Below are 56,327 nucleotides of genomic sequence, written 5' to 3'. Positions count from 1 at the left end.
TTGTTGCGCAAGCGTTCCTGCAGTCGCGCCTGGTGCAGGCGCCGGGCGGGGCATATGGGCGCTTGCCGGCCGGCACCGATTGCGCCGCCATCCTGGCGCGCGCATTGCGGGAGTACTGAGTTTGCCTGGGCTTTGGCCTGCAATTATTTCGAAAATTCCGGCCACAGGCGGGCTGGGGGCTGGGATAATGCGGCAATCCATCATTTTATCGATACACAGTGCGCCTGCGGCCATGCATGCCGCCGCCTGGATAGCAGAGAAAGTAAAACAATATGAAACAAGACCCACGCTTCCCGAATTTGTTCATTACCGATCACCCTTTGATCCAGCACAAACTGAGCCACATGCGCGAGCACGACACGTCGACGCGCACCTTCCGTGAATTGCTCAAGGAAATCACCTTGCTGATGGGCTATGAAATCACGCGCGACCTGCCACTGACCACGCGCGAAATCAAGACCCCGCTGGTGACCATTGATGCGCCCGTCATCGCTGGCAAGAAACTGGCCATCGTGCCCATCCTGCGCGCCGGCATCGGCATGAGCGATGGCTTGCTGAACCTGGTGCCATCGGCGCGTGTCGGCCACATCGGCGTCTACCGGGACCCGGCTACCCACATGCCCGTGGAATACCTGGTGCGCCTGCCGGACCTGAACGAGCGTACCTTCATTCTGTGTGACCCGATGGTGGCGACCGGCAATTCTGCCGTGTACGCCGTCGACGTGCTGAAAAAACGCGGCGTGACGGACGAGCAGATCATCTTCCTGGCGCTGGTGGCCGCACCGGAAGGCGTGACCGTCTTCCAGAACGCGCATCCGAACGTCAAGATGTTCTGCGCCGCCCTTGATTCGCACCTGGATGACCATGCTTACATCGTGCCGGGCCTGGGCGATGCCGGCGACCGTATCTTCGGCACCAAGTAAGCCACTCAGACGAGTATTGCGATGGCAACCTTGATCGACCCGGATTTTCGCGCGCGACTGTCCGCCCTGAACGAAAAATATGCGGCCGGCGTGCCGGCCCTGATGCAAGCGATCTCGCAGGCAAGTGGTCGCTGCGATAAGGAAGGCCCTCGTCTGGAACCCTTGACGGAGCTGCACCGTGCGCTGCACGCGGTGGCCGGCTCGGCAGCGACCTTTGGCTTTGCTGCGCTGGGCCAGGAATGCCGGCGTATCGAACAGCTGGTACGCGCCATGCTCAATGCCCCTGCGCAAGCGGTGGCGGAATGGCCCGCAGTGCGGGTGCAGGTGGAAGCACTGCTGCTCTGGGCGGAGCGCGATGCGGCCGCCACCCACTTCAGTGTGTGAGTTGCAGTACCACAGTATTGTGGTTGCAATGATTCATTTGATACAACGCAAAGCACTCGCGTCGCAGATTAGGATATAGTGTGTCCATGCCGCTGGTACAGGGCGCCGCAAGACGGGGATTTGGCTATTAAAGTAGTGTTCGTAAGTTTATTTTGCGAAAGAATGGTTTTTCTCAGTTTTGTTGGTATAATTGGGCATCGTTGGATTCGAGGTAGTTGTGCAGTTTGTCTGTCATTTCTTTCTTGCTTCAAACGATATAACGGGCGCAAGCCCAACTTAACTGAAATAGGAAATTGTAATGGCAACTGGCATCGTAAAATGGTTCAATGATTCGAAGGGTTTCGGCTTTATTACCCCTGATGAAGGCGGCGAAGATCTGTTCGCTCACTTCTCGGCTATCCAGTCGAACGGCTTCAAGTCCCTGCAAGAGAACCAACGCGTTTCTTTTGAAGTGACCGCTGGCCCTAAAGGCAAGCAAGCTTCGAACATTCAGCCAATCTAATACGCTGGATCAAACGAAATAAAGAAATCCTCGGTCTCCGAGGATTTTTTTTCGTCCAAATTTCCGTGAGGTAGGGGGTTACGGGGTCTGCACGTCTCTTTTCGGCGTGGTTGGCGTAGCCGACCCGCGCCAAGCTGCGTGCCAGCGCCCTGGCTTGCCCTGACTAACTTGCCTGTGCGCGCCAATAGTCGGGTTGCGAATAACTGTGCCTTAAAAAATCCACAAACGCCCGTATACGCAGAGGCAAGTGGCGGCGTTGGGCAAAGACGGCATAAATGTCATTGCCCGGCGCGGCAAACTGGTCCAGTACCGTCACCAGTTGTCCCGAGGCGATCTCGGCACCCACTTCCCACATCGAGCGCCACGCCAGGCCCTTGCCGGCCAGCGCCCAGTCATGCAGTACTTCGCCATCGTTGCAGACCATATTGCCCGCCACCTTTAAAATCACATTCTTGCCGTTTTCGCGGAAGGTCCAGCCCCGCTGACTGCCTTCGCTGCTGATTGCCAGGCAATTATGTTTTGCCAGGTCGGCCGGGATGCGGGGCGTGCCTGCCCGTTTCAGATAGGCGGGTGAGCCGACCAGCACGCGCTGATTGTCTGCCAGTTTGGTGCTCACGAGCGAAGAATCGGACAGGCTGGCGATGCGGATGGCTACGTCGATGCCTTCGCCGATCAGGTCGACGAGGCGGTCGTTCAAGTTCAGCGACACCGTTACGTCGCGGTGTTCGGTGACAAAAGAGGGGATCAATGGCGCCACGTGCTGGCGTCCGAAGCCGGCCGGCGCGGAAATGAGCAAATGGCCGCTGGCCTTCACGCTGCGCTCGGCCACGGCCGCTTCCGCTTCTTCCAGTTCGCCCAGGATGCGCTGGCAATCTTCCAGGAAGGCGGCGCCTTCGTTCGTCAAGGCCAGCTTGCGCGTCGTGCGCTGCAGTAACTTGACGCCCAGGCGCTGCTCCAGCGCGTCGAGGCGGCGCCCTATCATGGCCGGTGCGATCCCTTCCGCGCGTGCGGCGGCCGACAGGCTGCCCTTGGCGACCACTTCCACGAAGGTTGATATTTGTCTGAACTGGCCCATGCCGTGCTCCCCCGATGCCTCACTTGTGATAAAAACGCATAGATGAAGTGATTTTTAATCTCGTTTCCATGCCTTATAGTGCAATACTATAGAGCAAAAGCGGCGCCGACAGCGTGTTTTTGCGCCTCTGTCCGGCTTGCCCATGCAGTCGTTCAGCTTATACTTGGATCACCAGATTACTTTTGCATATATTTATTAAAAACCGGAGAACTTCATGACGCAGAACACGATCGCACTTCCCGAAGGCATGCAAATCACGGGCGAAATCCAGCCCGGCTATGAACAGATTTTGACGCCGGCCGCGCTGGCGCTGGTGGCCAAGCTGACGCGTGAATTCGAGCCGCGCCGCCAGCAATTGTTGGCCGTGCGTGTAGAGCGCGCCAAGCGCCTCGACGCGGGCGAGCGTCCTGATTTCCTGCCGGAAACCGCGCACATCCGTGACGGCGACTGGAAAATCGCGCCGATCCCGAAGGCGCTGGAGTGCCGCCGCGTGGAAATCACCGGCCCCGTCGAGCGCAAGATGGTCATCAACGCCTTCAATTCCGGCGCGGACAGCTACATGACGGACTTCGAAGATTCGAATACGCCGAACTGGGACAACCAGCTGACGGGCCAGATCAATATGTTCGATGCCGTGCGCAAGACGATTTCGCTGGAGCAAAATGGCAAGTCGTACAAGCTGAACGACAAGATCGCGACCCTCGTCGTGCGTCCGCGCGGCTGGCACCTCGATGAAAAGCACGTGCTGGTCGACGGCAAGCGCATTTCCGGCGGCATTTTTGATTTCGCCCTGTTCATGTTCCATAACGCCAAGGAACAGCTGGCACGTGGCGCCGGTCCGTATTTCTACCTGCCGAAGATGGAATCGCACCTGGAAGCACGCCTGTGGAACGATATCTTCGTCATGACGCAAAACGAATTGGGCTTGCCACAGGGTACGATCAAGGCGACTGTCCTGATCGAAACCATCCTGGCAGCGTTTGAAATGGATGAAATCCTGTATGAACTGAAAGAGCACAGCTCGGGCCTGAATGCGGGCCGCTGGGATTACATCTTCTCGTGCATCAAGAAATTCAAGCTCGACAAGGATTTCTGCCTGGCTGACCGCGCCAAGGTCACCATGACGGCGCCGTTCATGCGCGCCTACGCCTTGCTGCTGCTGAAAACCTGCCACAAACGGGGCGCCCCAGCCATCGGCGGCATGGCAGCCTTGATCCCGATCAAGAACGATCCTGAAAAGAACGACATTGCCATGGGCGGCGTGCGCAACGACAAGGCGCGCGATGCCACCGATGGCTACGACGGCGGCTGGGTCGCCCATCCGGGCCTGGTCGAGCTGGCCATGGGCGAGTTCACCAAAGTGCTGGGTGATAAGCCAAACCAGATCGAGAAACAGCGTCCCGACATCGACGTCAAGGCATCGGACTTGCTGAACTTCCAGCCGGAAGCGCCGATCACGGAAGCGGGCTTGCGTTACAACATCAACGTGGGCATCCATTATCTGGGCAGCTGGCTGGCTGGCAATGGTTGCGTGCCTATCCATAACTTGATGGAAGACGCGGCCACGGCTGAGATCAGCCGCTCGCAAGTGTGGCAATGGATTCGTTCGAGCAAGGGCGTGCTGGAAGATGGCCGCAAGGTCACGGCCGAGATGGTGCGCGCCATGATTCCGGAAGAGCTGGCCAAGGTACAGCGCGATGCGCCTGGCGGCAACGGCCCGACCTATGTGCGTGCCGGACAGATTTTCGAGGAAATGTCGACGTCGGAATCGTTCGCCGAATTCCTGACCCTGCCGCTGTACGAGGAAATCTGATCCTGATCAACTGGATCAATAAAAAATCCCGGCGATGCCTGATGGTGTCGTCGGGATTTTTTTTTGAAACAAAAACTTAAAAGCTGTTTTTCCACATCCGCAATGCTGCGAACGCTTCCACTGGCGAGGCATCCGCCGCCAGCTTGCCTTCCACTTTCAGGCTGCTCAGAATCGCCGGTTCGCGGTAGCGCAGGAAGGGATTCGTTGCCTTCTCAAGTGCAATGGTCGACGGCACGGTGGCCAGACCTAGCTGGCGCTTTTCCGTGTCGATGGCGATGCGTTCCTGCAAGGCCAGGTTGCCCGGCTCGACGGCGTTGGCGAAGCGCAGATTGGACAAGGTGTACTCATGCGCGCAAAATACTTGCGTATCGTCGGGCAGGGCGGCCAGCTTGCCCAGCGAGTCGGCCATCTGGCCCGGCGTGCCTTCGAACAGGCGGCCGCAACCGCCGGCAAACAGGGTATCGCCGGAAAACAGCCATGGTGCGCCGCTGCGCTCGTCGCGCTGTCGCACATAGGCGATATGTCCCTTCGTGTGGCCGGGTACGTCGATGACTGTCATTTGCAAGCCCAGTTCGGCCACATAGGCGACATCGCCTTCGGCAAGCGCTTGCGTGACGGCTGTGATAGCCTCATTGCTTGGACCGAAGACGGGCACGGCGAAATGCTGCAACAATTCAGGCACGCCACCCGTGTGGTCGGCATGGTGATGCGTGAGTAAAATGGCGGACAAGGTCAACTGATGGGCTTGCAGCGCATCGAGGATGGCCATCGCGTCGCCGGGGTCGACGACGGCGGCGTGGCGGCCGTCATGTATCAGCCACAGGTAATTGTCGGCAAAGGCGGGCACGGCAAGTACCGATAATGCGTGTTCAGGGGAATGTGTCATGAGCAAGAGAGAAAACTGAATGGACAGTGTGGCATCCGAAAAATCCATTATAGCGCTTGACGGCTGGCTGCAGACGCCGGCCGGTCTGTACGTGCGTGCCTGGGAGCAGCAATGCCTCGACAGCCTGACTGTCGACATCTTCGGTTTTAATGCCGTGCAGATCGGTTTGCCCCAGGTCGACGCGCTGGCGGCCAACCGCATGCCCAACAAATGGCTGCTCGATGCGCGCCTGCCGCCATGCCCACCGCAGTCCAGCCGGCTGACCCTGGTGTCTGCTTTCGACGAATTGCCGTTCGACTCGCAAAGCCTGGATCTGGTGGTCTTGCCGCATGTGCTCGAATTTGCCGCCGAGCCGCACCAGGTCTTGCGCGAAGTCGAGCGCGTGCTGATCCCCGAGGGGCGCGTCATCGTCTGTGGCTTCAATCCGGCCAGCCTGTGGGGCGTGCGTCAGGGCCTGGGGCGGGTCACGGGACGCCATTTCCTGCCGCAGGCGGGCGAGCTGATCTCTATGCCGCGCATGAAAGACTGGTTAAAATTGCTGAACATGGGCGTCAGCCAAAGTCACTTCGGCTGCTACGCACCTGCCTGCAGGACAGAAAAATGGTTGCGCCGCAATGCTTTCATGGACAAGGCCGGTGCGCGCTGGTGGCCATATCTGGGCGCAGTGTATATAGTGCAGGCGATCAAGCGCGTCAAAGGGATGCGTTTGATCGGTCCGGCGTGGACCAAGAAACCGGCGACGGCGCCCGCAGGCGCACCGGTCACGAATAAAAGGCGGGAACAGCAAGATGGATAAGGTTGAGATTTATGCCGATGGCGCATGCAAGGGCAATCCGGGTACAGGTGGCTGGGGCGCGCTGATGGTGGCCGATGGCGCCAAGAAAGAAATTTACGGCGGGGAATTGAATACGACGAATAACCGCATGGAATTGAAGGCCGTGATCGAAGCCTTGACGGCGCTCAAACGTCCTTGCCAGGTGGTGCTGTATACCGATAGCCAGTATGTCCAGAAGGGCATCAGCGAATGGATCCACGGCTGGAAGGCGCGCGGCTGGAAAACGGCGGCCAAGGCACCCGTGAAAAACGTCGACCTGTGGCAGGCCCTCGATACGGCCCAGGCCGTCCATGAAGTGGAATGGCGCTGGGTGCGCGGCCACAATGGCCATCCGGGCAATGAACGGGCCGATCAGCTGGCCAATATGGGCGTGGAAACCGTGCGCGCCTGATGGTTAAAAATTCCTGTCACCAAACAGCGGGCAGGGCGTAAGCGAAGGGCACAGGTTTGCTATACTGTGCCCTTCGCTTTTTGCTTTTACGACTGAATCTGCCATGCGTCAAATTGTTCTCGATACTGAAACCACCGGCCTGAACCCGCGCACGGGCGACCGCATCCTGGAGATCGGCGCGGTCGAACTGAACAACCGTATGTTGACGGGGAATAATTTTCACCATTACATCAATCCCGAGCGCGACTCGGAAGAGGGCGCGCTGGCCGTCCACGGATTGACGACGGAATTCCTTAGCGACAAGCCTAAATTTGCGGAGATCGCGGAAGAATTACGCGCGTTTATTGCCGGCGCCGAATTGATCATCCACAACGCCCCGTTCGATATCGGCTTCCTCAACGCGGAATTCAAGCGCCTGAATCTGCCGCCCGTGCATGAGCAAGTGCATGGCGTCATCGACACCCTGGTGCAAGCGAAGGAAATGCATCCCGGCAAGCGCAATTCGCTTGATGCCCTGTGCGACCGCTACGGCGTCTCGAACGCCCACCGCAAACTGCACGGCGCGCTGCTCGACTCCGAATTGCTGGCCGACGTCTACCTGGCCATGACGCGCGGGCAAAACAGCCTGAGCATGGAAGAAGAAGTGGAAGTGGCCGCCGATGGCGCCGCCCTGGAAATCGTGCCGCTGGCTGAAGTCATCTTCCAGAGCGCCACCGCCGACGAGCTCGCCGCCCACGAGGCCACCATTGCCGGCCTCGACAAGGCCGCCAAAGGCCAGTGCATCTGGAGTGCCGTCCTGACCCCACCGGCGGCCGCCTGAGAAAAAACCAGGGCATGGCAAATTTCCTGTTGCCTGCCCTTGCGGATACCGCAACACCTATGCGATAATTCGCCTCGCTTCGGGAGGTTAGCTCAGGGGTAGAGCACTGCATTCACACTGCAGGGGTCGCAAGTTCGAAACTTGCACTTCCCACCAAATTTATCGTTTTTATTCAATGACTTAAGATTTCATATCTTGTCTGAATAGGAACTTGGGTCAAATATGGGGCAATGGGTTTTCGTCCATTGTCCAGCCCCAAACGATACGGCCGCTTCCTGCGGCCGTTTTCACATCAAAGTGGCTTAGAAGGCCTGACAAATTTCTCACTTTCCCTCAAAGAAACAACTTCCTACACTGAGCCACGCCGACCGTGCTATAGCTGCGGCTAAACCAATCGATGGCCGCAACCCTTTACCCTAAACGCCGAAGTTACAGGAGTGTTGAAGATCACATCCTATCGTTTGCGGATGCGGCCGAATTGCCTGGGATCTCGCCGCCCTTTGCAGATATAACTGGCGGTCCCTTTGCTTTATGGGGCGTGGCGACGCAGTATCGGGACGAGGCCCCGCCGCAGGCGGTGGGTGAATTGCTTCCATATCTTTAAGTCCCCAGCAACTGACGATACTGGCTTGGCGTCATTCCCAGAGCGGCGCGCATAGCGCTGCCCATATGTGACTGATGTGCAAAGCCGCTGGCGTAGGCGATGTCTGCCAGCGGCCTATCCACCTCCAGTAGCATGCTCCGCGCCGCCTGCACGCGCGTTTCCACAATGTATGCATGCGGCGTCATGCCTGTCGCCTGACTAAAGTCGCGCAGGAAGCGCAGGACCGGCAAGCCTTCGTCTGCGGCCAACTGTTCCAGGGTCAGTCCCTGCCCGAACTGGCAAGCGATCCGCTCCAACACTCGCGCCATGTCTACCCGCGCCGTGCGTGTCGGTGCCTCTTGACAACCCTGCCTTAGCGACACCAATGCCAACGCCGAGTGTTCCAGCGCCAGTGGATCGGCCTGTGTATCCAGCATTAGCCGTCGCAGGCGTAGCGCCAGAGCGAGAGCCTGCCGGTGTCCGGCCGTTTCCACGCGCCTCTCAAGAGGATTCGCCTCCGGCGCGTCGGTCAACGCGGCGCCACGCCAGCGCAGGACCAGGTACTCGCCACCTCGCGCAGATTCGGAAAAAACATCAATCCCGGCTGGCGTGCAAGCGAGCACGCCAGGCCATGTATCGAAATCGACGCGCCGGTCGGAACCTATCGCATGCACGCCCCGCTGACGCTGCAGCGACACGCCCATGCTTTGTGATTGCACCGGATCGCGCGCACTGTAAGGTGCGCCCGGCAAAAGCTGCAGGCACAGTCCGCCTGCTGCGTGTGTGACGACAGGCATTGCGCCGCCTGTACTCTCCTTGATAAGTGGCCCTGCCATGTGAAATTTCCTGATAGATAAAAATGTTGGTAATGGAGATACTAGCCGGGCTCACAGCAGTACATCTACCACACACGACAGGAAAGCATATGCGAACAATCGGATTGATCGGCGGCATGAGCTGGGAATCCAGTGCAGAATATTACCGCATCATTAACCAGGGCGTGCGCGCCCGCCTGGGGCCGCTTCGCTCTGCGCCCGTGTTGCTATACAGCGTTGATTTCGGCCCCGTCGCGCAAGCGCAGCATGCAGGCCGCTGGCAAGATGCCGGCACCATCCTGCGCGATGCGACGGTACGTCTGCATGCTGGGGGCGCCGATGGCATCGTGCTATGCACCAACACCATGCATGTGCTCGCAGACGAAATCGCTTCGGCATCGCCATTGCCATTCCTGCACATCGCCGATCCCGTTGGCAGCGCAGCACAGGCGCTAGGATTGTGTACGGTCGGCCTGCTCGGCACCTCGTTCACCATGCAGCAACGCTTTCTGCGCGATCGGTTGGAACGGCACGGCCTGGAAGTCCTCGTACCACCCGAGGCACAGCAAACTGCCTTGCACGACATCATTTATAGCGAACTGTGCGCCGGCATTGTGCGAACTTGCTCACGTACCGTCTTCCTGCGCGCTATCGATGCGCTGGCCGCGCGCGGAGCACAAGCCGTCGTCCTCGGCTGCACGGAAATCAGCTTGCTGCTACAGCAGGAACACAGCGACCTGCCCCTGCTCGACAGCACCCAACTACATGCACTCGCTGCAGTCGATTTCATCCTGGAAGGCGAGGCATGATGCCGCCTCGCCGCGCCGCATGGGCCATGCTCCCAACGTCGCTCGTCGCCCTGTTGTCCGCCTGCGGCGGCAGCGTCGATGCAACCACGCTCCCATCCACCATTCCTTACCTGGTGTACACACATGACGCGTCCAAGCTGCTACCTGGCACGGGCAGTATTGGCATTGCACCAACAGGTACACCAGCAACGATTTCGCCGCGTGGCAGCCTGACGATAGCGGCCGATGGCCGGGCAAGTTGGGGGGCTGGCCTAAACGGGGGAGTTACTGCGTACCACCATCCGCAGGCGAAGCATTTGCCTTATGCAGCCATGTTGTGCATGTCCGGCTTAGGCGGAAAGGATAACCGCAAAGCCACTCATATACTGGTGGCTGCCGTCGCCGAAGTAGTGAGTACAGCAGCCGCTTTGGCGGAGCAACGATTCGACAGCAGTTTCGACGACTGTGCGGTCGACACGGCCAGCGAAAGTCTGCGCTTTGACAGCGCGGGCAACTTGCTGTGGCGCACTACGCATCAGCCTGGCGGCTCGGGCGTGACAACTGCCTACACTGCCACCGAAGTGGACCGCATGCTGGGGCAGGAGGGATTGACGGAAATAGGCATCACTACCCGGCTTCAGGCATTCCGCTTGTCCGTTGACGGCGCGCCACGCTACGTACTCGTTGAACAACGCAGCAGCGCCGCGCAAGCAGCGACAAGCTATCTGATTTTGTGGAAACAATAGCAATATATGGTGTCGCAAACTCTAGGCCAGCCGCAACGAAACGCCAACGTAGAGCGCAATAACGACACTGTGCGCCACGACTGGCTCAGAGCTCTAAAAGTAAGTAATTTCAATGGCATCTTTTTATAAAGGAGCCCTATTATCAAATCTTCAAACTTAGGCAATAATAGAGTCATCTTTGAGCCAATTGGACAAGACTTTGTGGCGAAAGTTCAAGATCCCGTCACTCGGGTGATTATCGTGGGAGCAGGGTTTTCGGGTATTGCTGCCGCGAATTCACTGCAAACTTGCGGTGTGGAAGTGCTGGTGTTGGAAGGGCGCTCGCAGATCGGTGGGCGTACGCGCACGCTGCCCGGCCTGGGTGCCAGTGTAGAGGCGGGGGGCGCCTGGATTCATGCACCGATCGGTAATCCTTTGACCGACCTGGCCAACTTTCTTTCCATCGAACAACGCCGGTTTGCGCTGAGCGACATTTTTTCGGAGATGCGGCTGGCAGGCTTGCACGGGGAAGTGTTAGATACGCTGGAGCGTGATCGTGTTATGCAGCTTGCCGATGAGATTGAGGCGGAACTGACGCAGTTGGCGTTTAAATATGCGCCCACACAGAACGTCGCCGAATTGCTCGAATTGCGACTACGCTCAATCACCGATCCATCTCTACGGGCGTGGGTGCGCTTTGTTGTATACACTGGGTTTCAGGCTGATTTAGCTTGTCATGCAGAAGATATTTCCATTGCCAATTACGCCTTGGATGCAGGGTTCTGCGGGGGAGATCACCGCATCGTGGGCGGTTACAGCAAGATGCTTGCTCGTCTTGCCGATGGTTTGGAAATATACTGCGACGCGCTCGTCAGTGAGGTGCGGCAAACTACTGAAGGCGTTACAGTACGCTGCACCGACGGGCGCGTAGAGCGGGGGTCGCATGCGGTGATCAGCGTGCCGCTGGGCGTCCTGAAGGCTGGTGGCATCCGTTTTTCGCCGGACTTGCCAGCGGCAAAAAAGAGAGCCATCGAGCAGCTGGGTTTCGGGGCATTCGAAAAACTTATTCTCCAATTCGAGCAGGCATTTTGGAAAATTGGGAACGCTAGTCCCAGTGGTGTATTCATTCGGGATCACCCAGTTTTCCCGTACTGGATTGATGTAACCTCAACCGCCGGTCGACCGACCTTGGTCGCGCACATCGCAGGCCCGCCAGCCCTTGCATTAGCTGACTTCAGCCCCGATGCAGCGCTCGCGATGGCTTTAGCGGCACTCGCTACCGCCTTTGCTTGTGAAATACCGAGACCTACGGCCGTCCATCAGAGCAATTGGTCTGGCGATCCCTGTAGTCGCGGCGCGTATACACATTTGTCTCCCGTTTCTACAATTGAGGATTTGCAGTCGCTAGGCGAACCCGTAGGTCGTATTCTCTTCGCCGGCGAGGCGACTTCCATGCAACGTTTCGGCTATGTTGACGGGGCCTACATCTCGGGTCTTCGCGAGGCACAGAGGTTGGTTAGCGCTCCTGGGGTGCAATTATCAGCAATTAACTACGATCCCCCGGGATAGTGAAATGCAAAAAACGGACTATCGGTGACAAGCGTCGGGAATCCGGTGCCGACTACCACCTTGTTCTCGGTGATCAGTACCTTTGCTAGACGTCGTCACGCACCAATTGACAGCGCCTGTTTTCGTAGACTTTTCTCAGACTAAAAACACCCTATGAATCAACGTGTACCCGCCGCATTTTCGTGTATTCAGGACGGCTTTGATAAAAGTCAGTTGCAAGCCAGCGGCGCCTTTGTGGAAGAATTTGAACTTAAGCCCTATGCGCCTGGCACTTTGGATGGCTTGCGATTCGCTGTCAAAGATAACATCGACATCTGTGACCGCCTGACCTCGTATGGCAGTAAACCCTGGCGTGATGTGCATCCGCCTTCAGCATTTCACGCGGTTTGTGTTGAACAGTTGTTGGCGGTCGGCGCTCACTGCGTCGGAAAAACCGTGGCCGATGAATTTACCTACAGCCTGGATGGGGAGAGCCACTTCTTTGGCACCCCATTGAATCCGCGTGCACCTGATCGAATTCCTGGGGGCTCATCTAGTGGTTCGGCATCAGCGGTCGCCTGCGAACTGGTGGATTTTGCACTTGGTACTGACTGCGGTGGATCTATTCGAGTTCCAGCCAGCCTTTGCGGAGTATTTGGGATGCGTCCAAGTTTACACCGCATTTCCGAAGCCGGCGTGCTTCCTTTTGCACCGAGTGTAAGTACCGTCGGTGTATTGGCTCGAAGTCTACCCATTCTGCGCAAAGCAATGCGCGTGCTTCTTCGCAGCCAAAATGTAACATCCCCAACGGTTAAAAATGTGTATCTATTGGAAGATGCCTTTAAGCTGGCCGATCCTGCTATCCAAGCTGCGCTATCTGAACATCTTGCTTACCTACGCAACCGCACTGACATCACCGTTTCTTCGATTACGTTGCGCGACATAACAGGGCTGGACCTGGACTTGATGTCATGCAACAAGAAAGCGCTACGCGTTCTGCAGACGGTAGAGGTGGGCAATGCGATAGGTGGCTGGATTCGTGCAAATCAACCCGAGCTAGGACCAAATTTCCAGGCTGGATATCGGAATGTCGAAGACTATGATCGCAGTACCCTGAGTGACGGCTTGAACCTGTGCGAGAACCTCTTTACCCGAATCGCTGCTTTCACTAAGCCGGGCGATGTTTTCTGTTACCCCACTGCACCAGTATTGGCACCGAAGAAGGGCACATTAACTGGCGAAAACCTTCCCGCCGTTCTCGACTATTACGACCGGACCATGGCTGTTACGTCCTTCGCGGGTGTTGCCAGATTGCCAGAAATAACCCTCCCGCTGGCCCAGGTCGATGGAGTTCCAATCGGTCTGTCTTTAACTGCAGGCCGCTATCAAGATGAATTTCTTCTTGATGCTAGTCAGCACTTATGGGGGGCGCGCTTGGCGTCCTAATGGTTAGGCGTCAGTCGCGTATTAATTTTTAGAAAAGAGAATATGAAATCAATTTTCCTCAACGGTACCGTTGGTGTCGGGAAATCAACCACCGCCGAACACTTGGGGGCATGCCTTGCCGCGCGCAGTACGCCCCATGCAGTCATTGATCTGGACAGTATTCGGCAGTATTGGCCCGCGTCGGCACGCGATCCGTTCAACCTGGAAATTGAGCTATTGAACCTGGCAGCACTTGCCGCCAACTTTGAACGTGCTGGGGCGCAATACTTGGTGATAGCCGGGGTCATTGAGAACGTAAATAGCGCGGCGCGTTACCGTGCAGCCCTGCGAGGCCAGCCGCTCTTCATCTTTCGGCTCATGGCCCCATCCGAAGTGATAGGGCAGCGCTTGCAGGCACGGCATCAGAACGACTCGAAAGCGCTTCATTGGCATCTGCAACGAAGCCTTGAGCTCGATTTAATTCTTCGCTATGCAAATGTGGATGACACGGTGATTGAATGCGCCGGGAGCTCGCCACATGAAATAGCAGAGAAGGTTCTTTCCGTTGTTGGCTGTGCAACAGGCACAGCCCTACCAGCCGACAATCAGATACGCTTCAGTTAGAAGAAATACCTTATGAAATCCCATACCACCGATCGGCTCATACTACGTCCATGGACGCTGGATGATGTAGAGTTCGTTTTCGACATGTATTCTCGATGGAAGGTCCAACGCTTCATCGGATTCTCCCCCCGCGTACTGGCATGCCGAGCAGAGGCGGAGGAAAAAATCCTTCAGTGGCAAAGTCTGCGGCATGAGATCAACGGTATTTGGGCCATTACAGCCAAAGATTCAGGAGCCTTGCTTGGTACCGCATTTTTAAAGCCGATTCCATTTTCATTCGAAAACAATGCATCATGCTCACCCGACGACACAGAAATTGGATGGCATCTTCACCCAAAGGCATGGGGCAGGGGCTTTGCATCCGAAAGTGCAGCAGCACTACTACAGCATGCATACAGCGAAGGCCTTGAACGAGTGGTTGCGGTCACCTATCCTGAGAATATTGCGTCTGTCAGGGTTTGTGAACGAATCGGCATGCGCTACGAGGGATTGAGTTCAGCGTATTACAACACGACGGTCAAGCTGTTTACGGCAATGAAGTCAGCGCTGTGATTTGCCTGGAAGTGTTTCAGAACAACTGAAGAGGCATACGCATTGCTTTGTAACGCAATCATCGCGCAGATCGAATGGGACGCAGGCGCACCCCTTATCTTGGCGGGGTATTATTTGTATTTGAGAAACGAAAGCCGAACACTTTGCTGCCCCAGCGCATGGACCAGTCCCGCAGGATCGGCCACGCGGCCGATGTGCGAATAGGAGTAGGGCGACGTGAATGCCTTGTAGAAAACAACCACGGTCTTTGAACCGTACAGCATGAGGTCCCCATTGTGGATCATGCCTGGCTGAGTCGCGTCGGCAGGCAGCGCGGTCGGCAGATCTGCATGCTTTTCGTTACCGTTGAGTTCGGCCATATCCAGCGTCAGCGGCAGCAGCTCGGCAAAGGCTTGCCCGGTCGCGTTGCCTGACAAGGTGACGACGAAGCGACGTTCTCCAACGATCATCCAGATGCGTGACGCTTCGGGCTGCAGGGATGCTGCAACCGCAACTGCGGCAATATCGCATGGAACGTAGGTGGATTGCTGCCGGGCTTCGCAAGCGCCGAAAACGAGCAAGTCTTGCAAGAGGACCAGTCCATGCGGGCGGCCAGACGGGCGGCGCTCGCTTTTGCTGGCCACCGGATGCTGAGCGCCTTGACGAACCGCTGGCTTGCGCGTGATCATTGCTTGCTCCTTCATAGACAAATGGCTCAGCTTGCCCGCAGCGCCAGTGCGCGCGAGGTCAGGAAGGCAGCCAGCAGCAGTACGGCCGCGCTGGCGATAAACGTGCTCTGGTATCCACTCCTGTCGAACAGCACACCGCCGATCGTGGAACCGAAGGCGATGGCGAGTTGCACGACGGCCACCATCAGCCCGCCACCCGCCTCTGCATCCCGCGGTAGCGTGCTTGCCAGCCAGGACCACCAACCCACCGGTGCAGCGGTGGCCACAACGCCCCAGATTGCCAGCAGGACAGTCACGGCAGCGACCTTGCTGCCAAAGAGGGGCAGCGCCACGGCGATCAGTGCCATTAGGATGGGAATGGCCACCAGCGTGCGGGAAAAATTCCATTTCAGGAACTTGCTGATCACGGTGGTGCCAATAAAGCCGCCAATGCCAATTGCCAGCAGTATCAGCGACAAGGTGGAGATGTCAACGCGTGTCACGTTTTCAAGGAAGGGGCGCAAATAGGTAAATAAGGCGAATTGACCCATGAAAAACGTGCCGACAGCCAGCATGCCCAGGGCAACCTTCGGATCCCGAAGCAGTCTGAAGGCGTTGCGGCCGCCTGCCTGGCCAGCCTGGGGCCGCATGGAAGGCAGGCTGAGCCACTGCCATACAAAGGCGATCAAGGCTACCGGCACCAAGCAAAAGAAAGCGCCACGCCATCCGATGATGGCCCCGAGGTAACTGCCCAGGGGCGCGGCGACGACGGTGGCCAGCGCATTGCCCCCATTGAAAATGGCCAGGGCACGCGGCACCTGATGGGAAGGCACCAGGCGTATCGCGGTAGCCGCCGACAAGGACCAGAATCCACCGACCACCACGCCGATCAGCGCACGTCCCAGCATATACAGAAAGTAGTTCGGCGCCATCGCGACGACGGCGCCGGAGGCGGCCATCAGTGCGGTCAGCCCCAGCAACAGCGTCTTGCGGTCCATGCTGCCAGCAATGGTCGAAATCGACAGGCTGGTGAGCACGGCGCATGCCCCGGAGATCGCAATTCCCCGTCCTGTCAGGCCTTCGCTGACCAGCAGGTCCCTGGCCATGGGCGTCAGCAGGCTGACGGGCATGAACTCCGAGGCGATCAGCGCGAAAACGCACAGCGTCATTGCGAAGACACCGCCCCACATGGCTGCCTGGTGCCCCTGCACGCCAACTGGGCCGGTGCTGCTAATTGGTGCTGTCATGGGACGCGCCTATGCCAGACTCTTGTGGAAGAATGCTTGCAGCTTCTCCCAGGGGATGAGTTTCACTCTGTCATACAGATCGACGTGCCCGGCGCCTGGAATCATGAGCAGTTCCTTGGGCTGGGCCGCAAGCCGATAGGCCTCTTCGCTGAATTCCCGGGAGTGTGCCTGATCGCCCGTGATGAACAGCATGGGACGTGGGGAAATTGACTCGATGTCATTGAACGGATAAAAGTTCATGAATTTGACGTTGCTGGTCAGCGTCGGTTGCGTCGTCAGTTCGCGCGACGAGCCTGCCGGGGTGAACTCGCCGCGCTCGGTGCGATAAAAGTCGTAGAACTCGCGCTGGATCCGATGCGTATTGGCGTCCAGCTGGTGCACGGTTCCGCCGGTGTACTTGATGGCGCCACCGGTAAATTCCACATAGCGCTGTTGCGCCGCTGCGGCAATGATCTGCTGGCGTTGCTCAAGCGTCTGCGAGTGGTTCAGGGCATCGCGGTTGGCGGCGCCCATGTCATACATGCTGACGGTGGCAATCGCTTTCATGCGCGGATCGATCTTGGCGGCACTGATGACGAAACTGCCACTGCCGCAAATGCCGAGAACACCGATCCGTTCCCTGTCGACGAATAGCTGGCTACCCAGATAATCCAGCGCCGCGCTGAAGGCTTCTGCGTAGATGTCCGGCGCCACGGCGTTGCGCGGCTGGCCTGCGCTTTCGCCCCAGTACGACTGATCGATGGCCAGGGTGACGAAACCCTGTTCGGCCAGTTTCTGCGCGTACAGATTCGAGCTTTGCTCCTTTACCGCGCCCATCGGGTGGCCGATGATGATCGCGGGATGCCTGGCATTGCCGTTGAGATCCTCGGGCATGAACAAATCGCCGACGACCTGCATCTGGTACTGGTTGCTGAAACTGACCTTGCGCGTAATGACTGTGGCGCTCCTGTAGAAGTTGTCGGCGTTGTTGGACATATCCGGCACGGGCTTGTTTTCGGCAGCGAACGTGGCGCTAGCGGCAATGGAAAGGCTGCCCAGCACGGCCATGCCGCTGCCAGCAGTCTTCAGGAAATCGCGGCGTGCTATATCTTTAATGGTCATATCTGTTTCTCCAGTTCGTCAAGTGTGGTGCAAACGTCCTACATTGAGCGACATCGTACGTGTCGATTGACGCATCCACGCATCGAAAACTGGAACAGGTATATGGGTGATAGCCATGAATGTTGTGTATATTCATGCCGATAATCGTCTATTCCCTGGATATCATGGGGCGCTATTTAGGAGTCACACACATGGCCAGAGACAATATTATTGACATTCTTATCTTTTTTGAGGTGGCTCGCCAGCGCAGCTTCACGCGTGCCGCCATCAAGCTGGGCATGTCCCAATCCACGCTCAGTCACATCATTCGTGACCTGGAAGCGCGGCTGGGTGTGCGGCTGCTCAATCGCACGACGCGCAGTGTTTCGCCGACAGAGGCAGGTGAGCGCCTGCTGAATAATGTCGCGCCACGGCTTGAAGAGGTCCATGCCGAAATCGCCGCTGTCAGCGATTTGAATGGCAAGCCGGCGGGCACTGTGCGCCTCACTGCCATCGACCATGTTATTGATACCCTGCTATGGCCAAGACTGGCGCCCGTGCTGCCTCACTATCCCGACCTGCAGGTCGAGATCCAATCGGATTACAAGTTGATCGATATTGCGGCGGACCGTTATGACATCGGCGTGCGCTATGGAGATCAGGTGGAGGAGGACATGATAGCCGTCCGGCTCACGCCCGACATTCCTACCATGATCGTTGGCTCGCCTGCCTATTTTTCCTGGCATGCGCAACCCGCCAATGTGCAAGACCTGATGAAGCACAATTGCATCACACTGCGGCTCGCAGGCAGTGGCGGCATCTACGCGTGGGAACTGCAGCACGATGGGCGCGACGTGGCAGCCCGGGTGAGCGGCCAGGCCGTGTTTACCAGCGCCGTGCCCATGGTGCAAGCGGCTTTGAGCGGCAATGGCCTGGCATTCGTCACGGAAGATCTGGTTTCGGAACACGTGCGGGAAGGCCGATTAATCAGCGTCATGAAAGACTGGTGCGTGACCTTTCCTGGCCTCCATGCCTACTATCCGAGCCGCCGCCACGAATCGCGGGCGCTGCGCATTGTTATCGAAGCTATTCGTCACAAGGATGAACCAAGATCCGGAATATGCGCTCCAACGTCATTTGCTTGATCCAGGAGCCGCTGGCAAAGCATGCGGCGGTCAGGGAACTGATGGATGTGGAGGTCGACACGCTGGGCAGCTTCCAGGGGCAGCGAGCCAGATATCGTCTTGTCCTCCACTGTGCGTACTCAGGGTAACATCAGTTTGCTGCCTGACCGCCAGCGGCTCAAGGTGGCTTAATGCGACAAAACCGAATCGCGCGACCTTTGCCCGAGGTAAGGCAGCAAGCTGATGAGACCAAGCACGGCCAGCGCGACACCGACCCACAGCGGGGAGCGCAAGCCGTAGCCGGCGGCGATGCCAAGGCCGCCGAGCCAGGAACCGGCGCCCAGGGGTGCTGCGTGTTACCGCACTTGGCGAGCGTTATCGGCTAGGCGATGAGGGGCCTGGCGAGAACTGGCGTTGTTGCTGGAATGGTCGATTTTTTGGCAGCTGGGCTTTTGTTTCAAATCAAAGATGGCACAGACAGTAGCCCAGGCATTGAGTAGTCAATTTGATAAATATCAATGTAGTTGTCGTTTGGGAATGCGCTGCTGTTGACGCAACGATGCCTGCGGGCTGGGTTGCTGGCCCGTCCTGTGAGCGTGGCGTAGCGCAGGCTGTGCACGGAGCGATGGGCGCCAGGCGCCAAGTGTTTGGTAATCAGGATGAAGAGGCGGGCGTCAGGGCGGTTCGGATGCCGCTTTCGTTTGGATATTGCTTTTATTGCAGTTATTTCCAATGTCTACTACATGCCTGACTATCTCGGCGGGGGCATTTCAAGGCGGAAAATGGTCATCCTGGCCTGTCGCCATCAGATATTTGCTGTCTTATATAAGATTCCTCGGCATCTGATGCACAAACAGCGGCAGGACAGTCTAAAATACGTGGTGGGCAAGCACGGCGTCACCGCCGGCACACTAGCCGTCCAAAGCAAGGCTAACCGTCCTGTGTTTGGAATGAAGAAAGTTAACCACCAGGCATCACCGCATACAAGGGAATGAACATGGCATCACAAAAATCCAAAATCATCTACACGCTGACTGACGAGGCGCCGCTGCTGGCGACGTATTCCCTGTTGCCGATTATTAAAAAATTCACCGCGCCGGCTGGCGTGGACGTGGTTTCCAGCGATATTTCGGTGGCGTCGCGTGTACTGGCTGAATTCCCCGAATTCCTGACGGACGAGCAAAAAGTCCCGAATACCCTGGCTGAACTGGGCAAGCTGACCCAGAATCCGGACACCAACATCATCAAATTGCCGAACATCAGCGCCTCCCAGGGCCAGCTGATCACCTGCGTGCGTGAACTGCAAGCGCGTGGCTACAAGCTGCCGGACTACCCCGAAGAGGCGAAGACGGACGAAGAAAAAGCCTTGAAGGCCCGCTACGGCAAGTGCATCGGCAGCTCGGTCAATCCGGTCCTGCGCGAAGGCAATTCCGACCGCCGCGCGCCGAAGGCCGTCAAAGAGTATGCACGCAAGCACCCGCACTCGATGGGCGAGTGGAGCCAGTCGTCGCAAACGCACGTGTCGCACATGCACCACGGTGACTTCTACCATGGCGAAAAATCGCTGACCCTGGAAAAGGCGCGCGACGTCAAGATGGAACTGGTCACGGCCTCGGGCAAGACCATCGTGCTGAAGCCGAAGGTTGCCCTGCAAGCTGGCGAAATCATCGACAGCATGTTCATGAGCAAGAAAGCGCTGCTGGAATTCTACGAGAAGGAAATCGACGACGCCTTCAAGACGGGCGTGATGTTCTCGCTGCACGTCAAGGCGACCATGATGAAAGTGTCGCACCCGATCGTCTTCGGTCACTGCGTGCGTATTTTCTACAAGGACGCGTTCGCCAAGCACGCTGAACTGTTCGACAAGCTGGGCGTGAATGTCAACAATGGCATGAGCAACCTGTACGACAAGATCGAAACCCTGCCAGCGTCGCAAAAAGATGAAGTGCTGAAAGACCTGCACGCCTGCCACGCCAACCGTCCGGAACTGGCCATGGTCGATTCGGCCAAGGGCATCACCAACTTCCATTCGCCGAACGACATCATCGTCGACGCGTCGATGCCAGCGATGATTCGTATCGGCGGCAAGATGTGGGGCGCCGATGGCCGTCCGAAAGACGTCAAGGCAGTCATGCCGGAATCGACTTTCGCACGCATCTACCAGGAAATGATCGGCTTTTGCAAATGGCATGGCAACTTCGATCCGAAGACCATGGGCACCGTGCCGAACGTGGGCCTGATGGCGCAGCAGGCGGAAGAATACGGTTCGCACGACAAGACGTTTGAAGTGCCTGAAGGCGGCATCGCCAACATCACCGACCTGGAAACGGGCGAAGTGCTGCTGACGCAAACGGTTGAAGCGGGCGACATCTGGCGCATGTGCCAGGTCAAGGATGCACCGATCCGCGACTGGGTCAAACTGGCCGTCACGCGCGCGCGCAACTCCGGCATGCCTGCCGTGTTCTGGCTCGATTCCTACCGTCCGCACGAGAATGAAGTCATCAAGAAGGTACAGGTGTACCTGAAGGAGCACGACACCAAGGGCCTGGACATCCAGATCATGTCGCAGACGCGCGCCATGCGCTACACGCTGGAGCGCGCCTTCCGCGGCCTGGACACCATCTCGGTGACCGGCAACATCCTGCGCGACTACCTGACCGACCTGTTCCCGATCCTGGAACTGGGCACCAGCGCCAAGATGCTGTCCATCGTGCCTTTGATGGCCGGTGGCGGCATGTACGAGACGGGCGCCGGCGGTTCGGCACCGAAACACGTCAAGCAACTGGTGGAAGAAAACCACTTGCGCTGGGATTCGCTGGGCGAGTTCCTGGCCTTGGCCGTGTCGCTGGAAGACATGGGCATCAAGACGGGCAATGCGAAGGCCAAAATCCTCGCGAAAACCCTGGATGAAGCCACCGGCAAGCTGCTGGACAACAACAAGTCGCCATCGCCACGCACCGGTGAACTCGACAACCGCGGCAGCCATTTCTACCTGGCCATGTTCTGGGCGCAAGCCTTGGCCGCGCAGAAGGACGACGCTGAACTGGCAGCGCACTTCGCGCCGCTGGCGCAAACGCTGGCCGCCAATGAAGAGAAGATCGTCGCCGAGCTGAAGGAAGTGCAAGGCAAGGAAATGGATATCGGCGGCTACTACCTGCCAGATCCGGTGAAAACGGATGCCGTCATGCGTCCAAGCGCCACCTTGAATGCGGCCCTGGCCAGCATTTGATGCAGTCTTGACAGGCAGTAAGTTGCTTGCTGCCTGATAGAGAAACAACGCCGCCGGGATCGCTCCCGGCGGCGTTTTCCATTTCCCCGCGTTTTTATTTGTCGTGCCTGTAGAACCGGCTGCTGCCATTGTTGTTGACCAACAAAGCGTCATACGGGGCCGTGCGGGGTCCTTCCACGCTTGGCGACCCCTGGCCGGGACAGCCATGTTTTGAAGCGTCCTGGCATCGCCGGAAAGTGGAGCATAGGAGCACTGCCGCCAGCAGTGCAGGCGCGCGCTAGCGCGCGGCGGCGGCAAGCGCCTTCGCAGCGTACATGGCCCGGTCCGCATGGCGCAGCAGGAGCTGCGTGGTATCGCCGTCGTCCGGATAGTGGGCCACGCCTATGCTGACGGCGATCTGTAATTGTTGGCCGTTGGCCAGGTGCAGCGGTACTGCCAGGGCCGCGTGGATCTTTTGCTCGATCAGGCTGACGTCCGCCGGCGTGGCATTGTTTTCCAGCAGCACAACGAATTCATCGCCGCCCATCCTTGCCAGGGTATCTGTTTCGCGCATGCAGTCGCGCAAGCGGCTCGCCACCGTCTGCAGCAGCAGGTCGCCACAGGCATGGCCGTGGTCGTCGTTGACCCGCTTGAAGTTGTCAAGATCCAGGAATAGCAACGACAGCCGGCCTTCCTGGCGGTGCGCGCGCGCGAACGCCGTGTGCAGGCGGTCGTGGAACAGGCGCCGGTTCGGCAGGCGGGTCAGCTCATCGTGCATGGCCATGAACTGCATTTGCGTCTGCAACTGCCGCCGCTCAATGGCGGTGGCCAGTTGCTTGGCGACAAATTGCAGCAAATCCTGGTCTTGCTCCGTGCCGATGACGGCGTCCTGGGCACCTTGCAAAGCCAGCACGCCGACGCTGCCCATGGAAGAGTACAGGGGCACGGCAAGCCAGCACGAGGACAGCCCGCCGGCTGCCGTTTGCAGCGCCACCGGCAGGCCGGCCAGTTGTCCCGGCTGCAGCAGCAGGGGGCGGCCGCTGCGCAGGACTTCGTCGCACAGCAGGCTGGCCATGGACGATGTTGACTGGAGCGCGCTGTCGTCGGCATGGCAGGTGATGGGAGCTTGCGCGCCGTCTTCGTCATGCAGCAGCAAGGTCAGGCTGCGCGATGGCAGGTGTTCGCCGATGATGTACTGAATACGGTGCAGCAAGGCGGGCAAGTCTTGCGTCGCCTGCATGGCTTCCGAGATGGCGTACAGCGCGGCTTGCTTTGCCTGCGCCTGTTTCAGCAGGGTGATGTCGCGTGCCACCGCCACGCGCAGCTGGTCGGCGGCGGACCAGCGGGCGGACCACATGATGTGCGCCAGGCTGCCATCCTTGCGCAGATAGCGGTTTTCAAAGTGCGTCTGGGCATGGCCGTCCATGATGGCACGCGCGGCGGCCTGGGTGCGGGCGCGGTCCGCGGGGGCGACCAGGTCGAGCATGAGTTTGCCGATCATTTCCTGCTGCGTGTAGCCGAAGATGCGTTCGCAGGCGGCGCTGACGAAGACAAAGCGACCCTCCGCATCGACCATGCACACGGCGTCGAGTAGCAAATCGGTGAAACTGGCGACCGGCGCGCTAAGCATATGTTTCATATGTTCACTATTCTAGTGGACATTGCCGATTGATATTGAAATTGTTGTTTTTAGGGATAAGTGACTATGCAGCACGGCGTGCCCGGCCGGCAACGGCGGCGGCATGCTTAAGCTTGTTACTTAGGAAGAGGTATCGGGCAAGCAGCTGTTTTCCAGGCGCAGGAGGGCCGCCTGGAACTGGTGATGACCAGGCTTTAATCACTGACGACAAACGCGCCCGGGTCGAGTTGGTCCAGCGTAACGATGCCGCCGCTGCCCGGCGCGCCGCTGCTCTGGCCGAGCCGTGCATGCAGCTGGGCCAGATAGTCGGCGCGGCAGCGGCGCAGCACGTAATCGCGGAAGTTATCCTGTTCCAGGGCGTGCCAGGCGCGTTCGCGTCCTTGCGCCGAGCGCATGCCGGCCAGCTCGATCAGCGCGGGCGTGATGGTGGCGTCGCCGCGGCTCAGGCGCGCGTAGCCGTAGCGGTCCATATACGGTCCGGTGAGCGTTTCGATGATATTGATGTCTTCGTCCGACAGTTGCTGCCTGAATTTATCGATGTTGGCCGCGATGGGCGCGTAGCAGTTGGCCGACCAGAGCGACGACAACTGCGCGATTTGCCGCGCTTCCGCCGACGCGGCCACGTCCAGCATGTGCGGCAGGAAGGCGATGCCGAGAAAGTCACATACCGTTTGCAGCGTCTCCTCTTGCCGCGACAGGAAATCTTCATAGCGTATCGTCAGCACGCGCGGCCCATAGCGTTGCACGACCTGGTCGGCTGCCACATGGGCGGCCAGCCAGGTCCTGGCATTGAGCAGCGTGTCGAAATCGTGGATGATGGCGCGGTTCATCGATGCCACTTGCGCGCGCGGATCGCGCACCACGTTCAGGAACAGCATGTCCGGATACAGCCGCACGATGTCGTCGGCGTAGTGCACGCTGTCGAGCGACTTGTCCATCACCACCTGCGCCTGGCGGTGTTCGCCCGCGCGCAGCAGCAGCTCCCAAGCCACGCGGTGGATGCTGCGCGGCTGGCCGCGCAGCGTCTCGAATACTTCCACAGGATCGAAGACGACCCCCGGCCATTTGACCATGCTGACCGCCGCCAGGCCCACCACATCGACCACCAGGCGAAAGTAGGCGCGGTCGTCGCGCAAGTCGCCGTACAGGGGCAGCAACGGCATCATATCGATCAGGTGCAGCGGATACGGTGAATAAAACTGGGGCGACAGGTTCAGGCGCAGGCGCAGGGCATGGCTGCCGCAGCGGCGCAGGGGGATCATCATGACAGGGCGCGGGCGCGTACCGTGGCCGGAATGGTGGCTGTTGCTCATCTCATCATTCCTTTAAAAAGTGGGCGCGACATCAGATGAAGCACGGGCACAGTTGCTGGAACAGCCGTTCGCAAGCCTGTTCCAGCGACAGCGTACTGGTATCGAGCGTCAGCGCCGGCGCCAGCGGTGCTTCATAGGGCGCCGAGACGCCCGTAAATGCGGGGATCAGTCCGGCGCGTGCTTTACGGTACAGTCCTTTGGGATCGCGTTCCTCGCACAGCGCGCATGGCGTGCTGATGTAGGCTTCGATAAAATTATCGCTGCCGATGATCTGGCGCGCCATGTCGCGGTCGCTGCGTAGCGGCGAGATGAAGGCACAGATAACCATCATGCCCGCATCGTTCATCAGCCTGGCCACGACGGCGCTGCGGCGGATGTTTTCCTGGCGGTCGCGGGGAGAGAAACCCAGGTCGCCATTCAGGTGATGCCGCATATTGTCGCCGTCGAGCACGCAACTCAGGTGGCCCTCCGCCAGCAGCCGCCTTTCCAGCGCGTAGGCCAGCGTCGATTTGCCTGCGCCGCTCAGGCCGGTCAGCCACAAGGTCGCGCCTTGCTGGCCGGCCAGCACGCTGCGTTGCTCCTTGCCGATATGGCCCGCATGCGGGAAGATATGTTGCGCGACGCCGCCCGCAGCCCCGATCTGTTCCAGTTTACCCACGTGCGCCACTCCCCCGTTGCCGGCTCAAAACTGCTCCCATTCGATTTCGCTAGGCTTGGCGGCGGCCGGACGGACCGGCTTTGCCTTGGCGGGCGGGCGCTGCACTGCCAGCGGCGATGGCGGTGGCGGTGGCGGACGGCTGACCACGCGCAGCCCCGCATCGCGGCGGCCGTCCCTATTTTCCACACGGAAGACGCTGACCACCTCGTTCAGGCTGTTGACCTGTTCCTGCATCGCTTGCGCGGCGGCGGCCGCTTCCTCGACCAAGGCGGCGTTTTGCTGCGTGACATTGTCCATTTGCGTCACGGCCATATTGATTTGCTCGATGCCGGCCGATTGTTCCTGGCTGGCGGACATCATTTCAGACATGATGCCGGTGACGCGCCGCACGCTGGCGACCACCTCATGCATGGTCGATCCTGCCTGTTCCACCAGCCGGTTGCCGGCCTGGACCTTGTCGACGGAGTCGCCGATCAAGTCCTTGATTTCCTTCGCTGCGGCGGCTGAGCGCTGCGCCAGATTGCGCACTTCAGTGGCCACCACGGCAAAGCCGCGCCCCTGTTCCCCCGCACGGGCTGCCTCGACCGCCGCGTTCAGCGCCAGGATATTGGTCTGGAAGGCGATGCCGTCGATGACGGCGATGATGTCGACGATCTTGCGCGCCGAGACATCGATGGCCGCCATGGTGTCGACCACCTGCGCCACGACGGCGCCACCCTTGGTGGCGACATCGGAAGCCGTTTCGGCCAGCCCGTTGGCCTGGCGCGCATGGTCGGTGTTGATACGCACGGTGCTGGTCAGCTCTTCCATGGACGAAGCGGTTTGCTCCAGTGTGCTGGCCTGCTGCTCCGTGCGCGAAGACAAGTCCAGATTGCCCATGGCGATTTGTCCCGCCGCCGTGGCAATGGTCTCGGTGCTGGCGTGAACTTGCTGGACGATTTGCGCCAGGCTGTCGCGCATCGATTGCATGGCGTACAGCAGGCTGTGCGTGTCGCCGGCGCGGGTACGAATGGGGACGGCCAGGTTGCCGCCGGCGATCTGTCCGGCGATCGCCGCCGCTTCGTCGGGTTCGCAGCCGAGTTGGCGCGTCACGCTGCGCGTGATCAGCACGGCGGCCAGCAGGCTGGTGACCAGCGCCAGCGAGCCGATGCTCAGCATCACCAGGCGCGCCTGGCTGTAGGCGGCCTCGGCGACGATGGAGGCTTCACTATTCTGCTTTTCCTCGACGGCGATCAAGGTGCGCAGCAATTCCCACCAGCGCTTTTGCACGGGGCGGAATTCATAACGCAGCAGCTTGTAGGCATCGTCTTGCTTCTGGTTCAGCGCCAGCGCGGCGGCCCGCTGAATAAAGGGGGCCGCCAGTTCGCTTTGTCTGCGGATTTGTTCAAGCAGGTTTTTTTCTTCGTTAGAAGTGCCTTCCCGATTAGCGAACATTTTTCCCAGCTTTTGTTGGGCGGCATCGTATTTTTTTTCCTGCGCCGCGATACGCGTGACTTCGATCTGGATTTCCTTGTCCTCTTTCAGCAAAATCAGATTGCGCAGCGCCAGCGCCCGTTCGGTGACCGTTAAATCCATGGTCTGGGCCAGACTGGTTTCGACGTTGTTGACCTTGGTGGTTTCATCCATGCGGTCCTGGATTTGCCGCATGCTGGTCAACCCCAGCGCGATGACCAGCAACAGGAACAGGGCGACCAGGCCAAAGCCCATGCCGAGCCGCTTGGCGATGGTTAAGTGCATAAATTTCATATTGCCTCCTTAGGGCCGTGCCTGCGGTTCCGAATAAGCATATGCGGATTTATCACGAAGCACTCAGCGATCATAGTGATTGCGGGCGGGCGAAATATCACACATAGTCACTTTCAGCATTTGAGCAACAGTAGAAATTTACTTGTAGAAACAGTTCAAATTGAGTTAGATGGCGAACACCTGCGAACGCTGGCGCGTGATTTGTATCAGGAATGAAAAATTTTCATCCTCCTTCGCGCTCATGATTTCACATTTCACGTCGTTATAGCAGTGTCTGCTTAGCGCTTGAGATGCGATCCATCCCTTTCCCTGTGAAAAGCCGGGAGTGCTCGACGGCTACTAGTTATCAAAAAATGAAAGTTATGCATACTTTACCTAACCACCCATCTTCGTTTAGCAAGGCATAAGACCCATGACCTCCGTCTCCTCGATCCCGAGCTGGAATCCAAGTCCGTCCCGCGCGCTCAGTGCCGCGCCCACCAAGGCGGATGCCGCGCCTTCTCCGGCGCCGAGCCCGTCTTCCATTGTTGACATCGGGGCGACGCAAGTCGTCGCCCATCTGATGCCTTCGCCGAAGATATGGGAAAGCCCGGCGCGCGATGGCGTCAGCGAGCAAATGACGAAAAACTTCTCTGCGCGCGCGTTTGGCGGCCGTTTCGGCGGCTTGGGCGCGAGCTTGCTTGAGCAAATCAAGGGGGGCGTGCGCAATATGTCGCAGGCGGTGCAGCAAGCGCCGCCGCGCATGGAAGCCAATACCTATAGCGAAATCGGGGGCTTGCCGCCGGCCAGCCTGCACGGCAATGGCGAAGACAGGGTCACTCTCAGCATCACCACCAAGAGCGGCGTGGAAGTCAAGTTATCGCTCGACAGCCAGGGCGATGGCCTGGCCGTGAGCATGACGACGAACGGCGAGCTCAGCGACGCTGAAGCCAGCGCACTCGGCGAGCTGGCGAAAGGTTTCCAGGAGGCCATCGATGGCATGGGGCAGAGCACGCCGAAAATCAAGCTGCAAGGCTTGATGCAGTTCGACCAGCAAGTGCTGGAGTCCGTGAAACTGCGCGCGGAAGTCAAGGTGCGCGGTGAGCCGGAAAGCGTGCAAACCCTGGATTTCCAGGCCGATGGCGCGCAGCGCCAGGTCAGCTTCAGCGGCGTGGCAGGCAGTCTGGACCTGAAGGTCGATGCCAGCGCGCTCAATACCTTGGGCAGCCCCGCGCGGCAAGCCAAGGCCTTGAGCAGTTACATGAAGCAATTCGACCAGGCGGCATCGCGCGGCCATGGCGACGCGGGCCTGGTGGCCATGCTCAAGGATAGCTTTACCGCCTTGCACAGCAATGCCGTCGCGCCGCAAGCGGCCACGGACACTCCCGCGACGGGCAAGTGGCGCCTGGCGGCCGAAGACAAGTCGATCCTGACGGGGCTGGCCGATTTCAGCGCCTCCGTGTCGCAGACCGTGGAATTCAGCAATCCCATGCGCAGCGCGGAAAAAGATGGCTTCAATTATGCAGTGTCGCAGAAGACGACGCAGGCCGGTGCCAGCCAGGACGCACGTTCGGTGCGCCAGCAGCAGCAATCGAAGCTGAGCGCCAGCTTCCATCAGTCGCTGGTCCCCGGCGTGCCGCTGCGCCTGACGGACAGCACGGAATCGCAGAACTATACCTATCACCAGATCGAGGATACGGCCAGCAGCGATGCGCAGGTGGCTTACAAGGATGGCAAGATGGTGAAAGCGAGCTTGCGGCAGGAGGGCAGCCAGTCCGAGCATGTCATGAAGTATTTCCTGGGCAAGCTGGAATCGGACCAGACTACGCCGGGCAACTATTCCGTGCTGCGCGACTTGCTGCCCCTGCTGGGACCATACCAGACGGGCGAGCTGGGCATGACGCCCGAGAAAAAAGCGGAGCAGCGCCAGCAGGCGATGCTGACCTTGAGCGACGACGTGCTGCTGCAATCGTATGCGGGCCTGAGCATCAGCCTGTGGCAAGCCAATGTGCCTGCGGAGCAGGGCGAGGCCGCCGCCGTTTAGACTCGAACGCGCACAATGCAAAAAGCCCGTCTGAGAAGACGGGCTTTTTGCATTGCTTATTTCCTGATACGGCGCAGGCTGCCTAGGCCTTGGCCTTGCTTTGCCTGATCCAGTAACCGACGCCCAGTGCAGCGAGCCAGACGGGTATCAGGTAGACGGAGATGCGCAGGCCCGGCGTGAGATACATGATCACCAGGACGCCGGCCAGGAAGACCAGGCACAGGTAGTTGGTGAACGGGTAGCCCAGGCTCTGGAACAGCGTCGTCTTGCCCTCGGCCTTCTTTTGCGCGCGGAAGCGCAGGTGAATCCAGCTGATCATGGCCCAGTTGATGATCAGCGCCGAGACGACCAGGCCCATCAGCACTTCGAACGCTTCGCCCGGCATAAAGTAATTGACCACCACGCAGGCGCCCGTCGCCAGGGCCGAGACGCCCAGCGCCACCAGCGGCACGCCCCGGCGGTTCAGGTGCAGCAGCGCGCGCGGCGCATTGCCCTGCTTGGCCAGGCCGAACAGCATGCGCGTGTTGCAGTACACGCCGCTGTTGTAGACGGACAGGGCGGCAGTCAGCACCACGACGTTCAGGGCCGTGGCCACCAGGTTGCTGTCGAGGGCGTGGAAGATCAGCACGAACGGGCTGCCGCCGGTGACGACGTTTTGCCAAGGGTATAGCGACAGCAAAATGCCGAGTGCGCCGATATAGAAAATCAGGATGCGGTAGATGGCCTGGTTGGTGGCGCGCGGAATCGTCGTGCCCGGATCGTCCGCCTCGGCCGCCGTGATGCCCACCAGCTCCAGGCCACCGAACGAGAACATGATGACGGCCATGGCCATCACCAGTCCCTGCCAGCCATTCGGGAAGAAGCCGCCGTGCTGCCACAGGTTGGCTACCGAGGCCTGCGGGCCCGCGTCGCCGGAAGCGAGTAGCCAGGCGCCGAAGACGATCATGCCGATGATGGCGACCACCTTGATGATGGCGAACCAGAATTCCATCTCGCCAAAGGCCTTCACATTGAGCAGGCTGATGGCGTTGATGACGCAAAAGAAGATGAGCGCCGACACCCAGGTCGGTACGCCCGGCCACCAGTACTGCACGTAGATGCCGACGGCCGTCAGTTCGGCCATGCTGACAAGCACATACAGCACCCAGTAGTTCCAGCCCGACAGAAAGCCGGGCAGGTGGCCGCAGTATTTGTCGGCAAAATAGCTGAAGGAGCCAGCGACGGGTTCGTCGACCACCATCTCGCCCAGTTGGCGCATGATCAGGAAGGCGATGACGCCGGCGATGCCATAGCCGAGCAGCACGGAAGGGCCGGCCATCTTGATGGTTTGCGCAATGCCCAGAAACAGGCCGGTGCCGATGGCGCCGCCCAGGGCGATGAGCTGGATGTGGCGGCTTTTCAGGCCACGCTTGAGCTCTTGTGGTTCGGTATTCCCGACTGCCGTCATATGTTTTATCCTGTTTTTACGGGGCTGAGGTCGCTGATTCTAAAGCATGAACGGGCAAATCAGCAGTGAAATGCATGTTGCACTGCGGAGGCGCAGGAAAAGCCCCGCATCTTCGCTGATCGGCGTGCAAAACGGCTGCCTAGGCGTCTGCGTCCTGCGCGCCGGCCGCGACGATGGCCGGTTCGTACGCCGCCAGAAATTCAGGCGGCAAACGGCGCGCCCGCCCGCTGCTCAGTTCGATGCAAATCAAGTCCCATCGTCCGCGCACGACGGTGGCGCCATCGCTATTGCGGATCAGCTGGAAGCGCCGTTCCATGCTGGAGCGGCCATCGCTGGCGCACAGCCAGGTGGCCAGGGTCAGCGCTTCGCCGGCCCGCGTTGGCAGCAGGTAGTCGTATTCGCCGCGGCGTATCGCCATGGCCCGGTCCAGGCGCCGGTAATCGTCCAGCACCAGTCCCAGGCTGGCAGAGTGGTGCCAGGCGATATGCTCGCACCAGCGCACGTAGACGGCGTTGTTGGTGTGCTGCAAGCCGTCGATGTCGGCCGCTTCGGGCGTGACGGGCAGGGTGTGGGCGTGCGGATAATCCCAGTTCAAGAGCGCTCCTTTCGATGCGGTGGCAGCTGATTGTACGGTCTTGCAATGTTTCCTGTCTCCGGTACACGGATGGAAAACCGCGTTTTCTACAATGATGTATGATGCATCATCAATTTCCAACGAGCAAAGACACGCATGAAGCATCAATTCGACAGCCTGCTGCACGTCAACCTGGGCAAGTCCGTGTACGCCATGCTGCGCGAAGCGCTGGCGGCCGGGCGCTTCCAGCCGAATGACCGGCTGCGCATCCGCGAGCTGGCGCTGCAGCTGGGCACCAGCGTCACGCCCGTGCGCGACGCCATGCTGCAGCTGGTGCAGGAAGAGGCGCTGGTGCTGCGCTCGCCGCGCGACTTCCGCGTGCCCGTGCTCAGTGTGGCGCGCTACCTGGAAATCCGCGCGCTGCGCCTGGAACTGGAAGGCCTGGGCGCGGCTGAGGCAGCGCAGCGCATCGACGACGCCACCCTGGCCGACCTGGAACGCCTGCTGCAGGCGAATGAAGAGGCCATCGCGCGGCACGACCTGGCGGCGGCCCTGCAATGCAACCAGGCGTTTCACCTGGGCCTGGCGCAGGCGGCCGGCATGCCGACCTTAAAACGCTTCGTCGACCATCTGTGGATGCAGACGGCGCCCCTGATCGCCGCCGGCTACGCCAGCTTTTCGCCCGACATGCGCGTCGGCCACCATCACGCGATCATCAGCGCGCTGCGCCAGCGCGACAGCGCGGCCGCGCGGCGCGCCATCGAACAGGACATCCTCGATGGCGGGACGCAGATGCTGGCCTATGTGATGCGCCAGGAACGCATCCACGCCGCTGGCATTGCAGAACAAAACTCAGAACAGGACAAGGAAGAACATGACTGAACAAAAAACCGCCATCGTCACGGGCGCCAGCCGCGGCATCGGCCACGCCGTCGCGGAACGCTTCCGCAGCCTGGGCTGGAGGGTCATCACCGTTTCGCGCAGCCCGATTCCCGGCGGCTGCCCGCGCAGCCAGGAGCACAACACACATGTGTGCATGGATCTGTCGGACCTGAGCCAGATCGGGCAGATGGTCGAGACGCTGCGCCCGATGCTGGGCGACGCGAAACTGCATGCGCTGGTGAACAATGCGGGCGTGTCGCCGAAAGGGCCGGGCGGCACGCGCGTCAATTCGCTGACCACCGACATGCAGACCTGGCAGGAAATGTACAACACGAATTTCTTTGCACCGCTGGCGCTCACGCGCGGCTTCGCGCAGGAACTGTCTAAGGCGCGCGGCGCCGTCGTGAACCTGTGCTCGATCGCCGGCTACCGCGTGCACCCGTTTGCCGGCTCGGCCTATGCCAGCTCGAAGGCGGCGCTGGCATCGCTGACACGTGAAATGGCCAACGACATGGCGCCGCTGAACGTGCGCGTCAACGCCATCGCACCGGGCGAGATCGACACGGCCATCCTGTCGCCCGGCACTTCGCACATCGTCGATACGCAAATCCCCTTGCGCCGCCTGGGCACGACGGCCGAAGTGGCGGATTTGGTGGAGTTCTTGTGCAGCGAGCGCGCCTCGTACATCACGGGTGCGGAAATTCCCATCGACGGCGGCCAGCGCATTTAATCGAAAGGGACGCTCACATGACACAACATATCGGCATCGTCGGCTGTTCGGCCGAAGGGGCGGCCCTGTGCTATCGCACGATTTGCGAAGAGGGCGCGCATGCGCTGGGAGCGTATGAGCACCCGGAAATATCCCTGCACACGCCGTCGCTGGCGCGCTATGTAGATTGCCTGAAGACGGGCGACCTGGCCGGCGTGGCCGAACTGATGCTGGCGTCGGCGCGCAAGCTGGCCGCCGCCGGCGCCGAGTTCCTGATTTGCCCCGACAACACCATCCACCAGGCATTCGAGTTGATGGCGCCCCGTTCGCCGCTGCCCTGGCTGCATATTGCGGACGTAGTGGCCGCCGAAGCGGCGGCGCGTGCTTGCCAACGAGTCGGTTTGATGGGCACGCGCTGGCTGGTCGACAGCGCCGTGTATCCCGACCGGCTGGCCGCGCGCGGCATCGCTTGCGTGCGGCCCGCCGAAGACGCGCGCAGTGAGATCAACCGCATCATCATGGAAGAACTGGTGCCGGGCGTGATCCAGCCGCACAGCGTGGCGCGCTTCCAGGCCATCATCGCCGGCTTGCGCGAGCAGGGCTGCGACGCCGTCATCCTCGGCTGCACGGAAATCCCGCTGTTCATCAGCGACGCCAATTCGCCGCTGCCGACGCTCGATTCCACGCGCTTGCTGGCGCGCGCCGCCTTGCAGCGGGCGCTGGCCGCCTGACTATTTATCCAGCTGCGCCTGCAGCGCGGCCACCACCAGCGCGTGGTCGTCTGCCTGCGCCAGGCCAGACACGGTCACCGTGCCGACCAGCCCCACGCCGCGTATCAGCAGGGGGAAAGCGCCGCCATGGCCCGCGTACTCGATGTCGTCGAGATATTTCACGTCTTCGAAGGTGTTGCCCCGGCTTTTATGGGAAATGCCCATATAGTAGGAGCTGCGGCAAAAGCGCTGCACCGTGTTGTTCTTGCGGCGTATCCAGTCCGCCTGGTCCGCCGTGGCGCCTGTCATGGCGTGGTGGAACAGGATTTGACCGTTGCGCGTGATGTTGACGGTGACGGCCTTGCCGCGCTTGCGCACTTCTTCGACGATCCACAGGCCCACGGCCAGCGCGGCGTCGTTGTCGAAGCGTTCGAATTGCAGGATTTCTTCCTGCTGCGCCAGGGTTTGCAGCAAATCGGCGTAATGATCCATCGTGGAGGCGGGTGGTAGTGGCTGGAAACGCTACTGTAGCGCAGCATGGACCAGTCGCGCGCGCTTTTTCCACGCCGGGCCTACAATACACGGCATGAACCTGTCCCTGTTTGCCGATGAAGACTATGCTGCGGCCGGCCCGGCGCCGCTGGTGCCCGGCGCGTCCGCGTCGGTCCTGTTGCGCGGTTTTGCCCTGCCCTATCTGGACGAGGTGCTGCCGGCGCTCGATGCCATCGTGCTGGCAGCGCCCCTGCGCCACATGGCCACGCCGGGCGGCTTGCGCATGTCCGTCGCCATGAGTAATTGCGGCCCCCTGGGCTGGATCACGGATGGACGCGGCTACCGCTATGCGCGGCGCGATCCGGCCAGCGGCCTTGCGTGGCCGCCCATGCCGCCCGTGTTCCTGCGCCTGGCGCAACAGGCGGCACAGGCGGCCGGCTATCCGGGCTTTGCTCCCGACGCCTGCCTGGTCAACCGTTATGCGCCCGGCGCGCGCATGGCTCTGCACCAGGACCGCGATGAATGCGATTTCACGGCGCCCATCGTCTCTGTCTCGCTGGGGCTGCCCGCCACCTTCCTGTTCGGCGGCGCCGAGCGGGCCGACAAGCCGGCGCGCATCTCCCTGCTGCATGGCGACGTGGTGGTGTGGGGTGGCGCCGACCGCCTGCGCTTCCACGGCGTGGCGCCATTGAAGGAGGGCCAACACACGCTGCTGGGTGCGCAGCGCATCAATTTGACGTTTCGCAGGGCCAGTTGAGCTGTCAATGCGTCCATTAATGCAATGTACTTGCAAATAAGCCCGTTTTTCTCCATGATATGCAACTTGTTTGCATATGGAGCCATGCCATGAAGCGCGATTCTCTTTCCTCACCCCTGCCCGACGTGGCGGCCGGCCCTCACCTGGGTAGCCCCTTGCCGCTCGAGTGGGTGGGCATGCAGGGCATCGCCTTGCCGCTGTGGCTGGAGGAGGGCGGGCAGGCGCAGCAAGTACATGCCTGGGCCGACGTGCAAGTCGATCTGCCCGATCCACGCGTCAAGGGCATTCACATGTCGCGCCTGTATCTGCTGCTCGATGCCTTTGCCGCTGCGCAGCCGCTCGATGCGCCGGCGCTGGCCGCCGTGCTGCGGCGCATGATCGACAGCCACGCCGATTGCGGCAGCACGCAGGCGCGTCTGGCGCTGGCTTTTCCCCTGCTGCGGCGCCAGCCTGCGCTGCTGACGGCGGGGCTGTCGGGCTGGAAATCGTATCCGGTGCGCTTGCAGGCCAGCGACTCGCCACACGGTTTTACGCTATCCCTGACGCTGGAGGTCGGCTATTCGTCGACTTGTCCGTGCTCGGCGGCGCTGGCGCGGCAACTGCTTGCCGACGCCTTCGCGGCGCAATTCGGCGAGGGTGGCATCGACGCCGTGGCGGCGCGCGACTGGCTGCATGAACACGCGAGCCTGGCCACGCCGCACAGCCAGCGCAGCACGGCGACGGTGACCGTGCCCTTGACGGAACAGGCGGAGCTGGACTTGTTTCCCTTGATCGAGCTGGTGGAAGCGGCGCTGGCGACGCCCTTGCAGACGGCCGTGAAACGGGCCGACGAGCAGGCGTTCGCGCGCTTGAATGGTGCTAACCTGATGTATGTGGAAGACGCGGCCCGCCGCGTGCAGGCGGCGCTGGCACCACATTATGCGCAGGCGCATGTTACCGTACAACATATGGAAAGCCTGCATCCGCACGATGCCGTGGCGCAGGCGGGCAAGCTTGCTGGAAATTGTTAGTCAACCACCGTGGAGGAGGGCAGCATGCCGGAGAAAATCGCGCAGGAGCCAGGCGAAGGCGCACTGGAAGAGGAGTTGGAACGCGAACGGCGCGAACATGCGCTGATCGACGAGGAAAAGCTGGGCATGGACGAGATGGAAGAGGAGCGGCTGAAGCGGGAGCGCCAGCCGGCTGCGCCGGTGGGGCGCTAGCGTGCAAGCCTGGCTTCAAGCCGATGCATCAGCGCTGGCATCGCGCCGCGCTGCCCGGTACAATTTCGCTTTGTCCTTCTCCCCCAACCCCGGAGGCCCATGAAATATCGCGCAATCTTCCAGTGCATTCTCGGCTTGACAGGCGCCACGCTGGCCGCCTCGCAAGCCCATTCCGCCACCATCTGCACCGCCATGGCCGACGCCAGGACGGGTGCCGTCTTGCTGCAAGAGGGTAATTGCCTCGACCGCGTCACCCCCGCATCCACGTTCAAGATCGCGCTCAGCCTGATGGGCTACGATGCCGGCTTCCTCAAGGATGAGCACACACCTAGCCTGCCGTACCGCCAGGGCTATGTGGACTGGGGCGGCGATGCCTGGCGCCAGGAGACGGATCCGTCGCGCTGGATGCAGTATTCCGTCGTCTGGTATTCGCAGCAGATTACGCAGGCGCTGGGCGCCGAGCGCTTCCAGAAATACGCGAAGGCCTTGCGCTATGGCAATGCGGACGTCTCGGGTGACCCGGGCAAGGAGAATAGCCTGGAGCGCTCGTGGATCAGTTCTTCGCTGAAAATTTCCCCTCTGGAACAGCTAGGCTTCTTGCGCAAGCTGGTCAACGATCAATTGCCCGTCACTAAACAGGCGATGCAAGCAACGCGTCGCCTGACGCGCCTGGCCGATGTGGACGGCTGGCAAGTGCATGGCAAGACGGGCGCCGCCTTCCCGCGCAAGGCCGACGGCAGCTTAGACGAAGCGCGTGGCTACGGCTGGTTCGTGGGCTGGGCCAGCAAGGGCGAGCGCAGCATCGTCTTTGCGCGCCTGGTGCAGGATGAGCAAAAGGGCTTGCCATCGGCGGGCTTGCGCACGCGCGCAGCCATGCTGAAAGAATTGCCGGCCCTGCTGGAGCAGGCGCAGAAGTGACAGCCAGCATCGTTGCCGCCACCTTCATCGTGACCGAGGGCGACTATCTGGAAGCCGTCATCGAGGTGGGCGGCCAGCGTCTGCACGTGATGGATGAGTTTGGCGGCGGGCAGATGGCCACCGGTGCGCCGTTGCAGGCGGAACTGTGGCCTGTGCTCGGCGAGATGGACGACTGGGATGCCATCTTTCGCGCCAATCCGGGCCGGGAAAAACGCCTGCTGCGCCTCGATGGCTGGCGCTACCTGGCGCTGGGCGTCGTGACCCAGGTCGATCCCGTCATCTGCGATTGCGCCTTGCTGCCTGTGGTAGACGCTTTTTATACGCGCGACGCACGCTGCGTGGGCGCGTATGTCGGTGTCACCCTGGCGCGCCTCGATGCCTGCCTGGCGTAAAATCCGGCCCGCTTTGTTGCCCGCCCTATATACTTGCTGAAACGGAAAATCCGGCATCAGACAAGGTTACAAGCATGGCATCAGGCATGGAGCAATTTCAGGAAAAAGCACGGCAGGCATGGACATGGGCGCGCGCGCAGGCCTGGCGACTGGCGGGGCTGGTGTGGGTCAAGGCCGTGGCGCTGGTCCGGCGTGGCCACGCGCACTTGATGAGCCTGCCGCCGGTGCGCCGCGCGCTGGTGCTGGGCCTATGGTCGTTCCTGGCCGTGCTGGCGCTAACGATATCCTACATGTTGCTGCTGATCCCGCTGACGCCCAGCATCCACGACTTGCGTCAGGCGCGCGCGGCCGCGCCGAGCACCATGGTCAGCGCCGACGGCAAGGAACTGGTGCGCTTCGACCAGGGGCTGCAGGAGCGCGTCACCTTGAAGCAGATTTCGCCGAACGTGGTCAGCGCCTTGATCTCGACGGAAGACCACCGCTTCTACGAACACCACGGCATCGACTTCACGCGCACGGCCGGCGCCATCTTGCACACGGCCGGGGGCAACCCCCAGGGTGGTTCCACCATTACGCAGCAGCTGGCGCGCAATATGTTCCCCGAGGAGATAGGTCGCTCGCGCAACCTGAACCGCAAGTTGAAGGAGCTGATCACGGCCCTGAAGATCGAGGCTACCTACAGCAAGACGGAAATTCTGGAAGCATATTTGAATACCGTCCCTTTCCTGTACAACACTTACGGCATCGAAATGGCGGCCCGCACCTACTTCGACAAGCCCGCGTCGCGCCTCGACATCCTGGAAAGCGCCACCCTGGTCGGCATGCTCAAGGGCACGAATTACTACAACCCCGTCGGCAATCCCGAACGATCCTTGCAACGGCGCAATGTGGTGCTGGGCCAGATGCGCAAGCACGACGTCATCGACGAGCTGCGCTACAAGCAATTGATCAAGCGTCCGCTGCGCCTGCATTTCGAGCGCCAGAGTGAACGGGCGCAGTCGGACAGCCATTTCACTGCCTATGTGCGCAAATGGCTGATCGACTGGGCCGACGAAAACGACTACAACCTGGAGCGCGATGGCCTGGTGGTGCACACCACGCTCGACCACGATCTGCAGCAGGCGGCCGAGCGCGCCGTCGAACGGCAGGCGAATGCCCTGCAAGTGATCGCCGACGTGGAATGGAGCCGCGCCGGCATGCCATCGTCCACCTCGACGGGCATGTATGCAGGCATGCAGGCTGGCAGCGTGGCATTCGATTACTTCTGGAAATCGCATCCGGGCTTGCTCGATGCTTTCGTGCGCGAGTCGGGCGATTACCGCAAGCTGACGGCCGCCGGCGGCACGCCCGATGAGGCACTGGAAAAATTGAAGGGTGACCGTGCCTTCATGGCCGCCCTGCGCAAGTCGAAGACGCGCCTGGAAGCGGGCTTTGCCGCCATGGACCCGGCCTCGGGGGCCGTGCGCGCCTGGGTGGGCAGCCGCGACTTTGCGCGCGAACAATTCGACCACGTGTCGCAGGCGGCGCGTCAGCCCGGCTCCACCTTCAAGCCCATCGTGTATGGCGCGGCGCTGGAAAAGGGACTCAGTCCCGAGCATGTGTATCGCGATGCCGTGATGGATATCAAGGCAGCCGATGGCACCATATGGCGCCCGACGGACATGAGCGGCACCACGGGGCGCGACATGAGCATGCGCGACGGCCTCGTTTACTCGAAAAATACCATCACGGCGCAAGTGATGCAGGATGTCGGACTGCCGCCTATCATCAAGCTGGCGCGCGCGCTGGGCATCCGCGACAGCAAGCTGGAAAAAGTGCCGTCGCTGGCGCTGGGCACCAGTCCCGTCACCCTGCTGGAAATGGTCAACGCCTACGCCAGCATCGCGGCCCAGGGCGAAGCGCGCATGCCCTTCGTCGTCACGCACATCACCGACCGTGAAGGCAAGGTCATCGCCCGTTTCGGCGAAGACAAGCCCAAGCGCGCCATGCAGGCGGCATCGGCTGCCACCCTGACGGACATGATGCGCGGCGTGATCGACCGCGGCACGGGCACGGCCATCCGCAGCCGCTTTGGCATCCGCTCCGACGTGGCCGGCAAGAGCGGCACCACGCAAAACAATGCGGACGGCTGGTTTATTTTGATGCATCCGGAACTGGTGGGCGGCGCCTGGGTCGGTTTTAATGACGCAAGGGTCACCATGCGCAGCAATTACTGGGGCCAGGGCGGCCACAACGCCGTGCTGCTGGTGGGCGATTTCTTCAAGACGGCGCTCGATACGGGCAAACTGTCGCGCGATGCCATCTTCCCCGGCGGCAAGCCGCCACCGCCGCTGCGCCACGTGGAGCCGGTCGAGGCGCCGCAGGATGAGCCGGTGGAGGAGCCGGGTAACTTGCTGCAGGAAGGCGTGCCGCCGGCGCCGCTGGCCATGCCGGCCGAAGGCGAGGGCGGGCAGGAATCGCATGGCAAGGCGGTGCCGGAGGCGGCGCCGATTCCAGCCCCGGCACCGCAGTCGGCACCGGCACCTGTGCCTGCGCCGCAGGGATAAGCGCCGCCGCCATGGCGCATTCAACCATCGCACAGAATAATCATGAACTCACACAAGCCCACGCTGCGCCTGATACTCGGCGACCAGCTCAATGCGCAGCATCGCTGGTTCACCGAAGTCGATGACGCCACCATCTATGTCTTGATGGAGGTGCGGCAAGAAACCGATTATGTGCTGCATCATGCGCAGAAGATCCTGGCTATTTTCGCTGCCATGCGTGAACTGGCGCGCCAGTTGCGCCAGCTCGGCCACATAGTGCATTACATCGCCATCGATGACGTGGAAAGCACGCGCTCGATACCGGACAATATCGAAGCGTTGCTTGACCACTATGACGCTTGCGCCTTCGAGTACCAGGCGCCCGACGAGTGGCGCCTTGACCAGCAGCTCTACGACGCCGGGCGCCGCTCGCGTCTTCCATGGCGGATGGTCGACAGCGACCATTTCTATACGGCCCGCCATGAAGTGGCCGATATTTTCGCCGGACGCAAGCAATGGCTGATGGAGTTTTTCTACCGCCAGATGCGCAGCACGCACCAGGTGCTGATGGAAGACGCGAAAAAACCTATCGGCGGCCAATGGAACTTCGATCACGATAACCGCAAGCCCTGGCGCGGTACGCCCGCCGAGCCGCAAGACCCGCGCACCCTGCATGACCACTCTCGATTATGGCAAAGCATCGTCGCCGCAGGCGTGAAAAGCTTCGGCGCGCCGCATGCCGACCGGCTGCCATGGGCGCTGAACCGGGACGAAGCGCTGCAGCAGCTCGATGCCTTCATCGCGCGGGCCTTGCCGCATTTTGGCGATTTCCAGGATGCCATGAGCGTCAAGGCCTGGCGCTTGTTTCATTCACTGCTGTCGTTCGCGCTGAACGTGAAAATGCTCAATCCGCGCGAAGTCGTCGCCAGGGCGCAAGCGGCTTATCAGGCGGGCCATGCGCCGCTGGCTGCGGTCGAGGGTTTTATACGCCAGATACTGGGATGGCGCGAATATGTGCGCGGCGTCTATTGGACCCATATGCCCGGTTATGCGGAGAAGAATTTTTTTGGCCACACGCGCCCGCTGCCTTCATGGTTCTGGGATGGCAAGACGAAGATGCATTGCCTGTCGCAGGCGATCACCCAGTCGCTGGAACAGGCCCATGCGCATCACATCCAGCGCCTGATGGTGATCGGCAATTTCGCGCTGCTGGCCGGCCTCGATCCGGCCAAGGTGCATGGCTGGTATCTGGGCATTTATATCGATGCCTTCGAGTGGGTGGAGCTGCCCAATACTGTCGGCATGAGCCAGTTCGCCGATGGCGGGCTGCTGGCCACCAAGCCGTATGTTTCCAGCGCCGCGTATATCGACCGCATGGGCGATTATTGCAAAGGCTGCCATTACGATAAAAAGTCGCGCATCGGCGAGCGCGCCTGTCCCTTCAATGCCCTGTACTGGGATTTTTTCCATCGCAATGCGGATACATTGGAACGCAATCCCCGCATAGGCATGGCGTATCGCCAGCTGGAGAAGATGGATGCGGCGACGATCGCGGCTTTCCGCGAGCAGGCGGCCACGATGTTGGCCAGGCTCGATTCCCTGTAAAACAGGGCAATCTGGCCCGGCCCCCTTAGAGGGTATTGCGCTTCAAGCCCGCTTCCCGCACGAACACTTGCAGCGCCGGCATGGTCTGCTGGTGCAGTGCTTCCAGTTCCGCCTGCAGCGCGGGCGTGATGGCCAGGCTGCCGTTCGCTTGCTTGCGCACCGGCAGGCCCAGCGCTTGCGCCATCTCGACCGGGTAATTCGTGAAGTCGCCATACGGGCGCTTGCCATCGACGGACGGGGTGGGCCAATAGCCTTCGGCCAGATAGTCTTCCGCGCCCATGCCCAGCATTTCCAGCGTCATCCATGACTGTTGCCGCAGCAGTGACAGGTGCCGGGCAGTCAAGGTGAAGGTCGCCTTGGCGTAGGCATAGCTGCCCGGTTTCAGGTCGGCCATCTGCACAAAGTGGGGCAGCAGCAGCGACGCCTCCATCAGGCGCTGGGCGGCCAGCGCCGCATCCTTGCTGCCAATCGCCTGCATGGCCAGCGCCAGGGTGTCGCCTTTGCCCAGCGGGTAGGCCGGATTGAGCATGGGTGCGCCGCTTTCCACGGGCGACCAGCCGATGTTGAAACGCCGTATCAGTGCCAGATGGTGCACATTGAGCACCTTGGGCAGCGGAGCGTCGAGGGTCGCCAGGATGCGCTGGCGCACGGCGCGGGGCAGGCCGCCATCGGCAGCACGCGCGAGCACGGGCGCGCACAGCAAGGCGCCTGCAAGGCGCAGCAGCTGGCGACGAAGGGGCTGGATCAGGCGCGCCATCACGGTGCCGTCCAGTCTTGACGTTGGAATTCGATGCGGTTTTCCTGGTAGTCCCACTGGGTGTAGGGACCGAACACGCGCCGGTTTTCCTTGCTGTCGGCATGTGACTGCTCGCGCTTCATGCGCCGCAGCAGCGCCGGGTCGACGAGTGGCGCCGTCGTCGTGCCGAACACTTCGTGGCGTACGCTCTGCTTTGCGTCGGCGCCGCGCGAAATGATGGTGAGCTTGCGCGAGGCGGGATCGAAATACAGGCGCATGGCGAAGGTGTTCATATCCTGCAGATACAGGCCGTCGTCGCGCCACTGGGCGTAGAAGTAGTCGCCGCAGACGGCCTTCGGTTCGCGTTTCCACTCGCAAGCGAGCAAAATCAGCAGGTGATGGTCATCGAGCTGTCTGATTGAAACACGGGCCTTGGAATAGCCCCAGGTGCTGGGCGGCACGGTCGTCGAGGATAGCAAGTCGTACTCGCCCACGAGCCTGGGCATGGGAGCTTGCGCGGCGGCGCCGGCGCAGAGTGTCAGGGCGGCTACCGCTACGGCACCGCGTATCTTGGAAAATGCTGTCATGATGGTGCCATAAAAAAAGTTGCCATATTATAGATGGCAACTTTCAAAGATGGCCACGCGTTTCCCTTACATCAGCTTGCTCAGTTCCGCCACGTCGATATTGACGACTTTATCGCCCACGGCGGCCACCAGCGCCTTGAAATGGGGCGTCGCATAGTGCGCCGTCAGCGCGGCCTGGTCGGTCCATTCTTCCAGCATGATGAAGCGCGTGGGGATCTTGTTGTCGAGGTGCAGCGCGTAGCGCAGGCAGGCGCTTTCGGCGCGGCTGGGCGGCACGACGGCTTCCAGGGCGGCGCGCACGGCGGCGATATGGTCAGCTTGGGCATCGATGGTGGCGACGACGATCAGGGTCATGGTGGTCCTTGTTTGAAATAAGTGAGCGGCGTTAGCCGTGTAAGCGGCATCAGCTTATCGTATCTTGCGCGTCTTTGCCGAACCGGCATCACAGTGCATTGCTGGTCTGCGCTACGAGCTTGATCACGGCCAGCATGTCATGGCCATCGGCATCCATGCCTTTTTCCTCGAATCCCATGCTGGCATAGAATTTTTTCGCATTGGCATTCCCAGGCTTGTAGCAAATTTCGATGCTGCGCGCGTCCGGGCGGGCGCGGATCTCCGCCAGCGCCAGGGCGAGGGCGGCCCGGCCATGCCCTTGCCCCTGGCGCCGGTGATCGATCATGAAACGCCAGATCTGGTAGTGGCCGGGCGGGTCTTCGGCATCGGGCGAGACGAACATCAGGAAACCAATGACTTCCTCAGCGCAATACACGGCGCGCGTATGCATGGTGGCGGGGTAAAAGCTGGCCTGCGCGATGGAATAGTCGTTGCTGGCCAGATAGTCGCGTTGCTGGGGCAGCAAGGGCAAGTCGCTGATGATGTCAAAATTGTCGACGGTGACGGGGCGCAGGCTGATAGACATAGTGGAAGGCAATGAAAAGGTCGGGCCTGGCAGTATGCAGAAAAATTATTCAATAGGCAAGGTTGTGGCATCGCCAGCTCCAAACAGCTGCGCCATCGTCTGGCGCAGCCAGCGGTTTGACGCATCTTCATGGTAGCGCTCGTGCCAGTGCTGCTTGACTGAAAAGCTGGGCAGCGCCACGGGCAGGGGCAGGATGCGGAACGCTTCGTGGTCGTGCATTTGCAGCGCGTAGCGATACGGTACCGTGACGATGTACTCGGTTTCGGCGACGATGCGCGACACGCCGAGGAAGCTGGGCAGTTTTAGCACGATGCGCCGCTGCACGCCGGCCGCAGCCAGCACCTTTTCTACGATGGAGTGTCCCGTGCCCGAGCTTTTCACTTCGATATGCCCTTCCTGCAGGAACTCTTCCACAGTAATCGTGTCGCGGATGCGCGGGTGGCTGCTGGCCACCAGGCAGACAAAGTGCTGGTCGAACAGTTTCTGCTGATAAAACCCCGATTCCAGATGCGGCATGAAGCCCACGGCCAGGTCCACTTCGCCCCCTTCCAGGCGCTCGGGCGTGTCGGTAGCGATCTTCGACACGTCCAGGGTGATGCCGGGCCCGATCTGCTGCAGATGGTTGAGCAGGGTAGGCAGCAGCACGATTTCGCTGATGTCCGTCATGCAGATGGCAAATTCGCGCGTGCTGGCGGCCGGGTCGAACACGGGCTGGTTGGCCAGCGCGTGCTGCCATGCGGCAATTGCGGCGCGCACGTCTTGCACGGCGTTTTGCGCGCGCGGCGTCGGCTCCATGCCTTTCGAGGTGCGCGCGAACAGCCTGTCGCCGAAATGCGTGCGCAGCTTGCCCAGGCCAATGCTGACCGTAGACTGGGGCAAGCCCAGGTTTTCAGCCGCGCGCGTCACATTGCGGCTTTTATAGATCTCGTCAAAGATGAACAGTAGTTCGATATCGAAACGGGACATAAGAGGATTCCACCATTATTTAAAAATGCGATTGTGGTTATTGTATTCCATCGCTTTACCGAATATTGACCTGTCGGCACACTGCTTGTCATACCAAGAGCACGGCAAACGTGCATCGCGCAAGCACACAGATCAATTGGAGGAAAGAAATGGAAGCTACCCATAAACCGTCGGTGCTGATCGTCGGCGGCGGCATCGGCGGCATGGCCGCCGCCTTGTCCCTGTCGCGCCTAGGGCTGGCCGTCACCGTGCTGGAACAGGCTTCGACCCTGGGCGAGATCGGCGCCGGCATTCAGCTGGCGCCCAACGCCTTCGCCGCGCTGAACGCGCTGGGCGTGGGCGAGCGCACGCGCGCCAAGGCCGTCTTCACGGAACGGCTGGTGATGATGGATGCCGTCGACGCGAGCGAGGTGGGCACCTTTGTCGTCGATGCGGCCTTCCGCCAGCGCTTCAGCAATCCCTACGCCGTCATCCACCGCGCCGACATCCACGGTGCCATCCTCGACGCGGTGCGCACCTCGCCATTGATTTCTTTTGTAACGTCGTCGCAGGTGACGGACGTCGTGGAAGATGTGGACGGTGTCACCGTGCTCGATGCGGCAGGGCGCAGCTTTCGCGCCGATGTGCTGATCGGCTGCGACGGCGTCAAATCCGTGATCCGCGAGCGCATCGTGGGCGACGCCGTGCGCGTCTCCGGTCACGTGGTCTACCGCGCCGTGGTGCCGGCCGCCGACATGCCGGCCGACCTGCGCTGGAACGCGCCCGTCGTCTGGGCCGGGCCGAACTGCCACCTCGTGCACTACCCGCTGCGCAATGGCGAGCAATACAACCTGGTAGTGACTTTTCATAGCCGCGACCAGGAAGAATGGAATGTCACGGACGGCAGCAAGGAAGAAGTGCTGTCGTACTTCGACGGCATCCACGCGCAGCCGCGCCAGCTGCTGCACAAGCCCACGTCGTGGAAACGCTGGAGCACGGCCGACCGCGACCCCGTCGCCAACTGGAGCACGAAGCGCATGACTTTGCTGGGTGACGCTGCCCACCCGATGCTGCAATACCTGGCGCAGGGTGCCTGCATGGCGCTGGAAGACGCCGTGACTCTGGGAGAGGCCGTGCGCGCCTGCGACTTCGACATGGCCGCCGCCTTCCGGCTGTATCAGACCTCGCGTATCGCCCGCACGGCCCGTGTCGTGCTGTCGGCGCGCGAAATGGGCCGTTTGTACCACGCCAAAGGCGTCGAACGCCTGGTGCGCAACGACTTGTGGCGCGGGCGCACGCACGCGCAATTCTACGAAGCGCTGGCCTGGCTGTATGGCTGGACGGCGCAAACCTGCCTGGCCACTACCGAGAAGGACGCAGCATGATTTCCCCTCAAACGCCCGAACGCGAGGCCTTGTATGACGCCCTGAGCGGCATGCATCTGTCGCCGCTGTGGCAATCCTTGCATACCTTGGTGCCACCCCATCCGACGGCGCCGTATGCCCCCGCCCTGTGGCGCTATGCCGACATCGCGCCGCAGTTGGCGCGTGCCGGCGAAGTGATCACGGCCCACGAAGCCGTGCGCCGCGTCCTCGTGCTGGAAAACCCAGCCTTGCCCGGCCGCTCGTCGATTACGCAATCGCTGTACGCGGGTTTGCAGCTGATCTTGCCCGGCGAAGTGGCGCCGTCGCACCGTCACAGCCAGTCCGCGCTGCGCTTTGTCTTGAGCGGTCAGGGCGCCTATACGACGGTGGCGGGTGAGCGCACCACCATGCACCCGGGGGATTTCATCATCACGCCTTCGTGGACCTGGCATGACCATGGCAACCTGGGTGTCGATGGCGTCTGCGAGCCCGTCGTGTGGCTCGATGGCCTGGACATTCCCATGCTCCGTTACTTCGACTCCGGCTTCGCGGAAAACGATACGGAAGACAGCCAGATCGTCACCCGTCCGGAATGCCAGAGCTTCGCCCGCTATGGCTACAACATGGCGCCCGTGAAGCAGCTGCACGGGGCGGCCACCTCGCCCATCTTCAACTACCCGTATGCGCGGTCGCGCGAGGCGCTGGACCTGCTGTCGCGCACGGACGTCATCGACGACTGGCACGGCTACAAGCTGCGTTATACGAACCCGCTGACGGGCGGCTCGCCCATGCCCACCATGGCCACCTTCATGCAACTGCTGCCCAAAGGGTTTGCGGGCAAGCGCGCGCGCAGCACCGACGGCACCGTCTACAGCGTCGTCGAGGGGCATGGCAGCGTGGATATCGGTGGACAGCGCTTCGATTTCGCCCCGCGCGACACCTTCGTCGTGCCGTCGTGGACCACCGTGTGCTTCGACTGCCAGCAAGACGATGTCGTGCTGTTCAGTTTTTCCGACCGCCCCGTGCAGCTTGCAATGGGCGTGCTGCGCGAGCAGTTCTTGACCGATTGATTTTTCAGACAGGATTTCACCATGACCAACTTCATCTTCGCCCCCCAAGCCATCGCCGGCCTGCCCATCGTCGGCACCGACAGCCAGTTTCCCGTTCGCCGCATCTACTGCGTGGGCCGCAATTACGCCGCCCATGCGCGCGAAATGGGTTTCGACCCTGAGCGCGAACCGCCATTCTTTTTTTGCAAGCCGAACGACGACAAGTCCGTCGTGCCCGTGCTGCCCGGCGTGACGGTCACGTTGCCGTATCCGGCGCAGACGGCGAACTTCCACCACGAGATCGAACTGGTGGTCGCCATTGGCAAAGGCGGCAGCAATATCGCCCTGGAGGATGGGGCGTCGCACATCTTCGGCTATGGCGTCGGCCTGGACATGACGCGGCGCGACCTGCAGATGCGCATGCGCGAGCAAGGCCGCCCGTGGGAGATCGGCAAGGCCTTCGACTACTCGGCCCCCATCGGCGCGCTCACGCCGATTGCCGCCAGCGGTGAAATCACCACGGGCGCCATCGTGCTGGAAGTCGACGGCAAGGTCGTGCAGACGAGCGATTTGACACATTTGATCTGGTCCGTCAATGAAGTCATCGCCAATCTGTCGACCCTGTTCGAGCTGCAGCCGGGCGACATCATCATGACGGGCACGCCCGAAGGCGTGGGCGCCGTCACCGCCGGCCAGACCATGGACGCGCGCATCGCCGGGTTGACGCCGATTACCGTCGCCGTGCAATAACTACCCCGGGCCAGCACGGCACAGATCGCGCAGCCCGACAGCACCATCACACATAAGAATGGAGACCAGATAATGACTACCCACGCCGGCACCGACGTCCAGCACTTCCTCGACGCTCATCCGTTTTCCCGCTACCAGAAGCTGATCCTCTGGCTATGTTTTCTGATCGTCGCCATCGATGGCTTCGACACGGCCTCGATCGGCTTCATCGCGCCGGCCATCCGCGCCGAATGGGGCTTGACCCCCGCCGCGCTGGCACCCCTGTTCGGCGCCGGACTGTTTGGCCTGATGGCCGGCTCTTTCCTGTTTGGCCCCCTGGCGGACCGCTACGGCCGCCGTCCCGTGCTGATCGTGTCCGTCGCCTTCTTCGGCGCGGCCAGCCTGCTGTCGGCCTGGTCGACGGATTTGACGATGCTGCTGGCGCTGCGCTTCCTCACTGGCCTGGGCCTGGGCGGCGCCATGCCGACGTCCGTCACCATGACGTCCGAATACTGCCCGCAACAGCGCCGTTCCGGCCTCGTGACCATGATGTTTTGTGGCTTTACCATCGGTTCCGCGCTAGGCGGACTGGCCTCGGCGCAGCTGCAGCACCTGATAGGCTGGCGCGGCGTGTTGATGCTGGGCGGCGCCTTGCCATTGCTGCTGGTGCCCGTGTTGCTGCTGGCGCTGCCCGAATCCTTGCGCTGGCTGGTACTGAAAGGCCGCGATGGCAGCCAGGTGCTGAAAATCGCACGCCGCATCACGCCCGCCCTGGCCGACTTGCCGCACCTGGTGGTCAGCGATAGAAAACCCGCCGGTTCGCCCATGGCCGAATTGTTCCGTCCCGGCGTGATTGGCGGCACCTTGCTGCTTTGGTCCACGTTTTTCATGAGTTTATTGATCATTTACCTGCTGTCGAGCTGGATGCCGACCCTGTTGAATGGCAATGGCCTGTCCCTGTCGAACGCCTCGCTGGTGACGATGATGTTCCAGGTAGGCGGCACGGTCGGCGCGATTCTGCTGGGCCGCTGGATGGACCGCTACAGCCCGCATAAGGTGCTGAGCATTGCCTACCTGGCCGCTGCCGGCTGCATCGTCGTCGTGGCCCTGTCGGGCAGCAGCGTGGCCTTGCTGGTGCTGGCCGTGTTTGGCGTGGGTTTCGGCGTGAGCGGCTCGCAAGTGGGGGCCAATGCGCTGGCCGCTGCCTTCTACCCCACGTCGAGCCGCGCCACCGGCGTCAGCTGGGCCGCCGCCGTGGGCCGCAGCGGTTCCGTGCTCGGTTCCATGGCCGGCGGCCTGATGCTGACCTTGAAGCTTGATAACGAAACCATCTTCTTTTTACTGGCCATCCCCGCCGTTCTGGCTTCCCTGGCGCTGCTGACCATGGGACGTTTGATGCGCGCCAGGACTGCTGCCAGTGCCGTTCCCGCTACCCTGAAAGAGAGCACCGTATGAAACTGCATGGCTATTACCGCAGCTCCGCATCCTACCGCGTGCGCATCGCGCTGAACCTTAAAAACCTCCACGTCGACACGGTGTATGTGCATTTGAGCCGCCGCGGCGGCGAGCAGTTCACGCCGGCATTTTCCGGCCTGAACCCGCAGCAGCTGCTGCCCGTGCTGGAGGACGGTGGCGCCGTGCTGACGCAATCGCTGGCCATTATCGAATACCTGGACGAGACGCAGACAGGCCAAAAACTGCTGCCGGCCGATGCGCTCGGTCGCGCTCGCGTGCGCCAGCTGGCCATGGTGTGCGCCTGCGACATCCATCCGCTGAACAACCTGCGCGTCCTCAATTACCTGACGGGGCCATTGGTCCTGTCGCAGGAGCAGAAGAATGCGTGGTACCAGCACTGGACCCATCTGGGCCTAGCCGCGCTGGAAGCGGAGCTGGCAAAGAGTCCCCTTACGGGCCAGTTCTGCCATGGCGACACGCCGACCCTGGCCGATTGCTGCCTGGTGCCGCAGATTTATAACGCGCGGCGCTTCCATTGCGACCTGGCGCCGTACCCCACGATCCTGCGCGTCATCGCGCACTGCGAGGCGCTGCCGGCGTTCCAGCAGGCGCACCCGGATACGCAGCCAGACGCAGAATAAATACCCAAAAAACGGAGACAAGCATGAAAAAAATCAAGGCCATCACCGTGGCGCTGCTGGGCGCGTGCGCCTGCAGCGCTGCCCACGCACAAAGCAATGTGACCCTGTACGGGGTGCTTGACAGTTCGCTGGCCTACACGACGCATGCCAACGCGGCCGGCGACAGCGTTACCAAGATGCCCACCTTGACGGGCTCATTGCCGTCGCGCTTCGGCTTGAAGGGCGTGGAAGACCTGGGCGGCGGCCTGCAAGCCATCTTTGCTCTGGAATCGGGCTTCGGCGTCGATACGGGCATGGCGGGGCAGGGTGGGAGACTGTTCGGCCGCCAGTCGTACGTGGGCTTGAAGGGCCGTTATGGCAGCGTGATGCTGGGGCGGCAAATGAATATGTCGTTCTGGGCCACGCAAAAGTCCGACATCATGGGGCCGGCCCTGTTTTCCATCAGCAGCCTCGATCTGTACCTGCCGAATGCGCGCAGCGACAACGCCATCGGCTACCTGGGCACGTTTTCCGATGTGACGGTGGGCGCCACCTACAGCCTGGGGCGCGATGCCTCGGCGGCGGGCGGGCCGGCGGCAACGGGCTGCGCAGGCGAAGTGGCGGGCAATGCGAAGGCTTGCCGTCAAATCACCTCTTTGCTGGGCTACGACACGGGCCGCTACGGCGCAACGGCCTCATACGACATCATGTACGGCAACGCGGGCGCGGCCAACGGCCTCACATTGCGCCGCAACTTCGACCGCCGCGTGATCGCCAGCGCCTATGCCATGCTCGATCGGCTGAAAGTCGGCGGCGGCATCATCGACCGCACGACCCGCGCCGCCACGGGGCCAGTCGATTCGCAGCTGCTGTATCTGGGTGCCGCCTGGCCGGTCTCGCCCGCGCTGGTGCTCGACGGCCAGGTGGCAAGGCTGTCAGTCAAGGATAGCCCCAACGATGCCACCCTGGCCACCGTGCGCCTGAGCTACCACCTGTCCAAACGCACAGCCATCTACAGCGCCATCGGCCGCATGGATAACAGCGGCACAGCCGCCGTGGCGCTGGATGCAGGCGGCACGGTGGGGGCGGGGCGCACGCAGAATGGCGTGATGGCGGGCATGCGCCACTTCTTTTGACATCGTCTTAGGCGCTGCCTTGCATATCGTGGCGGTAGCGCGCGGGCGGCAGCTCGAACTGAGTCTTGAAGAAGCGGGTGAATGCGCTTTGCGAGGAAAAACCCAGGCGCTCGCTGATTTCCATCACGCTCAGGCTCGTTTCGCGCAGCAAACGGCGCGATTCGCTGCTTTTGGCGCGCAGTTCCAGCGCGCGGAACGAGGTCTGCTCCTGTTGCAGCTGGCGCTGCAAGGTCCAGCGGTTCATCGCCAGGCCGTCGCACAGGGCCGGCAGCAGCGAGGAGCCGTCCGCGTCGGCCTGCCGGCCCAGCAAATCGATGATGGCTTGCTCCACGCGTGCGGAAAACAGCTGCGCGCCCTGCAGTTTCTGCAATTGCCCCTGCGCGTGCCGCAGCGCGTGCGGTGCCAGCATGGCGTTGAACTGGCCAAAGGGCCGGTCCAGCGCCGGCGCGTCAAATGTCAGTGTATTGCGCGCCTGGCCAAAGGTGGCGGCGGCGCCGAAGCACTCGGCGATGGCGGGTGCGAACCACGGCGCCTTGCCCTGGAAGCTGACATGAAAGGCGGTGGCCGCGCCATCGTCGTAGGCGCGCGCCACCAGCGACAGCATGCGGAAATTTGCCAGTGCCTGCATGGCCCCCCCCAGGGGGCAGAACTCGGACAGGTATTCGATCTCGATGCGCGTGCCACTCTCGCTCATCAGCATGAAATCGAATTCGCCGATCAAGCCGCGCAAGTGCAGCAGCTCGTGCAGCGCGCTGCGCAGGGTGGGGCGGTTGAAGCAGACGTGGGCGATACCCGAGTAATGCGCGAACCAGTGCGTCACGTCGAGATCGAGTATGGCCCGGTGCTGTGGCAGTTGCTGGGCGTAGACCGTCATGCGGCGGTGCCGCTCGGCGTTGATGCGCCCGCCAGGTGCCGTGAGCTGCGCCGGCGTGATGCCCGTGTGGCGGAAAAAGTCGGCGGGGTCGTGGCCATCGGCCTGCATGGCGCGCGCGCATTGTTGCGCGATGCGGTTTGAAACCGTGCGCGTGTCGGGTTTGTGCAAGGGTGTCTCCTGCTTGTTGTAGTAATTTTTCACAAATATTAGCACTTTGTAAGAGATTGTTGCTTGTTGTGCCATTGAAGCGAAAATTGTTCTCGCGGGTATAAAACGCGTGCTGCGCGGTCAAGAAACTCACGCATTCTCACGCTATATTGTTTTCGGCCGGCCTTGCTGCCGCGCCTTGATACCTACAAAAACAGTCTTGGAGATAATGATGAATTGCACTTTGAAACCGATGGCCCGCGTGGTCGCCGGCTGCGTTGCCACGCTTGCCCTGGCCGCCTGCGGCAACGATACCGTCAGCGAGCAATACACGCAGCCCGCGTTTGGCAGCACGACCTACACCCAGCTCAAGGTTGACGGTTATACCTTCAAGGACATGAACCGCAACGGCAAGATCGACCCGTACGAAGACTGGCGTTTGTCGGCCGAGGCGCGCGCCGACGACCTACTGTCGCGCATGAGCCTCGATGAAAAAGCCGGCCTGATGATGCATGGCACGGCGCCCACCGTGGCCGACCCCACCGGCATCGGCCAGGGCGGCGCCTACGACTTGACGGCGCTGCAAGACCTGATCGTCAAGCAGTACGTCAACACCTTCATCACCCGCATGGCGGGCGACACGGCCAACATGGCGGCGCAGTACAACAAGGTGCAGGCCCTGAGCGAAACCGCGCGCCACGGCATTCCCGTCTCCATCAGCACGGACCCGCGCCACCATTTCCAGTACACGGTAGGCGCCAGCGCCGGCACCAAGGGTTTCTCGCAGTGGCCGGAAACTCTGGGCCTGGCCGCCATCGGCGACGATGCGCTGGTGCGCCGCTTCGGCGATATCGCGCGCCAGGAATACCTGGCCGTCGGCATCACGCAAGCCTTGTCGCCGCAAGCCGACCTGGCCACCGAACCGCGCTGGTCGCGCATCAACGGCACCTTTGGCGAAGACGCGGACCTGGCCAAGCGCATGGTGCAGCACTATATCGAGGGCTTCCAGGATGGCAACACGGGCTTGCATGATGGCAGCGTGGTGGCCGTCGTCAAGCACTGGGTCGGCTACGGCGCCACGAAAGAGGGCTTCGACGGCCACAATTACTATGGCCGCTACATGACCTACCCTGGCAACAATTTTGCTTACCACGTGAAACCGTTCGAAGGCGCCTTCACGGCCAAGGCGGCTTCCGTCATGCCGACATACGCTCTGCCGGACGGCAATATCACGATAGATGGCATCACCCTGGAACAGGTGGCGGCCGGCTTCAGCAAGACCATGCTGACGGATCTGCTGCGCGGCAAATACGGTTTTGAAGGCGTGATCCTGTCCGACTGGGGCATCACCTCCGACTGCGACGCCAATTGCCGCAATGGCACGCCGCCTGGCGTGGCGCCTTCCTTCATCGGCTTCGGCACGCCCTGGGGCATGGAAGACGCCACCAAGGCCGAGCGTTACGTGAAGGCCGTGACGGCGGGAATGGACCAGTTTGGCGGCGTGACGGAAGCGCCCTACCTGACGCAAGCCGTGCAGCGGGGCCAGCTGACGGAGGCGCGCATCAACGCCTCGGCGCGGCGCATCCTGATCCAGAAATTCAAGCAGGGCCTGTTCGAGCATCCGTTTGTCGATGCGGCGAAGGCGGCGGCCACGGTGGGCAAGGCGGACTTCATCGAGGCGGGCCTGGAGGCGCAGCGCCGCTCGCTGGTCTTGCTGGAAAACAAGGACAAGGTCTTGCCGCTGGCGACCAGCGTCAAAAAGGTCTATTTGTACGGCATCGATGCAGCCGTGGCGAAACAGTATGGCTACACGGTGGTGGCCACGCCGCAGGAAGCGGACGTGGCCCTGCTGCGCGTAGCCGCGCCGTATGAAACGCTGCACCCGAACTACATCTTCGGCAGCATGCAGCACGAGGGTCGCCTCGATTACGTCGATGGCGACGCCGACTACGAAGCGATCAAGAACGCGGCGAAATTCGCGCCGAAGACGGTGGTGACGGTGTACCTGGACCGCCCGGCCATCCTCGGCAATGTGCAGGACAAGGCCAGCGCCATCCTCGCCAACTTTGGCGTCAGCGATGGCGCGCTGTTCGATGTCTTGACGGGCAAGGCCAAGCCGCAAGGCAAGCTGCCGTTCGAGCTGCCCTCGTCGATGGCCGAAGTGCAGGTGCAGAAATCGGACGTGCCGTATGACACGGCCCACCCACTGTACAAGTTCGGTTACGGACTGGCCTACTGACAGGAGCGGGGACGGGCCGCCCGGCGCGGTCTGTCCCCGCCCGATTGACAGTCACCTGGCACTCGCCGATACTGGCCGTTTCGTTCGCCGATTCTGCCAGGAAGGAAGCCCCCATGTCCGTATCCCCGAAATTGCGCCAGACCGTCTTTGTAGCGCTGCTTGCCGCCGCCTTTTCCCCACCCGTTTCCATGGCCGCCATGGCCGCTACCGTCGCGCCGTCAGCTTCCGCCGCCTGGGTCGAGGCCAGCAACGGCTATGCGGCCATCGTGTTGGCGGCGCAGGCGCAGTTTTCTCCCGAAAACGCGTCCGACACGGGCCTGGCCCAGTACGATGGTCTGGCCGCCGACCTGGGACCGAAGATCACGGAACGTTATGTGGCGGCCATGCAGCAGGCGCGCGCGCAATTGCAGCACAAGCTGGCGGCGGAAAAAGATGAGCGCATCCGCCAGGATCTGCAGATATTGACGAATGCCGTCGACCAGGAAATTGCCGGCGCCCGGCTCGATGCCAAGTACACCTTGCCCTGGGTCGATGTGCCGCAGATGGTGTTCGGTTCGATGCAAAGCCTGCTGCAGGAACAGCGCCCGGCGGCGCGTCGCGCCAAGGCGTTGGAACGCCTGCAGCGCTACGTGGGCCAGTTCCCGGGTAGCACGCCGATCACGCAGCAGGCCAAGGCGCGCTTCACGGAAAAAATCGGCAAGCCTGGCCTGGCCGGCCCGGTGCGCCTGCAGGTGGAGCAGTCGCTGGAAAACGTGCCGACGTATATCGCCGGCATCCGCAAGCTGTTTGCCGACATGCAGATCGCGGATGCCGAACCGGCGCTGGCAGCCATGGAGCAACAGTTGAAAGAGTATGCGGCGTGGGAGCGCCAGACCGTGCTGCCCCTGTCGCGCACGGATTTCCGCATGGCGCCCGAGCTGTATGCGTTTCGCCTGAAGCAGGTGGGCATCGACATCGAGCCGCGCGTCCTGGTCGAACGGGCCGAAGTGGCTTACCTGGAAACGCGCGCCGCCATGCAGGCGCTGGCGCCCGTGGTGGCGGCCAAGCTGGCCTTGAAGGGCGTCGACGGCAGTGATTATCGCCAGGTGCTGCGCGTGCTGAAGAGCGATTCTATTCCGAATGAAAAGCTCGAAGCGCACTACAAGGGCGTCAATACAGAACTGGAAAAACGCATCGACCAGCATCGCGTGGTCGATATCCCTGCGCGCGCCATGACCATGCGCCTGGCGTCCGCCGCCGAGTCCGCGGCCCAGCCGGCGCCGCACATGCGCCCGCCGCCGCTGATCGGCAATACGGGAGAGCACGGCCAGTTCGTCCTCCCCGTCAGCAATCCGGCCGCCAGCGGCAAGGGCGAAGCGTATGACGATTTCAATTTCGCGGGCGCCGCCTGGACCCTGAGCGCGCACGAAGGCCGTCCCGGCCACGAACTGCAATTTAGCGCGATGGTGGAGCGCGGCGTGTCGCAGGCGCGCAGCCTGTACGCGTTCAACAGCGTCAACGTGGAAGGCTGGGCGCTGTACGCGGAAGCGGAGATGATTCCCTATGAGCCAGTCGAAGGCCAGTTCATCGCGCTGCAATTTCGCATGCTGCGTGCGGCGCGCGCCATGCTCGACCCGATGCTGAACCTGGGCCAGGTCACGCGCGAAGAAGCGGGACGCGTCCTGACGGACGAAGTGATGCTGTCGAAAGCGATGGCGCGCCAGGAGCTGGACCGCTATACCTTCAACATGCCGGGCCAGGCGGGCAGCTATTTCTATGGCTATACGCGCATCCTGCAGCTGCGCGCGGAAACGGAGCTGGCGCTGGGCGCGAAATTTGACCGCCTGGCCTTCAACAACTTCCTGCTGGGACAGGGCTTGCTGCCGCCTGGCTTGCTGGCCAAGGCCGTGCGCGAACACTTCATCCCCGAGCAGAGAAAAGCGAAGGGCTGACGCCATGGC

At 61.3% G+C, this 56,327-nt stretch carries 55 protein-coding genes and 1 tRNA gene (1 of these 56 only partly in view); 37 read left to right on the top strand and 19 right to left on the bottom strand.

The genetic code is table 11. The annotated features are described in order from the left end of the window. From K0F85_RS10095 to K0F85_RS10080, 4 genes are all read left to right on the top strand, one after another. Positions 1-119, top strand: partial view of an isovaleryl-CoA dehydrogenase gene (locus tag K0F85_RS10095; protein WP_219115903.1) — the final stretch only. 1,564 nt of this gene lie to the left of the window's left edge; the window shows 119 of its 1,683 coding nt (coding positions 1,565-1,683); its start codon lies off the left edge, out of view; its stop codon occupies positions 117-119. A 153-nt stretch (positions 120-272) separates the two neighbouring features. Then, entirely contained in the window at positions 273-923 is a 651-nt protein-coding gene (upp, locus tag K0F85_RS10090) for a uracil phosphoribosyltransferase (RefSeq protein ID WP_046682928.1), read from the top strand. Between the two features lie 21 nt (positions 924-944). After that, complete coding sequence (locus tag K0F85_RS10085; RefSeq protein ID WP_219115902.1) at positions 945-1,307, top strand: Hpt domain-containing protein; 363 nt, start codon at positions 945-947, stop codon at positions 1,305-1,307. Positions 1,308-1,605: 298 nt separating this feature from the next. Beyond that, the gene (locus K0F85_RS10080; RefSeq protein WP_010398811.1) at positions 1,606-1,809 is read left to right on the top strand and encodes a cold-shock protein; all 204 of its coding nucleotides are present in this window, start codon (positions 1,606-1,608) and stop codon (positions 1,807-1,809) included. A gap of 163 nt (positions 1,810-1,972) precedes the next feature. Here the strand turns inward: K0F85_RS10080 and K0F85_RS10075 are convergent, their stop codons facing one another. Then, on the bottom strand, positions 1,973-2,884 hold the full coding sequence (locus K0F85_RS10075) for a LysR family transcriptional regulator (RefSeq protein ID WP_219115901.1): 912 nt from the start codon (positions 2,882-2,884) through the stop codon (positions 1,973-1,975). Between the two features lie 214 nt (positions 2,885-3,098). Here K0F85_RS10075 and aceB point away from each other — a divergent pair, with 214 nt between their 5' ends. Beyond that, complete coding sequence (gene aceB / locus K0F85_RS10070; protein WP_219115900.1) at positions 3,099-4,697, top strand: malate synthase A; 1,599 nt, start codon at positions 3,099-3,101, stop codon at positions 4,695-4,697. 76 nt (positions 4,698-4,773) lie between these two features. Here aceB and gloB read toward each other — a convergent pair whose 3' ends face one another. Further along, positions 4,774-5,583 carry a hydroxyacylglutathione hydrolase gene (gloB, locus tag K0F85_RS10065; RefSeq protein ID WP_219115899.1) on the bottom strand — a complete coding sequence of 270 codons (810 nt, stop codon included), beginning with the start codon at positions 5,581-5,583 and terminating at the stop codon, positions 4,774-4,776. 19 nt (positions 5,584-5,602) lie between these two features. Between gloB and K0F85_RS10060 the strand changes: the two genes are divergently transcribed. From K0F85_RS10060 to K0F85_RS10045, 4 genes are all read left to right on the top strand, one after another. Then, positions 5,603-6,379 carry a class I SAM-dependent methyltransferase gene (locus tag K0F85_RS10060; RefSeq protein ID WP_219115898.1) on the top strand — a complete coding sequence of 259 codons (777 nt, stop codon included), beginning with the start codon at positions 5,603-5,605 and terminating at the stop codon, positions 6,377-6,379. Continuing rightward, on the top strand, positions 6,372-6,809 hold the full coding sequence (rnhA, locus tag K0F85_RS10055) for a ribonuclease HI (protein WP_219115897.1): 438 nt from the start codon (positions 6,372-6,374) through the stop codon (positions 6,807-6,809). Before K0F85_RS10060 ends, rnhA begins: the two co-directional genes overlap by 8 nt. 103 nt (positions 6,810-6,912) lie before the next feature. Continuing rightward, positions 6,913-7,629, top strand: coding sequence for a DNA polymerase III subunit epsilon (dnaQ, locus tag K0F85_RS10050; RefSeq protein WP_219115896.1), 717 nt, complete (start codon positions 6,913-6,915; stop codon positions 7,627-7,629). Between the two features lie 81 nt (positions 7,630-7,710). Then, positions 7,711-7,785, top strand: a tRNA-Val gene (locus K0F85_RS10045). Positions 7,786-8,229: 444 nt separating this feature from the next. On the opposite strand, the gene K0F85_RS10040 is transcribed toward K0F85_RS10045, so the two are convergent. Beyond that, the gene (locus tag K0F85_RS10040; RefSeq protein WP_219115895.1) at positions 8,230-9,048 is read right to left on the bottom strand and encodes an AraC family transcriptional regulator; all 819 of its coding nucleotides are present in this window, start codon (positions 9,046-9,048) and stop codon (positions 8,230-8,232) included. Between the two features lie 89 nt (positions 9,049-9,137). Here K0F85_RS10040 and K0F85_RS10035 point away from each other — a divergent pair, with 89 nt between their 5' ends. The 6 genes from K0F85_RS10035 to K0F85_RS10010 all read left to right on the top strand — a co-directional run bounded on the left by K0F85_RS10035 (position 9,138) and on the right by K0F85_RS10010 (position 14,689). Beyond that, entirely contained in the window at positions 9,138-9,836 is a 699-nt protein-coding gene (locus K0F85_RS10035; RefSeq protein ID WP_219115894.1) for an aspartate/glutamate racemase family protein, read from the top strand. Continuing rightward, entirely contained in the window at positions 9,833-10,561 is a 729-nt protein-coding gene (locus K0F85_RS10030; RefSeq protein ID WP_219115893.1) for a hypothetical protein, read from the top strand. Before K0F85_RS10035 ends, K0F85_RS10030 begins: the two co-directional genes overlap by 4 nt. A gap of 201 nt (positions 10,562-10,762) precedes the next feature. Beyond that, positions 10,763-12,109 (top strand): NAD(P)/FAD-dependent oxidoreductase, encoded by a 1,347-nt coding sequence (locus K0F85_RS10025; RefSeq protein WP_219115892.1) that lies wholly within the window; start codon positions 10,763-10,765, stop codon positions 12,107-12,109. 153 nt (positions 12,110-12,262) lie between these two features. Then, complete coding sequence (locus K0F85_RS10020; protein WP_219115891.1) at positions 12,263-13,534, top strand: amidase family protein; 1,272 nt, start codon at positions 12,263-12,265, stop codon at positions 13,532-13,534. Between the two features lie 42 nt (positions 13,535-13,576). After that, complete coding sequence (locus K0F85_RS10015; protein ID WP_219115890.1) at positions 13,577-14,137, top strand: AAA family ATPase; 561 nt, start codon at positions 13,577-13,579, stop codon at positions 14,135-14,137. A gap of 12 nt (positions 14,138-14,149) precedes the next feature. Next, on the top strand, positions 14,150-14,689 hold the full coding sequence (locus tag K0F85_RS10010) for a GNAT family N-acetyltransferase (RefSeq protein WP_219115889.1): 540 nt from the start codon (positions 14,150-14,152) through the stop codon (positions 14,687-14,689). Positions 14,690-14,799: 110 nt separating this feature from the next. On the opposite strand, the gene K0F85_RS28685 is transcribed toward K0F85_RS10010, so the two are convergent. The 3 genes from K0F85_RS28685 to K0F85_RS09995 form a co-directional block, all read right to left on the bottom strand. After that, a complete protein-coding gene (locus K0F85_RS28685; RefSeq protein WP_257572662.1) occupies positions 14,800-15,357 on the bottom strand; it encodes a cyclophilin-like fold protein in 558 nt (185 codons plus the stop codon). Between the two features lie 26 nt (positions 15,358-15,383). Further along, positions 15,384-16,526: an MFS transporter gene (locus tag K0F85_RS10000; RefSeq protein WP_257572661.1), complete on the bottom strand. Its 1,143-nt coding sequence runs from the start codon at positions 16,524-16,526 to the stop codon at positions 15,384-15,386. Between the two features lie 66 nt (positions 16,527-16,592). Then, on the bottom strand, positions 16,593-17,630 hold the full coding sequence (locus K0F85_RS09995; RefSeq protein WP_219115888.1) for an alpha/beta hydrolase: 1,038 nt from the start codon (positions 17,628-17,630) through the stop codon (positions 16,593-16,595). Between the two features lie 245 nt (positions 17,631-17,875). On the opposite strand from K0F85_RS09995, the gene K0F85_RS09990 reads away from it, so the two are divergent. The 3 genes from K0F85_RS09990 to K0F85_RS09980 all read left to right on the top strand — a co-directional run bounded on the left by K0F85_RS09990 (position 17,876) and on the right by K0F85_RS09980 (position 22,016). Next, positions 17,876-18,808 (top strand): LysR family transcriptional regulator, encoded by a 933-nt coding sequence (locus K0F85_RS09990; protein ID WP_219115887.1) that lies wholly within the window; start codon positions 17,876-17,878, stop codon positions 18,806-18,808. 680 nt (positions 18,809-19,488) lie between these two features. Continuing rightward, positions 19,489-19,782: a hypothetical protein gene (locus tag K0F85_RS09985; RefSeq protein WP_219115886.1), complete on the top strand. Its 294-nt coding sequence runs from the start codon at positions 19,489-19,491 to the stop codon at positions 19,780-19,782. Positions 19,783-19,784: 2 nt separating this feature from the next. Next, positions 19,785-22,016: an NADP-dependent isocitrate dehydrogenase gene (locus K0F85_RS09980; RefSeq protein ID WP_219115885.1), complete on the top strand. Its 2,232-nt coding sequence runs from the start codon at positions 19,785-19,787 to the stop codon at positions 22,014-22,016. A gap of 277 nt (positions 22,017-22,293) precedes the next feature. Here K0F85_RS09980 and K0F85_RS09975 read toward each other — a convergent pair whose 3' ends face one another. The 4 genes from K0F85_RS09975 to K0F85_RS09960 all read right to left on the bottom strand — a co-directional run bounded on the left by K0F85_RS09975 (position 22,294) and on the right by K0F85_RS09960 (position 27,351). Beyond that, positions 22,294-23,634 (bottom strand): diguanylate cyclase domain-containing protein, encoded by a 1,341-nt coding sequence (locus K0F85_RS09975; protein WP_306984015.1) that lies wholly within the window; start codon positions 23,632-23,634, stop codon positions 22,294-22,296. A 194-nt stretch (positions 23,635-23,828) separates the two neighbouring features. Beyond that, complete coding sequence (locus tag K0F85_RS09970; protein ID WP_219115884.1) at positions 23,829-24,947, bottom strand: sulfotransferase; 1,119 nt, start codon at positions 24,945-24,947, stop codon at positions 23,829-23,831. A gap of 31 nt (positions 24,948-24,978) precedes the next feature. Continuing rightward, entirely contained in the window at positions 24,979-25,605 is a 627-nt protein-coding gene (gene cysC / locus K0F85_RS09965) for an adenylyl-sulfate kinase (RefSeq protein ID WP_219115883.1), read from the bottom strand. A gap of 24 nt (positions 25,606-25,629) precedes the next feature. Continuing rightward, the gene (locus K0F85_RS09960; RefSeq protein WP_219115882.1) at positions 25,630-27,351 is read right to left on the bottom strand and encodes a methyl-accepting chemotaxis protein; all 1,722 of its coding nucleotides are present in this window, start codon (positions 27,349-27,351) and stop codon (positions 25,630-25,632) included. A 412-nt stretch (positions 27,352-27,763) separates the two neighbouring features. Between K0F85_RS09960 and K0F85_RS09955 the strand changes: the two genes are divergently transcribed. Next, entirely contained in the window at positions 27,764-29,374 is a 1,611-nt protein-coding gene (locus tag K0F85_RS09955; protein ID WP_219115881.1) for a hypothetical protein, read from the top strand. A gap of 82 nt (positions 29,375-29,456) precedes the next feature. Here the strand turns inward: K0F85_RS09955 and K0F85_RS09950 are convergent, their stop codons facing one another. After that, the gene (locus K0F85_RS09950; protein WP_219115880.1) at positions 29,457-30,821 is read right to left on the bottom strand and encodes an amino acid permease; all 1,365 of its coding nucleotides are present in this window, start codon (positions 30,819-30,821) and stop codon (positions 29,457-29,459) included. A 139-nt stretch (positions 30,822-30,960) separates the two neighbouring features. Continuing rightward, a complete protein-coding gene (locus K0F85_RS09945) occupies positions 30,961-31,416 on the bottom strand; it encodes a thioesterase family protein (RefSeq protein WP_219115879.1) in 456 nt (151 codons plus the stop codon). Positions 31,417-31,551: 135 nt separating this feature from the next. Between K0F85_RS09945 and K0F85_RS09940 the strand changes: the two genes are divergently transcribed. Genes K0F85_RS09940 through K0F85_RS09930 form a run of 3 tightly spaced genes read left to right on the top strand, consistent with a single transcriptional unit; the run spans position 31,552 to position 33,717 of the window. Further along, on the top strand, positions 31,552-32,277 hold the full coding sequence (locus tag K0F85_RS09940) for a GntR family transcriptional regulator (protein ID WP_219115878.1): 726 nt from the start codon (positions 31,552-31,554) through the stop codon (positions 32,275-32,277). Further along, positions 32,270-33,007 (top strand): SDR family NAD(P)-dependent oxidoreductase, encoded by a 738-nt coding sequence (locus K0F85_RS09935; protein ID WP_219115877.1) that lies wholly within the window; start codon positions 32,270-32,272, stop codon positions 33,005-33,007. Before K0F85_RS09940 ends, K0F85_RS09935 begins: the two co-directional genes overlap by 8 nt. A gap of 17 nt (positions 33,008-33,024) precedes the next feature. Beyond that, positions 33,025-33,717 (top strand): aspartate/glutamate racemase family protein, encoded by a 693-nt coding sequence (locus K0F85_RS09930; protein WP_219115876.1) that lies wholly within the window; start codon positions 33,025-33,027, stop codon positions 33,715-33,717. Here the strand turns inward: K0F85_RS09930 and K0F85_RS09925 are convergent, their stop codons facing one another. After that, positions 33,718-34,188 carry a heme-degrading domain-containing protein gene (locus K0F85_RS09925; RefSeq protein WP_219115875.1) on the bottom strand — a complete coding sequence of 157 codons (471 nt, stop codon included), beginning with the start codon at positions 34,186-34,188 and terminating at the stop codon, positions 33,718-33,720. It abuts the gene before it with no gap. Positions 34,189-34,282: 94 nt separating this feature from the next. Here K0F85_RS09925 and alkB point away from each other — a divergent pair, with 94 nt between their 5' ends. The 7 genes from alkB to K0F85_RS09890 all read left to right on the top strand — a co-directional run bounded on the left by alkB (position 34,283) and on the right by K0F85_RS09890 (position 41,587). Further along, entirely contained in the window at positions 34,283-34,945 is a 663-nt protein-coding gene (alkB, locus tag K0F85_RS09920) for a DNA oxidative demethylase AlkB (protein ID WP_219115874.1), read from the top strand. A gap of 89 nt (positions 34,946-35,034) precedes the next feature. Then, entirely contained in the window at positions 35,035-35,955 is a 921-nt protein-coding gene (folE2, locus tag K0F85_RS09915) for a GTP cyclohydrolase FolE2 (RefSeq protein WP_257572660.1), read from the top strand. 24 nt (positions 35,956-35,979) lie between these two features. Next, entirely contained in the window at positions 35,980-36,147 is a 168-nt protein-coding gene (locus tag K0F85_RS09910) for a hypothetical protein (RefSeq protein ID WP_219115872.1), read from the top strand. Between the two features lie 99 nt (positions 36,148-36,246). Then, a complete protein-coding gene (blaOXA, locus tag K0F85_RS09905; protein WP_219115871.1) occupies positions 36,247-37,065 on the top strand; it encodes a class D beta-lactamase in 819 nt (272 codons plus the stop codon). Then, complete coding sequence (locus K0F85_RS09900) at positions 37,062-37,457, top strand: hypothetical protein (protein WP_219115870.1); 396 nt, start codon at positions 37,062-37,064, stop codon at positions 37,455-37,457. Before blaOXA ends, K0F85_RS09900 begins: the two co-directional genes overlap by 4 nt. A gap of 74 nt (positions 37,458-37,531) precedes the next feature. Next, positions 37,532-40,003: a penicillin-binding protein 1A gene (locus K0F85_RS09895; protein WP_219115869.1), complete on the top strand. Its 2,472-nt coding sequence runs from the start codon at positions 37,532-37,534 to the stop codon at positions 40,001-40,003. Positions 40,004-40,045: 42 nt separating this feature from the next. After that, positions 40,046-41,587 (top strand): cryptochrome/photolyase family protein, encoded by a 1,542-nt coding sequence (locus K0F85_RS09890; RefSeq protein ID WP_219115868.1) that lies wholly within the window; start codon positions 40,046-40,048, stop codon positions 41,585-41,587. A gap of 25 nt (positions 41,588-41,612) precedes the next feature. On the opposite strand, the gene K0F85_RS09885 is transcribed toward K0F85_RS09890, so the two are convergent. From K0F85_RS09885 to K0F85_RS09865, 5 genes are all read right to left on the bottom strand, one after another. Further along, positions 41,613-42,347: a hypothetical protein gene (locus tag K0F85_RS09885; protein WP_219115867.1), complete on the bottom strand. Its 735-nt coding sequence runs from the start codon at positions 42,345-42,347 to the stop codon at positions 41,613-41,615. After that, entirely contained in the window at positions 42,344-42,910 is a 567-nt protein-coding gene (locus K0F85_RS09880) for a hypothetical protein (protein ID WP_219115866.1), read from the bottom strand. The genes K0F85_RS09885 and K0F85_RS09880 overlap by 4 nt, the downstream gene beginning before the upstream one ends. A 66-nt stretch (positions 42,911-42,976) precedes the next feature. After that, positions 42,977-43,264: a putative quinol monooxygenase gene (locus K0F85_RS09875; RefSeq protein ID WP_219115865.1), complete on the bottom strand. Its 288-nt coding sequence runs from the start codon at positions 43,262-43,264 to the stop codon at positions 42,977-42,979. Between the two features lie 88 nt (positions 43,265-43,352). Beyond that, positions 43,353-43,829 carry a GNAT family N-acetyltransferase gene (locus K0F85_RS09870; protein WP_219115864.1) on the bottom strand — a complete coding sequence of 159 codons (477 nt, stop codon included), beginning with the start codon at positions 43,827-43,829 and terminating at the stop codon, positions 43,353-43,355. A gap of 45 nt (positions 43,830-43,874) precedes the next feature. Next, on the bottom strand, positions 43,875-44,795 hold the full coding sequence (locus K0F85_RS09865; protein WP_219115863.1) for a LysR family transcriptional regulator: 921 nt from the start codon (positions 44,793-44,795) through the stop codon (positions 43,875-43,877). Positions 44,796-44,944: 149 nt separating this feature from the next. Between K0F85_RS09865 and K0F85_RS09860 the strand changes: the two genes are divergently transcribed. The 6 genes from K0F85_RS09860 (at position 44,945) to K0F85_RS09835 (ending at position 51,127) form a co-directional block, all read left to right on the top strand. Next, positions 44,945-46,159: a 3-hydroxybenzoate 6-monooxygenase gene (locus K0F85_RS09860; protein ID WP_219115862.1), complete on the top strand. Its 1,215-nt coding sequence runs from the start codon at positions 44,945-44,947 to the stop codon at positions 46,157-46,159. After that, positions 46,156-47,208: a gentisate 1,2-dioxygenase gene (gene gtdA / locus K0F85_RS09855; protein WP_219115861.1), complete on the top strand. Its 1,053-nt coding sequence runs from the start codon at positions 46,156-46,158 to the stop codon at positions 47,206-47,208. Before K0F85_RS09860 ends, gtdA begins: the two co-directional genes overlap by 4 nt. Before the next feature lie 21 nt (positions 47,209-47,229). Next, entirely contained in the window at positions 47,230-47,937 is a 708-nt protein-coding gene (locus K0F85_RS09850) for a fumarylacetoacetate hydrolase family protein (RefSeq protein ID WP_219115860.1), read from the top strand. A gap of 72 nt (positions 47,938-48,009) precedes the next feature. After that, entirely contained in the window at positions 48,010-49,371 is a 1,362-nt protein-coding gene (locus tag K0F85_RS09845; protein WP_219115859.1) for an aromatic acid/H+ symport family MFS transporter, read from the top strand. After that, positions 49,368-50,012 (top strand): maleylacetoacetate isomerase, encoded by a 645-nt coding sequence (gene maiA / locus K0F85_RS09840; RefSeq protein ID WP_219115858.1) that lies wholly within the window; start codon positions 49,368-49,370, stop codon positions 50,010-50,012. The genes K0F85_RS09845 and maiA overlap by 4 nt, the downstream gene beginning before the upstream one ends. Positions 50,013-50,035: 23 nt before the next feature. After that, on the top strand, positions 50,036-51,127 hold the full coding sequence (locus K0F85_RS09835; protein WP_219115857.1) for a porin: 1,092 nt from the start codon (positions 50,036-50,038) through the stop codon (positions 51,125-51,127). Between the two features lie 7 nt (positions 51,128-51,134). Here K0F85_RS09835 and K0F85_RS09830 read toward each other — a convergent pair whose 3' ends face one another. Further along, on the bottom strand, positions 51,135-52,169 hold the full coding sequence (locus K0F85_RS09830) for an AraC family transcriptional regulator (RefSeq protein ID WP_219115856.1): 1,035 nt from the start codon (positions 52,167-52,169) through the stop codon (positions 51,135-51,137). 208 nt (positions 52,170-52,377) lie between these two features. Between K0F85_RS09830 and K0F85_RS09825 the strand changes: the two genes are divergently transcribed. Both K0F85_RS09825 and K0F85_RS09820 read left to right on the top strand, forming a co-directional pair. Further along, entirely contained in the window at positions 52,378-54,387 is a 2,010-nt protein-coding gene (locus K0F85_RS09825; protein ID WP_219115855.1) for a glycoside hydrolase family 3 protein, read from the top strand. A 113-nt stretch (positions 54,388-54,500) separates the two neighbouring features. Further along, positions 54,501-56,318: a DUF885 domain-containing protein gene (locus tag K0F85_RS09820; protein ID WP_219115854.1), complete on the top strand. Its 1,818-nt coding sequence runs from the start codon at positions 54,501-54,503 to the stop codon at positions 56,316-56,318. Positions 56,319-56,327 lie beyond the last annotated feature (9 nt).

Origin of the sequence: Janthinobacterium sp. UMAB-56 (genome assembly GCF_900095265.1) — a bacterium.
GTDB lineage: Bacteria > Pseudomonadota > Gammaproteobacteria > Burkholderiales > Burkholderiaceae_D > Janthinobacterium.
This window is presented reverse-complemented; position numbering and strand designations above follow the sequence as displayed.

Bases quoted from the DNA above. Each gene is read 5' to 3' on its own strand.
- dnaQ (WP_219115896.1), top strand. From the start codon at position 6,913: ATGCGTCAAATTGTTCTCGATACTGAAACCACCGGCCTGAACCCGCGC.
- K0F85_RS10080 (WP_010398811.1), top strand. From the start codon at position 1,606: ATGGCAACTGGCATCGTAAAATGGTTCAATGATTCGAAGGGTTTCGGC.
- K0F85_RS09870 (WP_219115864.1), bottom strand. From the start codon at position 43,829: ATGTCTATCAGCCTGCGCCCCGTCACCGTCGACAATTTTGACATCATC.
- K0F85_RS09850 (WP_219115860.1), top strand. From the start codon at position 47,230: ATGACCAACTTCATCTTCGCCCCCCAAGCCATCGCCGGCCTGCCCATC.
- K0F85_RS10040 (WP_219115895.1), bottom strand. From the start codon at position 9,048: ATGGCAGGGCCACTTATCAAGGAGAGTACAGGCGGCGCAATGCCTGTC.
- blaOXA (WP_219115871.1), top strand. From the start codon at position 36,247: ATGAAATATCGCGCAATCTTCCAGTGCATTCTCGGCTTGACAGGCGCC.
- K0F85_RS09970 (WP_219115884.1), bottom strand. From the start codon at position 24,947: ATGAGCAACAGCCACCATTCCGGCCACGGTACGCGCCCGCGCCCTGTC.
- maiA (WP_219115858.1), top strand. From the start codon at position 49,368: ATGAAACTGCATGGCTATTACCGCAGCTCCGCATCCTACCGCGTGCGC.
- K0F85_RS09990 (WP_219115887.1), top strand. From the start codon at position 17,876: ATGGCCAGAGACAATATTATTGACATTCTTATCTTTTTTGAGGTGGCT.
- K0F85_RS09860 (WP_219115862.1), top strand. From the start codon at position 44,945: ATGGAAGCTACCCATAAACCGTCGGTGCTGATCGTCGGCGGCGGCATC.
- K0F85_RS09950 (WP_219115880.1), bottom strand. From the start codon at position 30,821: ATGACGGCAGTCGGGAATACCGAACCACAAGAGCTCAAGCGTGGCCTG.
- K0F85_RS09940 (WP_219115878.1), top strand. From the start codon at position 31,552: ATGAAGCATCAATTCGACAGCCTGCTGCACGTCAACCTGGGCAAGTCC.
- K0F85_RS09845 (WP_219115859.1), top strand. From the start codon at position 48,010: ATGACTACCCACGCCGGCACCGACGTCCAGCACTTCCTCGACGCTCAT.
- K0F85_RS09980 (WP_219115885.1), top strand. From the start codon at position 19,785: ATGGCATCACAAAAATCCAAAATCATCTACACGCTGACTGACGAGGCG.
- upp (WP_046682928.1), top strand. From the start codon at position 273: ATGAAACAAGACCCACGCTTCCCGAATTTGTTCATTACCGATCACCCT.
- K0F85_RS10015 (WP_219115890.1), top strand. From the start codon at position 13,577: ATGAAATCAATTTTCCTCAACGGTACCGTTGGTGTCGGGAAATCAACC.
- K0F85_RS09955 (WP_219115881.1), top strand. From the start codon at position 27,764: ATGACCTCCGTCTCCTCGATCCCGAGCTGGAATCCAAGTCCGTCCCGC.
- K0F85_RS10020 (WP_219115891.1), top strand. From the start codon at position 12,263: ATGAATCAACGTGTACCCGCCGCATTTTCGTGTATTCAGGACGGCTTT.
- gloB (WP_219115899.1), bottom strand. From the start codon at position 5,583: ATGACACATTCCCCTGAACACGCATTATCGGTACTTGCCGTGCCCGCC.
- folE2 (WP_257572660.1), top strand. From the start codon at position 35,035: ATGAAGCGCGATTCTCTTTCCTCACCCCTGCCCGACGTGGCGGCCGGC.
- K0F85_RS09910 (WP_219115872.1), top strand. From the start codon at position 35,980: ATGCCGGAGAAAATCGCGCAGGAGCCAGGCGAAGGCGCACTGGAAGAG.
- aceB (WP_219115900.1), top strand. From the start codon at position 3,099: ATGACGCAGAACACGATCGCACTTCCCGAAGGCATGCAAATCACGGGC.
- K0F85_RS09895 (WP_219115869.1), top strand. From the start codon at position 37,532: ATGGCATCAGGCATGGAGCAATTTCAGGAAAAAGCACGGCAGGCATGG.
- K0F85_RS10035 (WP_219115894.1), top strand. From the start codon at position 9,138: ATGCGAACAATCGGATTGATCGGCGGCATGAGCTGGGAATCCAGTGCA.
- K0F85_RS09880 (WP_219115866.1), bottom strand. From the start codon at position 42,910: ATGACAGCATTTTCCAAGATACGCGGTGCCGTAGCGGTAGCCGCCCTG.
- K0F85_RS09925 (WP_219115875.1), bottom strand. From the start codon at position 34,188: ATGGATCATTACGCCGATTTGCTGCAAACCCTGGCGCAGCAGGAAGAA.
- rnhA (WP_219115897.1), top strand. From the start codon at position 6,372: ATGGATAAGGTTGAGATTTATGCCGATGGCGCATGCAAGGGCAATCCG.
- K0F85_RS09820 (WP_219115854.1), top strand. From the start codon at position 54,501: ATGTCCGTATCCCCGAAATTGCGCCAGACCGTCTTTGTAGCGCTGCTT.
- K0F85_RS09975 (WP_306984015.1), bottom strand. From the start codon at position 23,634: ATGAAACATATGCTTAGCGCGCCGGTCGCCAGTTTCACCGATTTGCTA.
- K0F85_RS09935 (WP_219115877.1), top strand. From the start codon at position 32,270: ATGACTGAACAAAAAACCGCCATCGTCACGGGCGCCAGCCGCGGCATC.
- K0F85_RS09825 (WP_219115855.1), top strand. From the start codon at position 52,378: ATGATGAATTGCACTTTGAAACCGATGGCCCGCGTGGTCGCCGGCTGC.
- K0F85_RS09835 (WP_219115857.1), top strand. From the start codon at position 50,036: ATGAAAAAAATCAAGGCCATCACCGTGGCGCTGCTGGGCGCGTGCGCC.
- K0F85_RS09930 (WP_219115876.1), top strand. From the start codon at position 33,025: ATGACACAACATATCGGCATCGTCGGCTGTTCGGCCGAAGGGGCGGCC.
- K0F85_RS10085 (WP_219115902.1), top strand. From the start codon at position 945: ATGGCAACCTTGATCGACCCGGATTTTCGCGCGCGACTGTCCGCCCTG.
- K0F85_RS09890 (WP_219115868.1), top strand. From the start codon at position 40,046: ATGAACTCACACAAGCCCACGCTGCGCCTGATACTCGGCGACCAGCTC.
- K0F85_RS10010 (WP_219115889.1), top strand. From the start codon at position 14,150: ATGAAATCCCATACCACCGATCGGCTCATACTACGTCCATGGACGCTG.
- K0F85_RS09875 (WP_219115865.1), bottom strand. From the start codon at position 43,264: ATGACCCTGATCGTCGTCGCCACCATCGATGCCCAAGCTGACCATATC.
- K0F85_RS10030 (WP_219115893.1), top strand. From the start codon at position 9,833: ATGATGCCGCCTCGCCGCGCCGCATGGGCCATGCTCCCAACGTCGCTC.
- K0F85_RS10000 (WP_257572661.1), bottom strand. From the start codon at position 16,526: ATGTGGGGCGGTGTCTTCGCAATGACGCTGTGCGTTTTCGCGCTGATC.
- K0F85_RS09995 (WP_219115888.1), bottom strand. From the start codon at position 17,630: ATGGCCGTGCTGGGCAGCCTTTCCATTGCCGCTAGCGCCACGTTCGCT.
- alkB (WP_219115874.1), top strand. From the start codon at position 34,283: ATGAACCTGTCCCTGTTTGCCGATGAAGACTATGCTGCGGCCGGCCCG.
- K0F85_RS10060 (WP_219115898.1), top strand. From the start codon at position 5,603: ATGGACAGTGTGGCATCCGAAAAATCCATTATAGCGCTTGACGGCTGG.
- K0F85_RS10075 (WP_219115901.1), bottom strand. From the start codon at position 2,884: ATGGGCCAGTTCAGACAAATATCAACCTTCGTGGAAGTGGTCGCCAAG.
- K0F85_RS28685 (WP_257572662.1), bottom strand. From the start codon at position 15,357: ATGATCACGCGCAAGCCAGCGGTTCGTCAAGGCGCTCAGCATCCGGTG.
- K0F85_RS09960 (WP_219115882.1), bottom strand. From the start codon at position 27,351: ATGAAATTTATGCACTTAACCATCGCCAAGCGGCTCGGCATGGGCTTT.
- K0F85_RS09865 (WP_219115863.1), bottom strand. From the start codon at position 44,795: ATGTCCCGTTTCGATATCGAACTACTGTTCATCTTTGACGAGATCTAT.
- gtdA (WP_219115861.1), top strand. From the start codon at position 46,156: ATGATTTCCCCTCAAACGCCCGAACGCGAGGCCTTGTATGACGCCCTG.